Source organism: Pseudoduganella sp. UC29_71 (assembly GCF_042693265.1).
Lineage (GTDB): Bacteria > Pseudomonadota > Gammaproteobacteria > Burkholderiales > Burkholderiaceae_D > Rugamonas.
Genome location: NZ_CP170549.1, coordinates 3244771 through 3299127, shown reverse-complemented (window position 1 = coordinate 3299127; position 54357 = coordinate 3244771). Strand labels below are relative to the sequence as shown.

58 protein-coding genes and 1 pseudogene (2 of these 59 cut by a window edge) are annotated in these 54357 nt (G+C 66.6%); 20 read left to right on the top strand and 39 right to left on the bottom strand.

Translation table 11 applies throughout. The features are described 5' to 3' along the window. Positions 1–592, bottom strand: partial view of a sulfate ABC transporter substrate-binding protein gene (locus ACFJI2_RS14500; RefSeq protein WP_377705648.1) — the 5' portion only. The gene continues 443 nt to the left of window position 1, outside the view; the window shows 592 of its 1035 coding nt (coding positions 1–592); it begins with the start codon at positions 590–592; its stop codon lies beyond the left edge, outside the window. Positions 593–779: 187 nt separating this feature from the next. Here ACFJI2_RS14500 and ACFJI2_RS14495 point away from each other — a divergent pair, with 187 nt between their 5' ends. Next, positions 780–1307: a GNAT family N-acetyltransferase gene (locus ACFJI2_RS14495; protein WP_107868502.1), complete on the top strand. Its 528-nt coding sequence runs from the start codon at positions 780–782 to the stop codon at positions 1305–1307. A gap of 15 nt (positions 1308–1322) precedes the next feature. Here the strand turns inward: ACFJI2_RS14495 and ACFJI2_RS14490 are convergent, their stop codons facing one another. After that, positions 1323–2153: a class II glutamine amidotransferase gene (locus tag ACFJI2_RS14490; RefSeq protein ID WP_377705647.1), complete on the bottom strand. Its 831-nt coding sequence runs from the start codon at positions 2151–2153 to the stop codon at positions 1323–1325. A 208-nt stretch (positions 2154–2361) separates the two neighbouring features. Here ACFJI2_RS14490 and ACFJI2_RS14485 point away from each other — a divergent pair, with 208 nt between their 5' ends. The 5 genes from ACFJI2_RS14485 to ACFJI2_RS14465 all read left to right on the top strand — a co-directional run bounded on the left by ACFJI2_RS14485 (position 2362) and on the right by ACFJI2_RS14465 (position 6056). Beyond that, positions 2362–3201, top strand: coding sequence for an EAL domain-containing protein (locus tag ACFJI2_RS14485; RefSeq protein WP_377705646.1), 840 nt, complete (start codon positions 2362–2364; stop codon positions 3199–3201). Positions 3202–3342: 141 nt separating this feature from the next. Next, positions 3343–4050 (top strand): YcbK family protein, encoded by a 708-nt coding sequence (locus tag ACFJI2_RS14480; protein WP_377705645.1) that lies wholly within the window; start codon positions 3343–3345, stop codon positions 4048–4050. A 58-nt stretch (positions 4051–4108) separates the two neighbouring features. Next, a complete protein-coding gene (locus ACFJI2_RS14475; protein WP_377705644.1) occupies positions 4109–4537 on the top strand; it encodes a hypothetical protein in 429 nt (142 codons plus the stop codon). 52 nt (positions 4538–4589) lie between these two features. Continuing rightward, positions 4590–5384 carry a transporter substrate-binding domain-containing protein gene (locus tag ACFJI2_RS14470; RefSeq protein WP_377705643.1) on the top strand — a complete coding sequence of 265 codons (795 nt, stop codon included), beginning with the start codon at positions 4590–4592 and terminating at the stop codon, positions 5382–5384. A 3-nt stretch (positions 5385–5387) separates the two neighbouring features. Next, positions 5388–6056 (top strand): amino acid ABC transporter permease, encoded by a 669-nt coding sequence (locus ACFJI2_RS14465; protein WP_377705642.1) that lies wholly within the window; start codon positions 5388–5390, stop codon positions 6054–6056. Here the strand turns inward: ACFJI2_RS14465 and ACFJI2_RS14460 are convergent. The 3 genes from ACFJI2_RS14460 to ACFJI2_RS14450 form a co-directional block, all read right to left on the bottom strand. Continuing rightward, positions 6053–8452 (bottom strand): EAL domain-containing protein, encoded by a 2400-nt coding sequence (locus tag ACFJI2_RS14460; RefSeq protein ID WP_377705843.1) that lies wholly within the window; start codon positions 8450–8452, stop codon positions 6053–6055. The genes ACFJI2_RS14465 and ACFJI2_RS14460 overlap by 4 nt on opposite strands. 98 nt (positions 8453–8550) lie before the next feature. After that, positions 8551–9420: a hypothetical protein gene (locus tag ACFJI2_RS14455; protein ID WP_377705641.1), complete on the bottom strand. Its 870-nt coding sequence runs from the start codon at positions 9418–9420 to the stop codon at positions 8551–8553. Between the two features lie 2 nt (positions 9421–9422). Continuing rightward, a complete protein-coding gene (locus ACFJI2_RS14450) occupies positions 9423–10268 on the bottom strand; it encodes a phosphate ABC transporter substrate-binding protein (RefSeq protein WP_377705640.1) in 846 nt (281 codons plus the stop codon). Positions 10269–10573: 305 nt separating this feature from the next. On the opposite strand from ACFJI2_RS14450, the gene ACFJI2_RS14445 reads away from it, so the two are divergent. Beyond that, positions 10574–12796 carry a putative bifunctional diguanylate cyclase/phosphodiesterase gene (locus ACFJI2_RS14445; RefSeq protein ID WP_377705639.1) on the top strand — a complete coding sequence of 741 codons (2223 nt, stop codon included), beginning with the start codon at positions 10574–10576 and terminating at the stop codon, positions 12794–12796. Positions 12797–12813: 17 nt separating this feature from the next. On the opposite strand, the gene ACFJI2_RS14440 is transcribed toward ACFJI2_RS14445, so the two are convergent. The 12 genes from ACFJI2_RS14440 to flgB form a co-directional block, all read right to left on the bottom strand. Beyond that, positions 12814–13845: a hypothetical protein gene (locus ACFJI2_RS14440; RefSeq protein WP_377705638.1), complete on the bottom strand. Its 1032-nt coding sequence runs from the start codon at positions 13843–13845 to the stop codon at positions 12814–12816. Between the two features lie 5 nt (positions 13846–13850). Then, on the bottom strand, positions 13851–14765 hold the full coding sequence (gene flgL, locus ACFJI2_RS14435; RefSeq protein ID WP_377705637.1) for a flagellar hook-associated protein FlgL: 915 nt from the start codon (positions 14763–14765) through the stop codon (positions 13851–13853). 10 nt (positions 14766–14775) lie between these two features. Continuing rightward, on the bottom strand, positions 14776–16146 hold the full coding sequence (flgK, locus tag ACFJI2_RS14430; protein ID WP_377705636.1) for a flagellar hook-associated protein FlgK: 1371 nt from the start codon (positions 16144–16146) through the stop codon (positions 14776–14778). A 96-nt stretch (positions 16147–16242) separates the two neighbouring features. Further along, a complete protein-coding gene (locus ACFJI2_RS14425; protein WP_377705634.1) occupies positions 16243–16659 on the bottom strand; it encodes a hypothetical protein in 417 nt (138 codons plus the stop codon). A 12-nt stretch (positions 16660–16671) separates the two neighbouring features. Further along, positions 16672–17784, bottom strand: a complete 1113-nt coding sequence (locus tag ACFJI2_RS14420) for a flagellar basal body P-ring protein FlgI (protein WP_377705633.1) — start codon at positions 17782–17784, stop codon at positions 16672–16674. A 9-nt stretch (positions 17785–17793) separates the two neighbouring features. After that, entirely contained in the window at positions 17794–18456 is a 663-nt protein-coding gene (gene flgH, locus ACFJI2_RS14415) for a flagellar basal body L-ring protein FlgH (RefSeq protein ID WP_181259834.1), read from the bottom strand. Continuing rightward, positions 18456–19247: a flagellar basal-body rod protein FlgG gene (flgG, locus tag ACFJI2_RS14410; protein ID WP_181259835.1), complete on the bottom strand. Its 792-nt coding sequence runs from the start codon at positions 19245–19247 to the stop codon at positions 18456–18458. Before flgG ends, flgH begins: the two co-directional genes overlap by 1 nt. Positions 19248–19270: 23 nt before the next feature. Then, entirely contained in the window at positions 19271–19996 is a 726-nt protein-coding gene (gene flgF / locus ACFJI2_RS14405) for a flagellar basal-body rod protein FlgF (RefSeq protein ID WP_107868516.1), read from the bottom strand. 16 nt (positions 19997–20012) lie between these two features. Next, positions 20013–21278, bottom strand: coding sequence for a flagellar hook protein FlgE (locus ACFJI2_RS14400; RefSeq protein WP_377705632.1), 1266 nt, complete (start codon positions 21276–21278; stop codon positions 20013–20015). A gap of 45 nt (positions 21279–21323) precedes the next feature. After that, positions 21324–21992 carry a flagellar hook capping FlgD N-terminal domain-containing protein gene (locus tag ACFJI2_RS14395; RefSeq protein WP_377705630.1) on the bottom strand — a complete coding sequence of 223 codons (669 nt, stop codon included), beginning with the start codon at positions 21990–21992 and terminating at the stop codon, positions 21324–21326. A gap of 3 nt (positions 21993–21995) precedes the next feature. Beyond that, positions 21996–22412, bottom strand: a complete 417-nt coding sequence (gene flgC, locus ACFJI2_RS14390; RefSeq protein WP_107868519.1) for a flagellar basal body rod protein FlgC — start codon at positions 22410–22412, stop codon at positions 21996–21998. A 33-nt stretch (positions 22413–22445) separates the two neighbouring features. Then, positions 22446–22808 carry a flagellar basal body rod protein FlgB gene (gene flgB / locus ACFJI2_RS14385; RefSeq protein ID WP_377705628.1) on the bottom strand — a complete coding sequence of 121 codons (363 nt, stop codon included), beginning with the start codon at positions 22806–22808 and terminating at the stop codon, positions 22446–22448. A 142-nt stretch (positions 22809–22950) separates the two neighbouring features. Between flgB and flgA the strand changes: the two genes are divergently transcribed. Further along, positions 22951–23640, top strand: coding sequence for a flagellar basal body P-ring formation chaperone FlgA (flgA, locus tag ACFJI2_RS14380; protein ID WP_377705627.1), 690 nt, complete (start codon positions 22951–22953; stop codon positions 23638–23640). Here the strand turns inward: flgA and ACFJI2_RS14375 are convergent. From ACFJI2_RS14375 to ACFJI2_RS14295, 17 genes and pseudogenes are all read right to left on the bottom strand, one after another. Beyond that, on the bottom strand, positions 23625–24425 hold the full coding sequence (locus ACFJI2_RS14375) for a glycoside hydrolase family 73 protein (protein WP_377705626.1): 801 nt from the start codon (positions 24423–24425) through the stop codon (positions 23625–23627). The two genes, flgA and ACFJI2_RS14375, sit on opposite strands and share 16 nt — an antisense overlap. After that, positions 24412–24876, bottom strand: a complete 465-nt coding sequence (gene flgN / locus ACFJI2_RS14370) for a flagellar export chaperone FlgN (protein WP_377705625.1) — start codon at positions 24874–24876, stop codon at positions 24412–24414. Before flgN ends, ACFJI2_RS14375 begins: the two co-directional genes overlap by 14 nt. Then, positions 24873–25148, bottom strand: coding sequence for a flagellar biosynthesis anti-sigma factor FlgM (gene flgM / locus ACFJI2_RS14365; RefSeq protein ID WP_377705624.1), 276 nt, complete (start codon positions 25146–25148; stop codon positions 24873–24875). Before flgM ends, flgN begins: the two co-directional genes overlap by 4 nt. Before the next feature lie 66 nt (positions 25149–25214). Then, positions 25215–26207 carry a flagellar motor protein MotB gene (locus ACFJI2_RS14360; protein WP_107869269.1) on the bottom strand — a complete coding sequence of 331 codons (993 nt, stop codon included), beginning with the start codon at positions 26205–26207 and terminating at the stop codon, positions 25215–25217. After that, positions 26191–27108 carry a flagellar motor stator protein MotA gene (gene motA / locus ACFJI2_RS14355; protein WP_107868525.1) on the bottom strand — a complete coding sequence of 306 codons (918 nt, stop codon included), beginning with the start codon at positions 27106–27108 and terminating at the stop codon, positions 26191–26193. Before motA ends, ACFJI2_RS14360 begins: the two co-directional genes overlap by 17 nt. Positions 27109–27135: 27 nt before the next feature. After that, positions 27136–27879 carry a FliA/WhiG family RNA polymerase sigma factor gene (locus tag ACFJI2_RS14350; protein ID WP_377705623.1) on the bottom strand — a complete coding sequence of 248 codons (744 nt, stop codon included), beginning with the start codon at positions 27877–27879 and terminating at the stop codon, positions 27136–27138. 25 nt (positions 27880–27904) lie between these two features. Further along, on the bottom strand, positions 27905–28372 hold the full coding sequence (locus tag ACFJI2_RS14345; RefSeq protein WP_377705622.1) for a flagellar basal body-associated FliL family protein: 468 nt from the start codon (positions 28370–28372) through the stop codon (positions 27905–27907). Between the two features lie 7 nt (positions 28373–28379). Next, positions 28380–29795, bottom strand: a complete 1416-nt coding sequence (locus ACFJI2_RS14340; RefSeq protein WP_377705621.1) for a flagellar hook-length control protein FliK — start codon at positions 29793–29795, stop codon at positions 28380–28382. Then, complete coding sequence (locus ACFJI2_RS14335) at positions 29792–30118, bottom strand: hypothetical protein (protein WP_377705620.1); 327 nt, start codon at positions 30116–30118, stop codon at positions 29792–29794. Before ACFJI2_RS14335 ends, ACFJI2_RS14340 begins: the two co-directional genes overlap by 4 nt. Before the next feature lie 31 nt (positions 30119–30149). Next, on the bottom strand, positions 30150–30539 hold the full coding sequence (fliS, locus tag ACFJI2_RS14330) for a flagellar export chaperone FliS (protein WP_377705619.1): 390 nt from the start codon (positions 30537–30539) through the stop codon (positions 30150–30152). A gap of 15 nt (positions 30540–30554) precedes the next feature. Then, positions 30555–31973, bottom strand: a complete 1419-nt coding sequence (gene fliD, locus ACFJI2_RS14325; RefSeq protein ID WP_377705618.1) for a flagellar filament capping protein FliD — start codon at positions 31971–31973, stop codon at positions 30555–30557. 81 nt (positions 31974–32054) lie between these two features. Continuing rightward, positions 32055–32507, bottom strand: coding sequence for a flagellar export protein FliJ (gene fliJ, locus ACFJI2_RS14320; protein WP_107868532.1), 453 nt, complete (start codon positions 32505–32507; stop codon positions 32055–32057). Then, positions 32504–33814 (bottom strand): flagellar protein export ATPase FliI, encoded by a 1311-nt coding sequence (fliI, locus tag ACFJI2_RS14315; protein WP_107868533.1) that lies wholly within the window; start codon positions 33812–33814, stop codon positions 32504–32506. The genes fliJ and fliI overlap by 4 nt, the downstream gene beginning before the upstream one ends. Further along, positions 33811–34509, bottom strand: coding sequence for a flagellar assembly protein FliH (gene fliH, locus ACFJI2_RS14310; protein ID WP_377705842.1), 699 nt, complete (start codon positions 34507–34509; stop codon positions 33811–33813). The genes fliI and fliH overlap by 4 nt, the downstream gene beginning before the upstream one ends. After that, entirely contained in the window at positions 34509–35531 is a 1023-nt protein-coding gene (locus ACFJI2_RS14305; protein ID WP_107868535.1) for a flagellar motor switch protein FliG, read from the bottom strand. The genes fliH and ACFJI2_RS14305 overlap by 1 nt, the downstream gene beginning before the upstream one ends. Then, positions 35515–37273 (bottom strand): annotated as a pseudogene (gene fliF, locus ACFJI2_RS14300) (flagellar basal-body MS-ring/collar protein FliF). Before fliF ends, ACFJI2_RS14305 begins: the two are co-directional and overlap by 17 nt. 123 nt (positions 37274–37396) lie before the next feature. Further along, on the bottom strand, positions 37397–37750 hold the full coding sequence (locus ACFJI2_RS14295; RefSeq protein WP_377705616.1) for a flagellar hook-basal body complex protein FliE: 354 nt from the start codon (positions 37748–37750) through the stop codon (positions 37397–37399). 515 nt (positions 37751–38265) lie between these two features. On the opposite strand from ACFJI2_RS14295, the gene ACFJI2_RS14290 reads away from it, so the two are divergent. Genes ACFJI2_RS14290 through ACFJI2_RS14260 form a run of 7 tightly spaced genes read left to right on the top strand, consistent with a single transcriptional unit; the run spans position 38266 to position 44582 of the window. Further along, a complete protein-coding gene (locus tag ACFJI2_RS14290) occupies positions 38266–39144 on the top strand; it encodes a FliM/FliN family flagellar motor switch protein (protein ID WP_377705615.1) in 879 nt (292 codons plus the stop codon). Positions 39145–39147: 3 nt separating this feature from the next. Beyond that, the gene (locus ACFJI2_RS14285) at positions 39148–39531 is read left to right on the top strand and encodes a FliM/FliN family flagellar motor switch protein (RefSeq protein WP_132131703.1); all 384 of its coding nucleotides are present in this window, start codon (positions 39148–39150) and stop codon (positions 39529–39531) included. Further along, on the top strand, positions 39528–40286 hold the full coding sequence (fliP, locus tag ACFJI2_RS14280) for a flagellar type III secretion system pore protein FliP (RefSeq protein WP_377705613.1): 759 nt from the start codon (positions 39528–39530) through the stop codon (positions 40284–40286). The genes ACFJI2_RS14285 and fliP overlap by 4 nt, the downstream gene beginning before the upstream one ends. Positions 40287–40301: 15 nt before the next feature. After that, positions 40302–40574, top strand: a complete 273-nt coding sequence (locus ACFJI2_RS14275; protein ID WP_107868540.1) for a flagellar biosynthetic protein FliQ — start codon at positions 40302–40304, stop codon at positions 40572–40574. Positions 40575–40586: 12 nt separating this feature from the next. Further along, positions 40587–41366, top strand: a complete 780-nt coding sequence (locus ACFJI2_RS14270; RefSeq protein ID WP_107868541.1) for a flagellar biosynthetic protein FliR — start codon at positions 40587–40589, stop codon at positions 41364–41366. After that, positions 41359–42495, top strand: a complete 1137-nt coding sequence (locus ACFJI2_RS14265; protein ID WP_377705612.1) for a flagellar biosynthesis protein FlhB — start codon at positions 41359–41361, stop codon at positions 42493–42495. Before ACFJI2_RS14270 ends, ACFJI2_RS14265 begins: the two co-directional genes overlap by 8 nt. Continuing rightward, positions 42495–44582 carry a flagellar biosynthesis protein FlhA gene (locus ACFJI2_RS14260; protein ID WP_377705611.1) on the top strand — a complete coding sequence of 696 codons (2088 nt, stop codon included), beginning with the start codon at positions 42495–42497 and terminating at the stop codon, positions 44580–44582. Before ACFJI2_RS14265 ends, ACFJI2_RS14260 begins: the two co-directional genes overlap by 1 nt. Positions 44583–44607: 25 nt before the next feature. On the opposite strand, the gene ACFJI2_RS14255 is transcribed toward ACFJI2_RS14260, so the two are convergent. From ACFJI2_RS14255 to ACFJI2_RS14245, 3 genes are all read right to left on the bottom strand, one after another. Continuing rightward, positions 44608–45555, bottom strand: a complete 948-nt coding sequence (locus ACFJI2_RS14255; protein WP_377705610.1) for a hypothetical protein — start codon at positions 45553–45555, stop codon at positions 44608–44610. Between the two features lie 95 nt (positions 45556–45650). Continuing rightward, positions 45651–46544, bottom strand: coding sequence for a flagellin (locus ACFJI2_RS14250; RefSeq protein WP_377705609.1), 894 nt, complete (start codon positions 46542–46544; stop codon positions 45651–45653). A gap of 229 nt (positions 46545–46773) precedes the next feature. Then, on the bottom strand, positions 46774–48450 hold the full coding sequence (locus ACFJI2_RS14245) for an electron transfer flavoprotein-ubiquinone oxidoreductase (RefSeq protein WP_377705608.1): 1677 nt from the start codon (positions 48448–48450) through the stop codon (positions 46774–46776). Between the two features lie 173 nt (positions 48451–48623). Between ACFJI2_RS14245 and ACFJI2_RS14240 the strand changes: the two genes are divergently transcribed. Next, positions 48624–49400, top strand: a complete 777-nt coding sequence (locus ACFJI2_RS14240; protein WP_107868546.1) for an SDR family oxidoreductase — start codon at positions 48624–48626, stop codon at positions 49398–49400. A 29-nt stretch (positions 49401–49429) separates the two neighbouring features. Here the strand turns inward: ACFJI2_RS14240 and ACFJI2_RS14235 are convergent, their stop codons facing one another. After that, complete coding sequence (locus ACFJI2_RS14235) at positions 49430–49990, bottom strand: LuxR C-terminal-related transcriptional regulator (protein ID WP_107868548.1); 561 nt, start codon at positions 49988–49990, stop codon at positions 49430–49432. Positions 49991–50096: 106 nt separating this feature from the next. Here ACFJI2_RS14235 and ACFJI2_RS14230 point away from each other — a divergent pair, with 106 nt between their 5' ends. Together ACFJI2_RS14230 and ACFJI2_RS14225 are read left to right on the top strand one after the other, a co-directional pair. Further along, on the top strand, positions 50097–50795 hold the full coding sequence (locus ACFJI2_RS14230; RefSeq protein WP_377705607.1) for a CoA transferase subunit A: 699 nt from the start codon (positions 50097–50099) through the stop codon (positions 50793–50795). A gap of 10 nt (positions 50796–50805) precedes the next feature. Next, positions 50806–51456, top strand: coding sequence for a CoA transferase subunit B (locus ACFJI2_RS14225; protein ID WP_377705606.1), 651 nt, complete (start codon positions 50806–50808; stop codon positions 51454–51456). 41 nt (positions 51457–51497) lie between these two features. On the opposite strand, the gene ACFJI2_RS14220 is transcribed toward ACFJI2_RS14225, so the two are convergent. Continuing rightward, positions 51498–51959, bottom strand: a complete 462-nt coding sequence (locus tag ACFJI2_RS14220; RefSeq protein WP_377705605.1) for a GNAT family N-acetyltransferase — start codon at positions 51957–51959, stop codon at positions 51498–51500. A gap of 187 nt (positions 51960–52146) precedes the next feature. On the opposite strand from ACFJI2_RS14220, the gene ACFJI2_RS14215 reads away from it, so the two are divergent. Together ACFJI2_RS14215 and ACFJI2_RS14210 are read left to right on the top strand one after the other, a co-directional pair. Continuing rightward, positions 52147–53883: a rhamnogalacturonan lyase B N-terminal domain-containing protein gene (locus tag ACFJI2_RS14215; protein WP_377705604.1), complete on the top strand. Its 1737-nt coding sequence runs from the start codon at positions 52147–52149 to the stop codon at positions 53881–53883. 10 nt (positions 53884–53893) lie between these two features. Then, positions 53894–54357, top strand: the 5' portion of a protein-coding gene (locus ACFJI2_RS14210; RefSeq protein ID WP_377705603.1) for a PEP-CTERM sorting domain-containing protein. 205 nt of this gene lie beyond the right edge of the window; only the first 464 of its 669 coding nucleotides appear in the window; it begins with the start codon at positions 53894–53896; its stop codon lies beyond the right edge, outside the window.

Genomic DNA, 54357 nt, shown 5'->3' with positions numbered 1-54357 from the left:
TGAAGATCTTGCCCACCAGTTCGCGCGCCTGCGCTTCGGTGCCGCCTTTTTTCAGCACCGAGCCCCATGCGGCCAGGTAGGTGTAGCGGCCGTTGCCCGAGGTCTTGGGATTCGGGATCACCACCTTCACGTCCGGCTTGGCCAGGTCGGCCCAGTCCTTGATCTGCTTGGGGTTGCCCTTGCGCACCAGGTACACCACGGTGGAGTAGAACGGCGCGGCGTTGTGCGGGAACTTGGTTTTCCAGTCCGCCGCGACCAGGCCGCGGTCGGCCAGCAGGTCCACGTCGTTGGCCTGGTTCATGGTTACCACGGATGCTTCCAGGCCGTCGGCCACGGCGCGCGCCTGCTTGGACGAGCCGCCGTGCGACTGGTTCACCGTCAACGTCACGCCGGTCTTGGCCTTGTAGTCGGCAATGAAGGCCGGGTTGATATCCTTGAACACTTCGCGCATCACGTCGTAGGACACGTTGAGCAGCACCGGGTCGGCTGCCCAGGCATTGCCGGCCAGCGGCAGGGCCGCGGCGGCGATGGCGGCGAGGAAGAAGCGGCGCGGCAGATTGCCTGCCCCTAATACGGAAATTTTCTTAGACATTGTTGGCTCTCGTAAAAAACATATAAGCATGGTCTATAATTTGGCCCCGAAAAGATACGAATTTTTTGTAATATGCTTAGACCGGCATGCCCCCTCATAGGGCGCGGCCAGCGGCCCGACGGTTTTCTTACCGCTGGTGTATAGTCGGGCTGTGACGCCGTGCGGCGGGTAATTTTTTTGAACACACATGAGTCTTGAAATTCGTATTGCTGCACCGGATGACGCTATTGCGGCGTGCAATGTGCTGCGCCGCTCCATCACCGAGTGCTGCGTACTCGACCATAAGGACGACCCGGCCATCCTGGGCGCCTGGCTGGGTAACAAGACGCCGCAGACGGTGGCGAGCTGGTTCGAATCCCCGACGAATTTTTCCGTGGTGGCGCTGAAGGATGGCGAAGTGATCGGCGTCTCGCTGCTCACCGGCGCGGGCAAGCTGGCCTTGTGCTATCTGCTGCCAGAGGCGCGCGGCCACGGCGCCGGCAAGGCCATGCTGGCCAAGGTGGAGGAAACCGCCTGCAACTGGGGCGTGAAGGCGGTGCAGCTGCACAGCACGGCCACCGGCGAGGCCTTCTTTGCCAGCCAGGGCTATATCCGCTCCGGCCACGTGCGTTCACCCTACGGCGTGGACACCATCTTCTTCTGGAAGCAGCTCGACCGCAGCGCCGAGCCGGACGCCAGCCAGCGCAAGCGCTTCTGCAGCTGCAATTCCGCCTGATCCGCCGCAGTCGCCTTAGCACATCGCGCAGGATTGTCCCGCGCCTTGGGTGCCGGTCCGGCTGCCGTGCGCGGCCAGCGCCGCGCCATCCTGCACCTTCCCGTCCACAAACATCTTCAGCTCGCCCGGCACGAAAGCCACCCAGCGTTCGTTGGAGGTGAGCGGCTCGGTGGCGATGACGGCCATGCGGTCGTCGACGCCATTGTGGCTGCTGAAGTCGATGCTGCGCTCGCAGTCCACCAGGCTGGCCACCGAGAAGGGGTAGGAGCGCGCCACATAGTGCAGCTGGGTGGAGCAGTGCGCGAACAGCGTTTCGCCGTTGGACAGCAGGAAGTTGAAGGTGCCGTGCACGGCGATCTCGGCGCTCAGCTCGGACACGGCCACATACAGCGCGCGCCGGCCGGGCGCGGCGCGGAAGCGGTCGGCCAGGCCGGACAGCAGGTGGCAGAAGGCGCGTTCGCTGTCAGTGTCGCCGTCCGGCGTGTAGAGGCCGCTGTCCGGATGAAAGCCCTTGAGGTCCCCGTTGTGGGCGAAGGACCACGTCCTGCCCCACAGCTCGCGCGTGAACGGGTGGCTGTTTTGCGGCGCCACGCGGCCCTGCGTGGCTTTGCGGATGTGGGCCACCACGTTGCTGGCCTTGATGCGGCGGCGCTTGATCTGTTCAGCCAGCGGCGACTCTATCGTGGCGCGGTGCTCGGTGAACAGGCGGCAACCGCGCCGCGTATGGAAGGCGATGCCCCAGCCGTCCTTGTGTTCGCCGGTGCGCCCGCCGCGTTCGGCAAAGCCGGCGAACGAGAAGCGCAGGTCGGCTGGTTTGCTGCTGTTCATTCCTAGTAACTGGCACATGGCGGCGGCGCTGGGTAAGCGGTGGTGGCGGATGAGCTTACGATACGGGCACCCCGCCGGGACGGGAACGAATCTTTCGGCATATTCATATACGCAGCTTGCAGGGCGGCCTACATGCGGATTTTGGATATCGAATGGTGAAACGATTCGTTCTGGCAGCGTGCCGCCTGGTTTAGTCTGCGGCCTATCCCGTAGCCTGGAGCGTCGCATGACTTACCCCGTACTGAAGCAATACCTGGCCCGCCTGTCCGGGCAGGACAGTTCCACCACCAGCATCTGGCTGGACCCGGAGGGCCGTGCCCAGGGCCGTTTCTTCAACTGCACCATGACCAGCGCCTTCCAGCCGGTGCGCGACCTGGCGCAGGGCGAGGTGGTAGCGTACGAGGGGCTGGCGCGCAGCGTGTCGGTGGCCGACCAGGGGCTGTCGCTGTGGAAGCTGCTGGACCACGCGGCCAGCGACGACGAGTCGATCGAACTGGACCGCCTGTGCCGCATGCTGCACGCCATTAACTTCTTCCGCCAGGAAGGCAGTGGCGGCGCCGACCTGTACCTGAACGTGCACGACCGGCTGCTGAGCGCGGTCAGCAGCAACCACGGCTATGCGTTCCAGCGCATCCTCGATGCGCTGGACCTGCCGCTCGCGCGCATCGTGCTGCTGCTGCCGCCGGTGACGGCGCAGCAGGGCTGGCTGCTCAACTATGTGGCCGACAATTACCGCCGCAACGGCTTCCGCTTCGCCGTCAACGCGGCCAGTGCGCGCGAAGGGCTGCACCTGCTGGAGCGCGTGCGGCCGGACGTGATACGGCTGGACGCCAGCCAGCGCGCGGACGGGGAGGGCGTGCTCGCCCTGCTGGCGCAGGCCCGCCTGGCCGGCGCGCGCGTCGTGTTCAAGCGGGTGGAGACGCCGGAATCGCTGCTGGCGCTGCAGCGCATCGGCGGGGCGTCGGGGCAGGCTTTGCTGGCGCAGGGGTATCTGCTGGATGCGCCGCGGACGACGCTGGCGGCTTACGCTGCGCTAAGCCGCCCTACGCTTGCCACGGTCCCGTAGGGCGGCTTAGCGCTCAGCGCGTAAGCCGCCGGCGCGCACGCGGCTTAAAATTTTCTTAAACCTGCGTCACACTCTTAAAGAGGTTTCTCAACTCCCCCTGCTATACGCTATAGTAATCAATATCGTAACAATGGATTTGCCATGGCCACTCGCAGGGATTTTTTACAGACAGGATTCGGCCTGACGGCCGCAAGTTTCATCGGTGTACCGCTGCTGGGCTGCGCGTCGCCTCCTGCCAAGGCCGTGGCCAAGGCCAAGCCGCACGCGCCGGCGCCGCAGCAGCCGGCCATCCAGCTCGCTTCCGCCGCGCCGCAGACGGAGCTGGAACCGCCGCCCGACATTTTCGACGCCCAGCTGCTGGACATGGAATTCTGGCTCAAGCCGCGCACCATCAGCGTCACCCGCCCGGCCAGCGGCGAAAAAGCCCGCCTGCTGTACTGGAAGGACGGTGAAATCATCGACGCGGCCTACCAGGAACTGTGCCACTTGCTGCGCGACGTGAACGGCAAGGAAACCGCCCCCATCGATCCCAAGCTGCTGGAAACGCTGTGGGGCACGCAAGCCTTCGTGGCGCGCTACGGCATCGAAAGCCCGGTCGAGATCCTGTCCGGCTACCGCACGCCGGATTCGAACAAGCGCTTGATCGAGCAGGGCGTGCCGGCCGCGCGCCAGTCGCTGCACATCCAGGGCAAGGCGGCCGACATCCGCATCCCCAACCTGAACGCCGAGGTGCTGGGCGGGCTGGTGCGCAGCTTCCGCCAGGGCGGCGTGGGCTATTACTACCGCAACACGCCGCAGGGCGGCTGGATACACGCGGACACCGGCCTCAAGCGCACCTGGAAAGGCTGACGTTTTAGCTGCGCCGGGTTACACTGCCGGATTGTTTAGATTTACCGACAGGAAAGCCATGCAGGACGCAGCAGACGAGCACCACAACAACGGCGGCGGCAAGCCGCGCTTCCGCCCCGTGCCGTGGACGGCGCTCGACACGCCGGGCGACGTGGAACTGTGGATCGAAGAGCACAATCTCGCGCTGAAGGAGCATATCGGCCCCAACGAGACCGGCTACGGCGTGTGCTTCACGCTGGCCGAGGGCGGCACCATCCATATGCAGACCGGCGCCGACGGCGCCGTCATCCTCGACGTGGATGCGGAGGCGGAATGGGTGTCGCCGCTGATCGTGGCCATTGCCCAGGCCGAGCCGCCGCAGGGCGCCATGTGGGTGCTGCCGGACGACAAGCTGATCCAGCTGGTCATGGGCTTGAGCAGCCTGATCGCCAGCACCACGCTGGTGGTGGGCCACAATTTCGGGCGCGGCCAGCGCCGCCGCTACTAACGGCCCTCAACCCTCAACCCTCAACCCTCACCCCTCAATAACAAGGATAACCATGCGTACTTCGGGATTCTCTTTGAAACTGGCGGCTGCGGCTCTGCTGCTGGCCGGCGCCACGGCAAGCGCCTGCGCGGCCGACTTGCTCGAGACCGTCAAGGCGCGCGGCGCCATCAAGGTGGCGCTGGAAGGCACGTATCCGCCGTTTAACTACAAGGACCAGAAGAGCGGCGAACTGGCCGGCTTCGACGTGGATGTGGCCAAGCTGCTGGCCGCCAAGCTGGGCGTGAAGACCGAGTTCGTCACCTCCGAGTGGGCCAGCATCCTGGCCGGCCTGCAGGCGGGCAAGTACGACGTTATCGTGTCCCAGGTGACGGTGAACCCGAAGCGCGAGCAGGCCTTCGACTTCTCGGTGCCGTATGAGTACTCGATGCCGCAGCTGGTGGTGCGCAAGGACGAGAAGGCGCAGTACGCCACGCTGGCCGACCTCAAGGGCAAGCGCGTGGGCGTGGGCCAGGGCAGCGTGTACGAGCAGCAGGCCAAGGCCGTGCCGGGCATTGAAGTGCGCAGCTACCCGGCCGCGCCGGAAAACCTGCGCGACCTGGCCGTGGGCCGGGTGGATGCGGCGCTCAACGACAGCCTGATGACGGCCTACCTGCTGAAGACCTCGGACCTGCCGATCAAGGCCGGCGCCAAGGTCGGCAAGGTGGAGAAGGTGGCCGCCGCCTTCAAGAAGGGCAATCCGCAGTTCAAGGCCGCGCTCGACAAGGCGCTGGCCGAGGCCGCCGCCGACGGCAGCCTGAAAGCCATTTCCGTGAAATGGTTCGGCGTGGACGTGAGCAAGGCGCCCTGAGCGATGGGGCTGCAGGCATTGCAGGAGCTGTTCAGGGAGGCGGGGCCGGTGATGCTGACCGGCGCCGGCTACACGCTGGTGTATGCGGTGGCGTCCATGCTGGGCGGGCTGCTGCTGGGCTTTCCCACCGCCGTGGCGCGCATCCTGCCGTGGAAGCTGCTGGCCTGGCCGGCCGGGCTGTACGTGAGCGTGATGCGCGGCACGCCGCTGCTGGTGCAGATGTTCGTCATCTATTACGGCCTGCCCAGCGTGGGCATTGAATTCACGCCGGTCACGGCAGGCATCCTGGCGCTCAGCCTGAACGCCGGCGCCTACTTGTCCGAAAGCCTGCGCGGCGCCATCCAGAGCGTGGCGCGCGGCCAGTGGTGGGCCAGCTACAGCCTGGGCCTGGGCTACTGGCAGACGCTGTATCACGTGGTGCTGCCGCAGGCGCTGCGGGTGGCGGTGCCGTCCATGAGCAACACCCTGATCAGCCTGATCAAGGACACCTCGCTGGTGTCCGTCATCACCATGACGGAACTGATGCTCACCACCAAGGAACTGATCGCCACCACCTTCCAGCCGCTGCCGCTCTACCTGGCCGCCGCCGCCATCTACTGGGTGCTGAGCCTGGGCTTCGAAACCCTGCAGCGGCGCGCCGAGCGCCACCTGAACCGGGCGCACGCGCGCTAGGCGGTGCGGCGCGCCGCGGTTTCGTGGCGCTGGAAGGCGGCGCGCACGTCGGCGCGCAAGGCGTCGTCTTCCCACGGTTTGGTGAGGAATTTGTAGATCGCGCCGCGGTTCACCGATTCGGTCACGCAGCGCAGGTCGGTGTACCCGGACAGCATGATGCGCACCGTGTCCGGATACAGGTCACCCGCCCGCCCCAGGAATTCGGAGCCGCTCATGCCCGGCATGCGCTGGTCCGACAGGATCACCTGCACCCGGTGCAGCGCCAGCAGCTCCAGCGCCTCGGCGCCGCTGCCGGCGGTGAGGATGCGGTAGCCGTCGCGGCGCAGCAGGCGCTGCAGCGACGACAGGATGTTGGGCTCGTCGTCCACCAGCAGCACGGTGCGGCCGTGCGCGTCCTGTTGCGGCGCGGCCAGCACCAGGTTGCGCTGGAGCAGCAGTGCGAACTCGGCGGCCGGCTGCGGGCGCGCGTAGTAGTAGCCCTGCATCTCGTCGCAGCGGGCCTTGCGCAGATAGTTGGCCTGGCCCTCGGTTTCCACGCCTTCCGCGATCACCGTCATGTGCAGGTTGTGGGCCAGGTCGATGATGGCGTGGCAAATGGCCGCGTCGCCCGGATCGGTGGTCAGGTTGCGCACGAAGGACTGGTCGATCTTCAGGTGGTCGATCGGCAGGTCGCGCAGCCGGCTCAGCGAAGAATGGCCGGTGCCGAAATCGTCCAGCGAAATGCGGATGCCGGCCTGCTTCAGCGCGCGCAGCATGGCCTGCGCCTGGCTCATATCGTCCAGCAGCGCCGATTCCGTCACTTCCACTTCCAGGTAGCGCGCCTCCAGGCCGTGCTCGGCCTGCGCCCGTTCGATGAACTGCACCAGGCCCGCCTGGCGGAACTGGCGCGCCGACAGGTTGACCGCCACCGGCGCGGCAGGCAGGCCGGCGTCCAGCCAGGCGCGCTGCTGGCGGCACACTTCGCCGATCACCCAGGCCCCCAGCGGCACGATCAGGCCGGTGCTCTCGGCCACCGGGATGAACTCGCCCGGCGGCACCAGGCCGCGCTGCGGGTGCTGCCAGCGCAGCAGCGCCTCGGCCGCGCACAGCTCGCCGCTTGCCAGGTGCACGCGCGGCTGGTAGTGCAGCCGCAGCTCGCCTTGCTCGAGCGCCTGGCGCAGTTCGGCCTCCAGCGCGAACAGGCGCTCGGCGCGCGCGTTCATTTCCGGCGCGTAGAAGCGCGGCTGGTTGCCGCCCATGGCCTGGGCGCTGGACATGGCTGCGCTGGCGCCGCGCAGCAGGGCGGCCGCGTCGCTGCCGTCGCGCGGGGACAGGCTGATGCCGATGCTGATGGTGGTGTACAGGTCGCCGTGCGCGGTCGGCAGCGGCTGCTGCACGGCACGCAACAGTTTCTGCGCGATGGCGGCCAGGCCGTCGGCGCCGTGCACCTCGCCGATGGCGATCGCCAGTTCCTCGCCGGACAGGCGCGCCAGCGTGTCGCCCTCGCGCAGCACGTCGGCCAGCACGGCCGCCACGTGCTGCAGCATGCGGTTGGCCGCGTCCAGGCCGAGGCCGTCCTTGACTGCGCGGTAGCGGTCCACGCCCAGCACCAGCACGGCCACCTGGCCGCCGACGCGCGGCGCGTGCAGCAGGGCTTGCTGCAGGCGGTCGCTGAACAGGTTGCGGTTGGCCAGGCCGGTCACCGGGTCATGGTTGATCTGGTAGTCGAGCGCCTCTTCGGCCGCCGCGCGCTTGAGGCCTTCGCGCAGGCTGGCCATGCCGAAGGCCAGGTCGTCGGCCAGTTCCTGCAGCAGGCGCGTTTCGTCGGCGTCGAACGGGGTGGCGGCGGCGGAATGGATGCCCAGCACGCCGAGCAGCGTGCCGCGCGCCAGCAGCGGCACGGCCATGGTCCAGCGCGCACCGGGCAGCTCGTCCATGGCGGCCAGGCCGGCGCGCAGCTGGTGCGCGGCGATGGCGCGGCGTGCGTTGATGGCGCCGGCGCACAGGTCTTCCAGGCCGCAGCCGGCGTGCCAGGCTTGCGCCAGCCGGGACGCGCTGTCCGGCGCGCTGCCGGCACAGGCGGCCGGCGCCGTGATGGCCGCTGCGCCGTCGTGCGCCAGGCCCACCCAGGCCAGCGCGTAGCCACCGGTGGCGACGATGTACTGGCAGATGGTGTCCAGCAGCTCAGCCTCGTTGTCGGCGCTGACCAGCGCGTCGTTGCACTGCGATAGCATGCGCAGCGTGCGGTTCAGGCGTTCCAGTTCGGCCGCGTGCAGCTGGTCGCGCAGGTGGGCGCGCTGCATGGCGTCGGCCATGCTGTTGAGCGTGCCGGACAGCATGGCGAACTCGTTGCGCCCGGCCGGCGGCGGCAGGCGCGCGCTCCAGTCGCCGTCGGCCAGGCTGCGCGCGAAGTCCATGCAGGCGCCGACCGAGCGGTTGGCCTTGTGCACGATATAGCGCGCCAGCGTCAGGCCCAGCAGCACCGCGACCAGGCTGAAGCCGGCAATGCCCAGCGTCAGGCGCCGGTTCTGCAGGTGGATGGTGCGCCGGGTGGCGTCCATGCCCTGCTCGGCGCGTCCGCGCAGTTCCATGATGCGCGGCTCGATCTGGTGCACGGCGCCCAGATAGTCCTGCATGGCGGCCTCGATCTCGGCCTCCACGGCGGCGTATTGCCGGAACAGCGCCTGGTATTGCTGCAGCAGCTGCGCCAGTTCGGCCGCGCGCGCGCGCGCGGCAGGCCGGCCTGCGCCAGCTCGGCGCCCAGCTGCGCGGCGGCGGCGTCGAAGTCGGCGGCCTGGCGCGGCGGGCGATGCAGCAGGAAGGTCTTTTCCTGCCGGCGCAAGGCGAGCAGGCCGATCCGCAGACGCTCGGGGCCGCCTTGCGCCAGCCGCGCCTCGAGCGCGCGCGCACTGGCGGTCAGCTCGCCTTCCAGGCCGCCGTCGGCGTTGCCCAGCCGCCCGTACAGCGCCACCACGCGCAGGAAGCCGGCCTGGTACTGGTGCGTGGCCTGCTCGATCGCTTGCAGCGCCGCTGCCATGCCCGGCTCGCCGCGCAGGCGGCGCATCGCGGCCAGGTCGGCGCGCACGTCGGCCAGGTGGCCCGTCACCAGGGTGGCGTAGCGCGAGCGGGCCTCCTGGAAGCTGTACACCTTCACCTTGAGCAGGAATTCCTTTTCGTAGCGGCGCGCGCGCGACATGCTGGCCTGGCTGGACAGGCTGAGGTGGCTGATCCGGTCGTCGTTGTCGAGGAAGGCGTCGATGGCGCGCATGCTGCTGCCGTGGCTGTACAGCGACAGCGCGCCCACGCACAGCAGCATGGTCAGCACGGCGCTGAAGCCGAACGCCAGTTTCAGGCGCAGGCTGAGCTGATCGAAGCGCGCCAGCACGGTCAGTCCAGGTAGGGCACGAAGTCGTGCGCCAGCACCAGGTCCGAAATCTCGGAAGTGGCGCAATACTGCGTGAACGTGCGCGCCGCGCCGGACGGGGCCGCCAGCATTACCAGCGTGAGCGGGCGCGCCACCGGGTAGCGCACATTGCGGATGTTGGCGCTGGTGGCCGGCACGCCGTCCAGGGCCAGCAGCTTGATGGGCACGCCGGCGTGCGCGTTGCGCTCGGCCTCGCCCAGCGACACGTAGACGATGGCCAGCGGGTCGGCCGCGACAGCGCGGATGCGCTCGGCGTTCGCGCCTATGCTGCGCTGGCCGCGGAAGGCGCCGAAAGGCAGCTTCATGTATTGCTCCATGAGCTCGGTCGAGCCGCTGTCGGCGTTGCCGGCCAGCAGATGCAGGGCGCCGTCGGCGCCGCCCAGCTGGCGCCAGTTGACGGTCTTGCCGCGGTAGATGTCGGCCAGCTGGCCGGCGTCCAGGGCGGACAACGGATTGTCGCGGTGGACCACCACGGCCACGCCGTCGCGCGCGATGGGAATGCCGTACAGCGTGCTCTCCTGCGCGGCCAGGGCGCGCGACACCATGCCGATGTCGGCGCGCCTGTCGCGGACCGCTTGCAGGCCGTGGCCGGACGTGCTCTGTGCAATGTCGATGCGGACGCCGGGGTGGTAGCGCTGGAAGCGTTTGGCCACCTCCGCCATCAGCGGCGCCATGGTGGACGAGCCGGCCAGGCGCAGGTGCGCGGCCGGCGCGGCGGCGGCCGGCGGGCTGGCCTGGAACTGGGCGGCGCCCGCCAGCAGCAGCACGGCGCCCATCAGGGCGCTGCGCAAAGGGGTTGCGTGTCGCATGGTTGGCCTCGCTCGGTCGGCGTGGGCACGGGGGCGGGGTGCGGAAAGGGGGATGGGGACGCAGCGGCGTGCCTCGGGGCGGGGGAGGACGGCTACGTTGCTGCATATTTTGCCGGAAGGCAAGGTAATGCGCACGTTCTTTTGCCCGGCCACCCGCATTTGAACGGAAGCGGGCAGGGCGCTGTGGCGTTTACCCCACGTCCGCGCCGCGCTCCGGGCGCTCGACATTGCCATACAGGCATGCTAGGCTAAGGTGGCGTGCAGCCACTGCCTACCGTTGCGACAAGGGTGACATGGATAAGGAAATGCAAGCTTCCGCTGTCGAGGCCGCGCCGCGGGCCGGCCGGGCCACGGGCAGCCTGGGCAGCCTGTATGGCCTGGGCGGCCTGGGCGGCGTGCACGCGCACCCGCTGTCGGCGGCGCCGGACTTGCCGGCTGGCGCGGACGAGCTGGCGCTGAGTCCGGAACGCCTGCGCTACGAGCAGGAACAGGGCTATTTCAACGACATCTACCTGCTGGCCCCGGTCGGCTATTTCGTGCTGGCCTTCGACACCACCGTGCTGCAGATGAACCTGGTGGGCGCGGACCTGCTGGGCCTGCCGCGCGCCAATCCGGCGCGCGCCAGGTTCCGCGACTATGTGGCGCCGCGCTTCCTGGCCGATTTCGACGCTTTCGTGCAAAACGCCCTCAACACCACCGCCGCGCAGCGCTGCGACCTGCAGATGACGCGCGGGCGGCCCGGCGAGCAGGGCTACCCGGTCACGCTGCGCGCCAGCGCCGACGGCAGCGGCCAGGCTTTCCGGGTGGTGCTGGAACTGGCCGAAGGCAAGCTGGCCGCGCTCGAGCGCAGCGAGGAGCGCTTCCGCCGCATCGTGCACAGCGCCGAGGAAGGCATCTGGGAGATCGATGCGCAGTCGCGCACCTCCTTCGTCAACCCCAAGATGGCCAGCATGCTGGGTTACGCCATCGAGGACATCGTCGACCAGCCGCTGGTGGCCTTCATGGACGACGAGGGCCGCGCCCTGCTGGAGCGCAACATCGCGCGCCGCCAGCAGGGCATTCGCGAGCGGCATGAATTCAAGTTCATCCGCGCCGACGGCAGCGCGCTGTGGGCCACGCTGGCGACCAACCCCATCTTCGACGGCGAGGGCGCCTACCTGGGCGCGCTGGCGCTGGTGAGCGACATCTCCGACCGCCGGGAGTCGTCCGACCTGATCTGGCAGCAGGCCAATTTCGACGCGCTCACGGCGCTGCCCAACCGCCACATGTTCCAGGACCGGCTCGGCCAGGAAATCAAGAAGGCCAAGCGCGAAGGCGCGCTGCTGGCGCTGCTGTTCATCGATCTGGACCAGTTCAAGCAGGTCAACGACAGCCTGGGCCACGACAAGGGCGACGCGCTGCTGGTGCAGGCGGCCAGCCGCATCGCCGCCTGCGTGCGCGCCTCGGACACGCTGGCGCGCCTGGGCGGCGACGAGTTCACCGTGATCCTGGCCGGGCTGGAGCAGGTTGCCAGCGCCGAGCGCGTGGCGCAGGAGATCGTCGGCGCGCTGGCCCGGCCCTTCGAGCTGGACGGCGACAGCGGCGTGGTGTCGGCCAGCATCGGCCTGGCCTTCTACCCGGCCGACGCGGAGGCGCCGGAGGAGTTGCTGCGGCACGCAGACCAGGCCATGTACGCGGCCAAGAAGGCCGGCCGCAACCGCTACCACTATTTCACGCAGGACCTGCAGCTGGCCGCGCAGCAGCGGCAGCGCCTGGCGGTCGACCTGCGCAATGCGCTGGCGGCGGAGCAGTTCGAGCTGGTCTACCAGCCCATCGTCAACCTGGCCAGCGGCGCCATCGAGCGCGCCGAGGCGCTGCTGCGCTGGCGCCATCCGGAGCGCGGCCTGCTGCATCCGAGCGAGTTCATCGCGCAGGCCGAGCATAACGGCCTGATCAGCGAAATCGGCGACTGGGTGTTCCGGCGCGCGGCGGACCAGGCCAGGCAGTGGCAGCAAGCGCTGGGGCGGCCGTTCCAGATCAGCGTGAACCAGTCGCCCGGCCAGTTGCGCGGCGACCCGGCCTGGAGCCAGGGCTGGCCGGCCTATGTGGCCCAGCTGGAGCTGGCGCCGCGCAGCATCGTCATCGACGTCACCGAGGGCATCCTGCTGGACGGCGCGGCCGACGTGCTGCAGCGCCTGCGCAGCTACCGCGCCATGGGCTTGCAGGTGGCGCTGGACGATTTCGGCACCGGCTACGCCTCGCTGACCCAGCTGAAGAAATTCGACATCGACTTCCTCAAGCTGGACCGGGTCTTCGTGCAGGACATGGTGGGCGATTCGGGCGACCTGGCGCTGTGCGAGGCCATCATCGTGATGGCGCACAAGCTGGGCCTGAAGGTGGTGGCCGAAGGGGTGGAGACGGCGGCCCAGCACGCGCTGCTGCTGCAGGCCGGCTGCGACTACGCGCAGGGCTATGTGTTCGCGCACGCGCTGGCGCCGGACGAGTTTATCGCGCTGGCGCGGCGCGGCGTGCCGCAGCTGGAACGCTAGGGGAGCAGGGCGGAAGCTTAGCGCAGGCCCAGCAGGGCCATCACGCGCTCGCGGTTGATGCCGGTCAGCGCCGAGGTCAGGCTCAGCAGGGAAGCATAGCTGGGTTCGTTGGCCGCCACCACGAAGTTCTGCGCCGCCTGGTCCATGCCGGCCGCGCTCACTTGCGGCATGGCCGACACGGCGCGCGCGCTGGCGTCGCTCAGGGCCAGGTTGACCTTGGCCAGCGCCGCTTCCACGTGGCTGAGCGCCTGGATCACCTGGCTCAAGGTCTGGCGGATCGCTTCGGCGTCGCTGGTGCTCCAGGTTTCCGGCGCGATGGCCGGCGCTTCCGGCTCGGTGCGCACGCGGTGCAGCTGGCCGGTGGGGAAGCGGATGCCGCCGCCCTGGATGGCCATGGTGTCGCGCACGCTGGCCCAGGCCGATTCGGGCACGGCGAACTCGAGGTCGCCATTGTCGCCCGGGCCCACGGTGATGTTGACCGGCACCAGCGCCTGGTTGAAGCGCTGCACGATCTCGTCGTCCGACAGGCCCGGTTCCAGCGCCACCGAGCGCAGCCCGGCCGCGCCGCCGCCGACCGCGATGGCCAGCGTTTCGCGCGCGCCGCTGCGCAGGTTGGCCATATTCATGCCGCGCACCTTGAAGCGCTGCAGCGACTGGCTGGAATTGTATCCGAGCTGGCTGTCCAAGGTTCCCCCCGACGCGTCCTGGCGGTTGCGCCAGGTGTCGTTGAACTGGCGCACGCGCGCTTCCACCTGGCCGTCGCGGCCGGCGCGGCTGGCCAGCTTGGCGCTCAGTTCGGCCTTGAGCATGCGCAGCTGGGCCGCGCTCTGTTCGAGGAAGTCGACCGCCTGCTGCGCGCCCGAGATATCGCTTTGCAGCGGCTGGTCCCAGTTGCTCACGCCGCGGCGCGGCGCCGGTGGGGCGCCGTTGCTGGCGGCGGCCTCAGGCGTGCCTACCGGCGCCGCCAGCTTGGTCTCGTCGACCTTGCTGGTGGAGCTGGTATTGCCTGCGGCAAGACCGCTGGAACTGGGGCGCGGGGCGATTTGCATGCGAATTAGAGTATGTTAAACAGGGACAGGCCGCTTACTTTGGCGTACGCCTTGTAAGTCGATTGTAGTGCAATAGTGTAGCCGTTCAATTCGGTTGCCGCCAGACCATAGTCCAGCTTGCCGATATCGCTCAGCGCCATCTGGTTCGACAGGCTGACGTTGGTGTGGTTGTCCTTCAAGGTGGCCAGGATGTTCTGGGCGCCGCCGAAGGCCGCGATCTTGCCGGAAATGAGCGTCATGGTGTCGTCCGAGCCGCTCAGCGCATCCGTCAGCAGGGCGCGGAAGGCCGGGTCGTTGGGCGACACGCCCGGCACCGTCAGGCCGTCGAGCACGCTGTCAATCTGGTTCAGGTAGGTTTCCAGGCCTTGCGCATCCACGTTGGCTGTCTGCGCGATGCCGTTGCCGACCACCACTTCCTGCTTGCCGTTGTTGCCGGTGTAGGTGTAGCGTGAACCGGCGGCGGCGGCCGGGTCGAAGCTGATGGCCGGGGTGCTGGTCAGGGTGCCCGAGAAGATGTATTTGCCTTCCTGGTCCTTCACGTTGGCGCTGTAGAGCATGCTCTCGCGCAGCGATTGCAGCGACGTTACCATGGATTGCAAGTCGTCCGGCGTGGTACTGCCGCCGTCCAGCGCCCACACGAACAGGTCGCGCGCTTCGTTGATGTCGCGCACCACGCTGCTCAGATAGGTCTCGTTTTTCTGCAGGCGGATCTGCACCGCATCGATATTCTCGCGGTACTGGCCGACGATGGCTTCCTCACGGTTCAGGCGCGAAATGCGGACATTGGCGACCGGGTCGTCGGATGGCACCTGGATGCGGGAGCCGGACGCCATCTGCTCGGTCAGGCGCGTCATGGCAGCCTGGTTCAGCGTCAGCGAGCGGTTCATCGACGCCTGGGATTGGGAAGTAGCGATGCGCATGGCGGGCCTCTTAGTTGAACATCGCCAGCGTGGCGTCGAACAGGGTGTTGGCCACGGCGATCACTTTCATGTTCGCCTGGTACATATTCTGGAACTCCACCAGGTTGATGGCTTCCTCGTCCTGGTTCACGCCGCTGGTCGATTTCCAGTCATCCTCGGATTGCTGGCGGATGGTGGTGGCGGTCTTGAGCAGCGCCTGGTTTTGCTGGCTGTCGATGCCCAGCTTGCCCACCAGCTGGGTGTCGGCGTCGCCCAGCAGTACGGAGCCGATCGAGGTCAGCGTTACGGGCTGGTTCTTGATGCCGATTAGCAACTGGAGATTGGCGCTGTCGCCCGGGGTGCCGTCGGCCGAGAAGGCCAGGTCGGAAGCCTGGAATGCCGGGTCGATTTGCAGCATGCCGGTGGTGCTGGTGGCGTTGAAGGCGAACAGCGGTTTGCCCGGATTGCCGGCGGTGTCGAAGCCCGCCTGCAGCTGGGCGTTGACGGCATCGGCCATCTGCTCGGCCATGTCGCGGATGGAAGTCTGCAGCGGCACCAGGATGTTCTTGTCGTAGTCGGACAGGCCGCCCATCTGGCCGCCCACCTTGGTGTCGTCCAGTGCGAATTTGGTCTGGCCGAAGCTGAGCGAGAGCACCGGCGCACCGCTGCTGCCGTCGACGAAGATATTGCCGGCCAGATTGCCCACCACCAGCGGCTGCCCGGTGCGCAGCGATACGCTGCGCGAACCGTCCGGCTGGTCGATCACTTCGATTGCCACCATGGAGGCCAGTGTGTCGATCGCCATGTCGCGCTCGTCGATCAGGGCCGAGGTGTTGGTGCCGACTGCCGAGGCGCCGGCGATGCGCTCATTCAGGGCGGCGATATTGGCCATGTTTTGATTCATCGCCGGCAGCAGGGCGTCGCGCTGCTGGCGCACGGACAGGCGCTGGTTGGCCGTCACGTTGTAGATGCTGTTGAAGTGCTGCGACATGGAATTGGCCGCCGTCACCACCTGTTGGCGCAGCGGGGTCGAAGTCGGGTCCACGCCGGCTGCGTTCAGCGCCTTGAAGAATTCGTCCACGCCATTGCTCAGGCTGGACTTGTCGTCGCCCATCACGCGTTCCATCTGCGACAGGTAGGGCTGGGTCTGGCTATGCGAACCGAGGTCGGACGCCGCGCGCCACATCTGCTGGTTCTTGTAAGAGTCGGAAAAACGCAGCAGGCCGCCGATTTCCACGCCCATGCCGGCCGTCTTCATGCCGATGCCGGGTGCCACTGCGTTGAGCAGTACGCCCTGGCGGGTGTAACCCTTGGTTTGCAGGTTGGCAATGTTCTGGCTGGTGGTGTTCAGGGCCGCTTGGGCGGCATTCGAACCGGACAGCGCGTTGCTGAGTATGCTCATTGGTGCTGGTCTTTCCTGGTGAAGGCTAGGACCAGTTGCTTTAAAGCATCTTCACTGGTCCGTTAACTGTTAAAGGCGACCACTTTCTGCGCCCGATTAAATGGTTTGTCCGCTTTTTGTGGCAGGGGCCAGCGGCATGGGGGTGCCGGGCAGGTGCGGCGCCACCGGCGCGGCCGACGGCAGCAGCTGGCGCAGGATGGCGTCGGCCACGCCGAAGGCGCGCTGGCCGGCCATCTGGTCGGCCACCAGGTTGTCGGCCATGTCCAGCATGTCGCGGTTGATGCTGTCCTTGCGGTCCTCGTCCTTCAGCGCCTCGGTCGAGGTGCGCATGCGGTGCAGCATGTCGCCGATGAAGAAGGATTCGAACTTGACGGCCGCCTCGGTGGCCTTGGCGCGGTAGTGCGCGTCGGCCGGGTCCAGCGGCTCGGCGGCCTTGGCCACCGGGGCCAGGTCGGGCTTGGCGGCCGGGCCGATGTCGAGCTGGCGCGGCAGGATGGGGGAGAAACGGTCCATGGCGGTGCTTTCCTAGATGACAACCAGTTCGCCTTCGATGGCGCCGGCCTGGTCCAGCGCCTGCAGGATGGCCATGATGTCGTCGGGCGAGGCGCCCAGGCTGTTGACGGTGTCGATAATGGTTTGCAGCTTGGCGCCGGCCGGCCACTTGAACATCTGGCCCGAACCCTGGTCCACGCTCACGGCCGACTGCGGCGTGACCTGGGTGGTGCCCTGGGCGAAGGCGTTCGGCTGGCTGACCTTGGAGCTTTCCGAAATGACCACTTTGAGCGAGCCGTGCGTGACGGCGGCGGCGCGCACGCGCAAGCCTTCGGCGATCACCACGGTGCCGGTGCGCGAGTTGAACACCACTTTCGGGTTGTCCTCGCCCACCTCGATGGCCAGGCTTTCCAGCTTGGCCATGAAGGCCACGCGCTGGGTCGGATTCTCGGGTGCCACCACGTCCACGCTGGTGGCGTCGGTGGTGCTGGCGATCTCGCCGAACTTCCTGTTGATCGACTCCACGATATTGGTGGCGGTCTGGAAATGCGGGTGGCGCAGCGACAGGCGCACGGTGGGCTTGGTGGCGAAGTCGGTGGCGATCTCGCGCTCGATGGTGGCGCCGTTCGGCACCCGGCCCGAGGTCGGCGTGTTGACCGTCACCGAGGAGCCGCTCTTGCCGGCGGCCGACAGGCCGCCCACCACCACGTTGCCCTGCGCCAGCGCATAGACTTCATTGTCGGCCGCGCGCAGCGGGGTCAGCAGCAGGGCGCCGCCGCGCAGGCTCTTGGCGTCGCCCAGCGAGGACACGGTGATGTCGATCGCCTGGCCCTTGCGGTAGCCGGGCGGGAACACGGCGCTGACCATGACGGTGGCCACGTTCTTGCTCTTGGCGTCGGTGCCGTCCGGCACCTTGACGCCGAACTGCTTGAGCATATTGATCACGGACTGGCTGGAGAACTTGACCTGGGTCGAGTCGCCGCTGCCGTTCAGGCCCACCACCAGGCCGTAGCCCACCAGCGGGTTGTCGCGCACGCCTTCGATGCTGACCAGGTTGCGCAGCGTTTGCGCGGCCTGGGCCGGCACGGCGCTCAGCAGCGCGGTGCAGGCCAGGACGGCGGCGGAAAAGAGGGAAAATCGGCGCATGAGGCCACCTTAGAAGGGCATGTAAGGGCTGGTGAAGAAGCGCGTCAGCCAGCCCGGGGAATTCGCGTCGGCCAGGGTGCCCTGGCCGGAGTAGGCGATGCGGGCGTTGGCGATGCGCAGCGAGGAGACGCGGTTGTCGGCGTCGATGTCGGCCGCGCGCACGTAGCCGCGCAGGCGCACGAATTCCTCGCCCTGGTTCAGGGTCAGCATTTTTTCGCCGGCCAGGCGCAGCAGGCCGTTCGGCATGACTTCCTGCACGATGACGGTGATGGCGCCGGACAGCGCGTTCTGCTGCGTGCTGGTGGCGTCGCCCTCGAAGGTGCGGCCGGCGCTCAGGTCGATGCCCGCTTTCGGGCGCACCTTGCCCAGCAGGGTGGGGGCGGCCACGTTGATGCCGGAATCCTTCTTGAAGGAGGTGCCGGCGCTCTTCGAGGCCTGGGTGGTTTCTTCCAGCAGCACGGTGACCACGTCGCCGACGCGGAAGGCGCGGCTGTCCGAAGTCAGCGACAGGCCGGCGTCGACGGCGTAGACGCCGCCCGAGCTGCCGCGCGGCGTGGCCGAGCGCGCCATGGTGGGCGCGTCGTCGAAGGGGCCCGGCCTGACCACGGGCGGCTGGATGGCGGCACAGCCGCCAAGCAGCAGCGCCAGGGCGGCGGGCAGGGCGGTTTTCATCAGCGTGCCGCCTGCGACAGGTATTGCAGCATGTTGTCGGCCGCGGTCAGCACCTTGGTGTTCATCTCGTAGGTGCGCTGGGCGGCAATCATGTCCACCATTTCTTCCACCACCTGCACGTTGGAGCCTTCCAGCGCGCCCTGCTTCAGCTTGCCGAACTGGTCGGTGCCGGGGTTGCCCTCGGTCGGCGCGCCGCTGGCGGGCGTTTCGGCGAACAGGTTCTCGCCCAGCGCCTGCAGGCCGGTCGGGTTGATGAAGGAGGTCAGCGTCAGCTGGCCCAGCACGGCCGGCGTGGCGCTGCCGGAGACGACGGCCGAGACCACGCCGTTTTCCGCGATGGTGACGGCGGTGGCGTTGGCCGGCACGGTAATCTGCGGCACCAGCGGCAGGCCGCTGCTGTTGACCAGGATGCCGTTTTCATTGAGCTGCAGCTGGCCGGCGCGGGTGTAGGCCGCTTCGCCGTCCGGACGGCGCACCTGGAAGAAGCCGTTGCCGTTGATGGCCACGTCCAGCGCGTTGGTGGTGTTCTGGATATTGCCGTTGGTGAAAATCTTCTGCGTGCCCACCAGCTGCACGCCATTGCCCAGCTGCACGCCGGACGGCGCCAGGGTGTTGTTGTCGGCGCGCTGCGCGCCCGGCTGCTGCTCGATCGAGTAGAACAGGTCCTGGAAGGCCACGCGGTCGCGCTTGAAGCCGACCGTGTTGGCGTTGGCCAGGTTGTTGGCGATGGTTTGCAGTTTCGCGTCCTGCGCCTGCACGCCGGTCTTGCTGATCCACATTGCTGGATTCATGGTAACTCCCTGTAAGTTGGTGGTCAGCCGCCGATCAGGCGGTTGCCGGCTTCAGCCATGCTGTCGCTGGCTTTGAACAGCTTCATCTGGATTTCAAAGGTGCGGTTCAAGCTCATGGTGGCCACCATTTCCTCGACCGCGGAGACATTGCTGCCTTCCAGGTGGCCGGAGCTGACCTGGACCGTGGCGTCGGCCGCCAGCGGCTGGCCGTCGCGCGCCACCAGCAGGCCCGCTTCGTTCTTGCTCAGTTCGGACGCCTCGGCCTTGACCAGCTTGAGCTTGTCGACCACCTGCATCTGCGTGGTGCCGGGCGACTGGATCGACACCGTGCCGTCCTGGCCGATCTGCACCTTGGTGTGGATGGGCAGGGTGATCGGGCCGCCTTCGCCGAGGATGGGCATGCCGCCCACCGTCATGGCGCCGTCGGCGTCCAGCGTGATGGCGCCGGCGCGGGTGTAGCCTTCGCCGGTCGGACCCTGCACGGTGAAAAAGCCGTTGCCGGAGATGGCCACGTCCAGCTCGCGGCCGGTCGACTTGAGCGTGCCGCTGCGGGTGGTGACGGCGTTGGCCTGCATGTCGGCCATGTGGCGGTCGTCGTAGCCGTAGCCGGGCAGCGAGCGCGCGGTCGACAGCTCGAGGTTGGCCCGGAAGCCGGTGGTGTCCATGTTCGCCAGGTTGTTGGCGTGGACCTGTTGCCCGCGCAGCGCCCGCTCGGCGCCGCTCATGGCGGTGTAGATCAGTGCGTCCATGTGTCAGCCGGTCCCGTTACAGCGCTTGCATCAGCGCTTGCATCATGGCGTTCTCGGTCTGCAGCACCTTGGAGTTGGCCTGGTAGTTGCGCTGCGAGGTCATCAGACCTACCAGTTCCGAGGTGATGTCCACGTTGGAACCTTCCAGCGCGGCGACGCTCAGCGAGCCGGCCATGCCGGTGCCAGGCGTGCTGTACAGGGGCGTGCCGGACTCGTTCGAGGCCAGCCAGCTGGTGTCGCTGATCGGGGTCAGGTTGCCTTCGTCCGGGAAGGTGGCGACAGCCAGCTTGCCCACGGCCTGGCGCTGGTCATTGCTGTACTTGGCCACCACCGAGCCGTCCTTGGCCAGTTCCACGCCGATGAAGCTGCCGGCCGAGTAGCCATTGGCCTTGTTGGTCGAGGTGGTCGCTTCGCCGAAAGCGTGGGTCGTGCCGGTGTAGTCGATTTCCAGCTCGATGGCGTCGGTACCGTTGGCAATGAAGGCGCTGCTGGCCTCGTCCCATACCAGCGGCGACAAAGTCAGCGTGGTGACGGTGGGCGTGGGCGGAGTGGTCGCTACCAGCTGGCCTTTGGTATCGAACTTCAGGTCGAAGTCGGCGGCGCCGGCATCCGCGTTGCCGTCCAGCGCATAGGTGACGGTCACGGTGTCCGTGTCCTTCTTGATGAAGTACTGGGTCAGCGTATGCTGGTTGCCGCGCGAATCATAGATCACCGACACGCGCGACATATTGTACGATTGCGGATCGGGTACCTTTTCCGCGCCGGGGGTGGCGTCCGGCGGATCGAAGGTTACGGTCGGCACTTTCCAGTCGGCCGACAGATTGCTCACGTAATCCAGTTCGCTGCTTGGCACCGGCGCGATCTGGCCGGTGGGCACCTTCAGGTCGCCCATCGGACCCAGCGTGGTGGCCGGCGGGGTGATGGAGAAGCCCTGTACGCGGCGCCCGGCCGAGTCCACCAGGAAGCCGTCCGTGTTGGCGTCGAAAATGCCGACGCGGGTGTAGTTGTTCTGGCCCTGCAGGTCCTTGGTGACGAAGAAGCCGCGTCCGTTGATGGCAGCGTCCATGCCGCGTCCGGTCGCCACCACGCCGCCGTTCAGGCTGATGTTCTGGGTCACGGAACCAATCTGCACGCCGGCCGCCTGGGTGCCCGCGTACTGCGAAGCGAAGTTGGCGCGGCTGGCCTTGAAGCCATAGGTGCCCGCGTTGGCGATATTGTTGGAAATAGTGCCCAGTTGCTCGTTGATGGCCTGGATGCCGGACAGTGCGATATCGAAACTCATGGCGGATACCTTTCTAAGGTGTACTGCGTAAATTTGCTGAATTAATTAATTGCTGGCGGTTTTAGTGCCGTTCACGCCGTTGAAGGCCGTGATCAGGCCCGGCGAGGTGTCGCCCACGTTCGACACGTTGAGCACGACGGCGCCGCCCGAGCCCAGGCGCACGCTGTTCAGGCGGCCGACCAGGTCGACCGATGCCTCTTCCTTGCTGCTTGTTTCCACGCGCATCTTGTAGGTGCCGGCCGGCAGGCCCAGCGCCTGCGGGTCGAGCGCAAACGGCACCGCGCCGCTGGACTGCGAACCCAGCTCCACCTTGTGCTCGCGGCCGTCCAGGCCGGTCAGCACCAGCGTGGTCTTGCTGCTGTTGCTGGACAGGCTGATTTCGCCCTTGACCTTGGTCGTGTCGAGCTGCACCTCGGTAGCGGTAACCTGGATCTCCGAGCCCACCTGGGCGCCCAGTGCCATTACCTGCATGCTGGACAGGATGCTGGCGTTGGCGCTGGTCAGGTTGCCCACGTTCTGCAGCGCTTCGGTCTGCGACAGCTGGGTCAGCTGGTTGATGAACTGGCTGGGGTCGGTCGGCGAGAGCGGGTCCTGGTTCTGGATCTGGGCCACCAGCAGCTTGGTGAACATCTGGCTGGTTTCGCTGCCGTTGGCCAGGGGATTGGTGCCGGTCGTGCCGGCCGCCGGGGTGTTGGAGAAGAAATTGGTTTGCATGGATTAACCTTCACCGAGTTTGAGCAGCGACTGCTGCATGGAGCGGATGCGACCCAGCACTTCCACATTGGTTTCAAAGGCGCGCGAGGCCGACATCATGTCGGTCATCTCGGCCACCTGGTTGACGTTGGGGTAGTACACCATGCCGTCGGCATTGGCCAGCGGGTTGCCCGGCTCGTACACCTTGCGCAGCGGCTCGCTGCTTTGCACCACGTCCAGCACCTGCACGCGGCCGCCGTTCTCGGCGTTGGCGCCTTCGTTCATCACGGCTGCGAACACCGGCTTGCGCGCGCGGTAGGTGTCGTTCTCGTTGCCGGACACGGAATCGGCGTTGGCCAGGTTGCTGGCCACGGTGTTCAGGCGCACGGTCTGCGCCGCCATCGCCGAGCCGGCGATCTGGGAAATATCCTTGAAGCTCATGTGCTTGCCTTGTTGGCCGGGTTATTGGCCGGGTTACTGGCCATTGATTGCTTTTGCCAGGCCCTTGAGCTTCATGTTGATGAAGGTCAGGCTGGTCTGGAAGTCGCTGGCGTTTTGCGAGAAGGCAGCCTGCTCGACGCCGATCTCGACGGTGTTGCCGTCGCGGGTGGGGTGGTAGGGCACGCGGTACAGCGCATTGCCGTCCGAGTCCAGTTCCGGCTCGCCCGCTTCCAGCGCCCGGGTCTGCGCCAGGGTGGCGGCGAAGTCCATGTCCTGCGCCTGGTAGCCCGGGGTGTTCTCGTTGGCGATGTTGGACGCCAGGATGCGCGTGCGTTCGGCACGCAAATGGAGCGCGTCGCCATGCAGGCCGATTGCGTCTTTGAAGTTGATGCCCATTCATTCCCTCCTGTCGTGAGTGCGTTGCCCATGTAAAATGGCGGCCGGGCGCACTGCGCGCGCCGCAGCCATCATAGTAAAGGTATTGCCCATGTTCAACAATCCCATTTTACATCCGATTTTTGCCGCGTTGGCGATCGTCGTGCCAATTCTTGGCGAAGCGGCCACGACAGCGGAGCAGACTGTGGCGCTGGTGGAACAAACTGCGCGCGAGGCGCTGCTGCGCCAGGCCGACGGCAATGGCCTGGTGGAGCCGGAATTCGAGGTGTCGGCCGTGCGCACCAGCCGCGCGCTGCCGGCCTGTCCGGCTGCGGCGCCGGTGGCGGTGGGGGTGCTGGACGCGCGCCAGGCCACGCGCATGCGCCTGGTGGCCACTTGCCCGGGCGACGCGGGCTGGAAATACGAGTTCGTGGTACGCGCCAGGGTGACGGCGCGGGTGGCCGTGATGGCGGCCGACGTGGCCAGCGGCAAGCCGGTGGACGCGGCCGACGTGGCGCTGGAGCGGCGCGACATCAGCCTGGTGAGCGACACCGTGTCCGACCTGGCGCTGCTGGAAGGCATGTCCGCGCGGCGCAGCCTGCGCAGCGGCGAACTGCTGCGCCAGAACATGCTCACGGCCCAGCTGCTGGTCAAGCGTGGGGAGGCGGTGCGCATCGTGGCGCGCAATGAGCAGATCGAGGTCAGCATGGCCGGCGAAGCGCTGGACCCGGGCGCGCGCGGCGCGCTGATACGGGTGCGCAACAACAACGGCAATGTCATCAAGGCCAGGGTGACGGGCGCTGGCACGGTAGAACCTGCCGATTTGCCCGTGTCCATTCAATCGCCCAGGTGATTTTTCATTTGCTGGACCTTGCCGGCCAGCTTGCTGAGCTTGTCGGCATAGGCCGGGTCGGTGGCGTAGCCGCCGCGTTGCAGGCCGCTGGCAAAGGCGCGCGCGTCGTTGCCGGCGTTGAGCGCCTGCTGGTAGCGCGGGTTGTCGATTAATAAACTGGCATAGTCGTGGAAGGCTGCGGCCTGGTCCGGGTAGCTGCGGAAGCGTTCCACCTTTTTCAGCGCCACGCCCTGTTCGTATTCGGTGGTGGTGGCGGCAGCGACCGCGCCCTGCCATTGGCCGCCGGCCTTGATGCCGAACAGGTTGTTGCTGTTGCCCACAGGGCGCTGGCCCCAGCCCGATTCCAGCGCCGCGTGCGCGGCCACCAGTTCCGGCGCCACGCCCAGGCGCTTGGCGGCGTCGGCCGCCCAGGGCTGGATGGTGGCGAGGAATTCCTGCTGCTCGGCCGTGGTGGCGCCGTCGCCCGGCGCGTCGATGACGCCGGCCGCGCGCGCGCGCAATGCCGCCGCAGCCGTGCTCAGTGCCTGCGAGGGCAGGGCGTCGCCGCCGCCGTTGCTGCCATTGCCATTGCCATTGCCATGGCCGCCGGCGCTGTTGCTCCAGCCGCCGCTGATCAGCGCGGCCACGTCGCCCTGCACCTGGCGGAAGGCGGCGCCGAAGCCGCCGGCCGCGCCGCCGGACAGCGAGGACAGGCCCGCGGTAGGCCGCATATTGCTGGCGGTAGCCGCCGTGGCGGCCGTGGCCGCGGTGCCCTGCAGCGGGCGCGCCATGTCAGGCGGGTTCATAGATCTGGTCCTCGCCATGCAGCACGCGCTGCATGATGGTGTATTGTTCAACCAGCAAGTCGCTATTGCGTTTGCCCAGGCGTTTGCATTCCAGCACGCGCTGCTCCAGTTCCTGCCATTGCTGCTGCAGGCGGGCGCGCGGCTCGGGTTTGAGCAGGGTGAATACCTGCGCCATCGACGGGGCCGGACCCAGCAGGCGCAGCGCGCAATCGACGCGCTGCACGCGGCGCGCTTCCATGGCGTCGGTCAGGGCGGACACGGCCGCGGCGATCTGTTCCAGGCGTTCGCGCTGGTGGCGCAGCGCCGCATCGAATTGCTGTTCCAGCAAGTCCTGCAACTGTGCATAGGCCGCCATGTCGGCGGCGATGCCGTCCAGCAGCAGCTGCATGGCCTGCTGGCGCGACGCGGCCGGCGCGGGCGCGGCGGCCTGCGCGGATGCTGCTGGTGTCACTTGTCGCTCCCGTGGAAGCGCTGGATCAGGCCGGCCAGCTTGTCCGGGTCGAACGGCAGTTCGCCCTTGGCCAGCGCGTCGCGCAGCATGGCCACGCGCTCGTGGTCCACCTCGGGCATGGCCTTGAGCGCCGCCAGCGCGGGCTGCAGCACGGCCGATTGCAGTTCGGGCGCGGCCGGCGCGGCGGCCGGCGCGTGCGCGCCCTCAGCCGGCGCGCTGTCGGCCACCCGCTGGACGGCCGCGCCGTCCACGCTGCCAGTCGAAATTCTCATACGTTGACCTCTGGTCTTGGAAGTTTGCATAGTAACCCGCCTTACGCCGGTGCGCGAAGTAAATATTCAGTTCCCATTGCGCCCGGTGCCGTATTTGCCCTCCGGCCCCAGCTTGTTGCGCAGCTTCTGCAGCGACTCGGCGTCCGGCAGCGCGGTGTCGATCTCGCCGCCCATCATGTTCTTACTGCCCGGCATGCCGAACATGGCCGACACCGCCTTCGCCTGGGCCGTGGTCAGTATCAGCAGCTCGATGCGGCGGTTGACGCCGGCGTCGGCCTTCCCGGTGTCGATCGGCGCGCGGTCGGCCATGCCCACCACCTGCAGCACGCTGTCCTTACGCATGCCGCCCGACAGCAGCATGGAGCGCGCCGCCATGGCGCGGTTGGACGACAGCGTCCAGTTCGAATAGGCGAAGTAGCCGGTGTCCGTATATTGGGTGGAGTCGGTGTGGCCGACCACCAGCATCTGGTTTTCCATGCGCTCGAACAGCGGCCCCATGCTGCGCAAGAGCGCGCGGAAGCGGTCGGTCGGCACGGCCGAGCCGCGCACGAACATGCCTTGCTTGTCGGTGTCGTGCAGCATCACGCGCAAGCCGTAGGGGGTGATCACCGATTCCAGGTTGCTGGCCAGGCCGGTTTCCGCGCTCAGCTTGGCCAGCGCCTTGGCCAGCTTGTGCAGCTCGCCCGGGGTTTCATACGTGACCTTGTCCGGCACCTCGGACGCGCTCTCGCCGCTGGCCAGCGCCTGGCCCGGCGAATCGTTCTTGCCGCTGCGCGGCATCGGGAAGCGCTCGATCAGGCTGCCGCGCGGGCCGCCCACCTGCTCGGGCATGACGCCCTTGCCCTGGTCGGTCTTGTTGCCGTCCTGCTCGGTGAGGATGTGCTGCAGGCTTTCCGTGTTGCGCGCGGCCATCAGCCACAGCACCAGGAACAAGCACATCAGCGCCAGGCAGAAGTCGGCGAACGCTACCTTCCAGGCGCCGCCGTGGTCGTCGTGCGCGTGCTTGCCGCCGCCGCGCTTGACGATGGTTTCCTCATGCTTCTCATGCGGCTTTAGCACGGCCACCTCCACGGCGCGATCCGGACTCTGGCTCGCTGTCGCGGCCTTCCAGCTCGTTGATCCAGCGTTCCAGCTGGGCGAAGCTCGGCTTGATGTTCAGCGGCACCAGGCGGCGCCCGGCGTCGATCGCCAGCAGCGGCGGCTTGCCGGCCACGTGCGTGACCAGCACCACTTTCACGCATTCCTTGTTGGACGCTTCCTGGTTGACCAGCTGCTTCATCACGTTGGCGATCGGGTCCAGCACGCCGTAGCACAGGAAAATGCCGATGAAGGTGCCGACCATGGCCGCGCCCACGTGTTCCGCGATTTCGCCCGAGGTGGCGCCCTCGGACACGGTGTTCATGGTGATCACGATGCCCAGCACGGCGGCCAGGATGCCGAAGCCCGGCATCGCCTCGCCGATCTTGGCGATGGACTTGGCCGGCTGGTTCAGCTCCTCGTGGATGGCTTCCAGTTCCTGCTCCAGCACGCCTTCCAGCTCGTGCGCGTTGATCTTGCCCATGGCCATCAGGCGGAAATTGTCGACGATGAAGGCCAGCAGCTTGGGTTCTTCCAGCACCAGCGGGTAGCGCTGGAACAGCGGGCTGTCCTTGGGCGCTTCCACGTGCGCGTCCAGCGCCTTCAGGCCGCCGGCGGCCAGCTGCAGCAGTTCATACATCAGCAGCAGCAACTGGCGCTGGAATTCCGAGTCGTACTTCTTGCGGATGATGATCTTCTTGAGCTGCGTGCCCATTTCCTTGAGCACGTGGGCCGGATTGCCGATCACGATGGCGCCCAGGCCGGCGCCGGCAATGACGAACAGTTCGATCGGCTGCCAGATCTGGTGGAACACGCCCCCCATCATGAAGAAGCCGCCGAACACACTGCCCAGGACGATGATGATGCCGATTAGTTGCTGCATGATACGCCTTTCTGCGTCATTTACTTGTCAGGCGCTTTGCAGCACCGCTTTCATTTTGTTCAGGGCCGCCTTGTTGAGCTGGCAGACGCGGGCGTCGGTCAGGTCCAGCACGGCGGCGATTTCCTTGTAGCTCAGCTCGAACTCGTAGTACATCTGCACCACGCGCTGCTCGCGTTCGTCCAGCCCGCCCAGCGCCTGCGCCAGCGAGCGGCGCACCACCAGCTGCTCTTCCGGGCTGGGCGCCACGTCGCTGCCGGGGCTGACGGTGTCCTGCAGCACCTCGTCGAAGCTGGCCATCAGTTCGGCGCTTTCGTCGAGCTGGTAAGCCTGGTAGGCCTCGGCGGTGATGCCCAGGCCGTCGATGATTTCGCGCTCGTCCGGCTCGCGCCCCAGCTTGCGGGTCAGTTCGCGCACCGCATCGCGCAGCTTGTGGCTGTGCTGGCGCACGGCGCGCGGGCGCCAGTCCTGGCGGCGCAGCTCGTCGAGGATGGCGCCGCGGATGCGCAGGCTGGCGTAGCTGCCGAAGGCCGCGTCCGGGGTGCCGTAGCGGCGCAGCGCTTCGAGCAGGCCCATCAGGCCGATCTGTTCCATGTCGTCGCGGTCGATGGCGCCGGCGATCTGCGAATTGAGCTGGCGCACGATGCGCTTGACCAGCGGCGCATACGACAGCAGGTGTTTCTGCTCGTCGGCCACGCTGCGCGCGGCCGGCACGCTGCCGGCGGCGCCGTAACTTTCGGCGTAGCTGTCTGCGTATTGCTCTATGTATGCCATGCCCGCCCCACTCATTTGCACCGCATCACTCCAGGATCAGCTTCCCGATCATCACTTCCGAGAACGGCCGCTCGCGCTTGTCCTTGGCGTAGGTCTCGTCGAAAGCCTTGTTCAGTTCGTCGGCAAACTGGTCGATCGACATGGTTGCCGCCTTCGACATCGGCAGCGCCGACAGCGCCTTGACGGCCACGCTGCGCAGCAGCGGCAGATGTTCCTTGCATTCCTTTTCCTGCTTGGCCGTGGTGGCCACCACCAGGTCGGCCGACAGGTAATGGGTCACCGCCTCGCCTTCGCCGCGCTTGAGCATGACGATCACCTTTTCCACGGTGATGTATTTCGGCGGCTCGGTGTCGACCTTGGGCTCTTCGTGCTTGACGGTCTTGCCTTCGGCGCCGGTGGCGGCCTGCTTGCCCATGTACCACACCGCGCCGCCGGCCACGCCGCCGCCCAGCAGCAGCACGCCCACCATGGCTATCACCAGTTTTTTATTCATCTAGTACTTACTCCCGTTCGGCCGTCATGGCAAAGGTGGTTGCGGCCTGCTCGTCGTCGCCCAGCGCGCGGCCCGGGCCGCGCTGCTGCTGCTCCTGGCCCTGCTGGCGCCCGGCGCCGCCGTCGGCCAGCGACTGGCTGCCGCCGCGCGGCGAGGCCGACACGGTGACGGCCACGTCGCCGAAGCTGCGCTGCGACAAGTCCTGGCGCACGCTGTCACCGATGTTGTTGAGCTGGCGCAGCACTTCGCTGTTGTTGGCCGACAGGTTGACCTGCAGCGCGCCGGCGCTGTGGCGGATCGAAATCTCGACCGTGCCCATATTGGGCGGTTCCAGGCGGATCACCGCGTGGTCGTTATTGCGCTGCAGGCTGAGCTGGAGGCGGTCGCCCAAGGCGTCGCGCAGCGGCTGCTGCCACTGTTCCGGCGTGCCGGCCAGGCGCACCGCGTCGCTGCCGGCCTGGGCCGGCTGGCTGCCATTGGCCGCCACGGCAGCGTTGAAATTGATCTGGTTGACGGCGCTGAAGCCGACGCTGTCGCCGGCCGCGCCCGTGGCCGCTGCGAGGCCGGCGCCCGGTGCGGCGCCGGCGGCCAGCGCCGCACCGCTGATGGTGGCCAGTTCGGCGCGCTGCGCGCCGCTGCGGCGCTGGCCCTGCAGCATCTGGTCGGCGGCCAGCTGCAGCGCGCTGGGCACGGCTTGCTGCGGCGCTGCGCTGCCCGGGGCGGCGCTGGGCGGCGCGCTTGGCGCGGCGGTAGCGGCCGCGTAGGCGGCGCGTTCTTCGCGCGCGGCCTGCTGGGCGGCCTGCTGCACGGCTGCCGTCGGCGCCGCAGTGGGCGCGGCCGACGGCGCAGCGCTAGCTGCCGGGGCGGCTGTGGCGGCCCCGTAAGGGGACTGGTTTGCTGCCTGGCTGGCCATCACGGCGGCAGTGGGAGCGGCGCTGGGCGCGGCGGTGCCGGGGACGGCGCCAGGCGCATAGCCTGCCGCTTGCGGCGCTGCGGTCGGGGCGGCTGTGCCGTAGGCCTGGTGCGTTGCGCCGGCCAGCGCGGCCGCCAGTGCGGCGGTCTGCGCGGCGGCGCCTGCGGCCGACGCGGGCGCGACGGCGACGACGACGGCTGCAGCGGTGCCGCCGGGCGCAGGGGCGGGGGCGGTGGCCGGAGCGGCGGTCGGCAGCAGCAGCGCCAGCAGCGCGTTGGCGGCACCGGCACTGCCGGCGGCGGCGTCCGGTGCGCCGTCAGCCCCGGCTTGCGCGGCGTCCTCGTCGGCGGCGGCGCTTGTCGCGGCGGGGTCTGCTTGGCTGAAAATCTGCGCGAACAGCGCCTGGTCGGCTGGCAGCACGCCGGTCTCGGCGGCAGCCGGCGGCGCGCCGTCGAGCGCGGCAGGAGCAGAGGGTGCCGCGCTGGGCGCGGCGGAGGAAATCATGGTCATGCGGTGGTTCCGGTGTCGGCAGCGGCGCTGCGGTTGCGTGTCGGGGCGGGCGGCTCGCCGGCTTCGTGGTCGCCGCCGGTCATGGCATAGGCCATCCAGCCTTCCTTGTTGGCCTGCATCTCGCTCAGCTTGGCAGCCAGGTCGGCGCTGGCCAGGCCGGCGCAATGCTCGGCCTGCAAATGCAGCTGGCGCAGCGCGGCCAGCGCCGCGCGTTCGGCCGGCGTCCACGGACCCTGCGCGGCCATGACCGGCAGCGAGGCGGCCATCAGCGTATTGATCGCCGCCAGCGCCGTCCAGTCCGAGGCGGCAGTGGCCGCGCTCATTTTCTGCGCCAGTTGCAGCAAGTTGTTCTTCCTATCCATTCTTTGCCTGTACGCCGAGCCAGCCTTGCTTGATGGTGGTCAGCAAGCCTGCCACTTCGTCGATGACGGCAGGGTCCATGTCCACCCCGGCCCGGTACAGCCGCGCCACGCAATAGTCGTACAAGCGCCCCAGGTTGGCCACCACCTCGCCGCCCTGCTCGTAGTCGAGCGAACTGGACAGGCCGTTGATGATCTCGGTGCACTTGTTCAGGCTGGCGGCTTTGAGCTCGTAGCGCTTGCCGACCACGTGGCCGCGCGCGCGCGCCAGCTCCTCCAGCAAGCCGTCGGTCAGCACCAGCACCAGCTCGATCGGCGAGGCGCGCGCGGTCTGGGCGTCCAGATTGACGGAGTGATAACTGCTATAGGCTTCCTGGTTCATCATGGGTCTCGAAGTGGGTTACGTGTCTTTGCTGCTGCCAAACAGCGCATCGAACATGCTGGTGTTTTGCGCCATCTGGTTTTGCAGCTGCTGCAGGGTGGTGAACTGCTGCAGATAGCGCTTGTAGGAATTGTTGAACAGATTGTCAAGCGCGGTCTGGCGGTCGGTCAGCGTGCTTTGCAGGCGCTCGTTGGCCTCGCGGCGCACGCCGATATAGCCGTCCACGCTGTTGGTCCAGGTGCCCAGCAGCTGGTCCAGGCCGCCCAGCAGCGCGGACGTGTTGTTCAGACTGCTGGTGCCGAAGATCTTGTCCAGCGCCTCCGGGTTGGCGGCGATGCTCTTGGCCAGGCGGTCGGCGTTGACGGCCAGTGTGCCGTCGCGCTGGGCCGTGATGCCGAACACGGGCAGGCTCACGCCGTCGGTTTCCTTGCGCAGCATATCCTGCATGCGGGCACGCAGCGCCTTCAGGCCGGCGTCGTTGGCGAACGGGCCGGGCGGCTTGTTGTTGGGCGTGTCGCCCACGTACATCAGGTCATCCAGTACCTTGTTGAGCGCATTGTAGGCGTCGACGAAGGATTGCACATTGGCCTTGGTGCCGGCGTTGTCGGCCTTCACGGTCAGGGTTGCCGGCGCGTCGCCCACGCCCTGGGCCTTGGTGAAGGTCATCTTGACATCATTGACCACGGAAAAAGTGTTGGACGCCTGCTGCATGCGGTTCGGGCTCAGCGGATTGCCGTCCGGCGCGCCGAGCCAGACCACCGCGTCCTTGGCGGTGACCAGCGTGGTTTGCTTGCTGGTATCGTCGAGCATGGTCTTCAGCGCAGCGTTCGTGACGCCGGTCGTATCGAAGGACGCGGCGTTGTCCTCGCCCGTGTTGTTCGAGGTCAGCACCAGGGTGGTGCTGCCGTTGACGGTCATGGTGGACGCCGTCACGGTGGAGTTGTTGCCGGCCGCCAGATTGATGGCGGTGGCCACTTCCTGCGCCGTCAGCACGTTGTCCAGGTTTTTGTCGGCGTTGACCAGGTTGACGTTGAAGTTGGTGCCGTCGGCCAGCACCACATTCAGGCTGCCGCTGCCGGCTGCGGTGGTGTCGGAAATGCCGCCGTAGGCGACCTGGCCGGCCGTGGCCAGCTGCTCGACGTAGAAATTGTAGGTGCCGGCCACGGCGGCCGGGCCGGCCGTGGCGGTGCCGACGTCGCTGCTGAAGGTGCCGGCGTTGGCCAGCACACTTTTCTTGCCGCTCAGGGCCAGCAGGCTGCTGCTGAAGGTGCTCATGGCCGAGCTCAGCTTGCTGATGCCGCTGGCGCCGCCGCTGGCGGCCTTGGTCTTGTCGTCCAGCAGCGTCTGGGACGCTTCCGTATAGCGCGTCGCCAGCTGGGTTGCCATGTACGACGGGTAGTCGGCGCTGCCGCTGCCTGGGACTGAAGAGGTGGCCATGATGTTTGCTCCGGAGAATGAGAAGAAAGTGTACAGTGCTAACAGGCGACCGAAAATGTTTCCCTATGAAATTTTTATCGATTAACCGGGTTTTTGACTGCGCAACCACAGTTGCGTTGCCAGTTCGTCATGCTGCTTGCGTTCCTGCGCGCGTTCCTGGTGCACGGCGGCCGCCTGTTTCTGCTGCAGCACCTGGTCCAGCACCTCGCGCTTGACGTAGGCGGCCGTGAGCGCGCGCTGCGACACGGCCATGTCGGCCTCGTGCATGGACAGGTCGAGGCGGTGGTTGTCGGCCATCTGCATCACGGCCTGCTTGTAGTCGCCGCAGTTGGAGGCCAGCGCCATCGGCAGCTTGCCGCTGGCGCCGCTGTTCTGGTACAAGCCGGTCAGGCGCTCCAGGTTCTTCTGGTAGCGTTCGCGCACGGTTTCCTTGGCCGCCATTTCGGTCTGCAGCCGGGTCACTTCGTTGCTGCGCAAGTCCACCAGGGTGGACAGGTTGCGTATCATGTGAGACTGGGGTTTGGAGGTGCTCATGCCATCAGCCTTTCAAGGGTTTCCACACACGCAGAGTAGGGCGCCGCTTCCTTGGTGCCCTGGCACAGGAATTCTTCGACATGGGGATGCAGGTTGACCGCCTTGTCCGTCACCGGGTCGGCGCCGGGCACGTAGGCGCCCAGCGGGATCAGGTCGCGCACGCGGTCGTGGCGCGCCATCGACGCTTTCAGCGCGCGCGCGGCCAGCACGTGCTCCTTGCTGATCACCTGGTTCATGCAGCGGCTGATCGACGCGCCGATATTGATGGCGGGATAATGGCCGCGCTCGGCCAGTTCGCGCGTCAGCACGATGTGGCCGTCCAGGATGGCGCGCGCGGTGTCGACCACCGGGTCCTGCTGGTCGTCGCCTTCGGCCAGCACGGTGTAGATGGCGCTCATGCTGCCGACCGGGTTCTCGCCGTTGCCGGCCGATTCCACCAGCTGCGGCAGCGCCGAGAACACCGACGGCGGATAGCCCTTGGTGGCCGGCGGCTCGCCCAGCGCCAGCGCCTGCTCGCGCAGCGCCATCGCGTAGCGCGTCAGCGAATCGACCAGCAGCAGCACGTTCTTGCCCTGGTCGCGGTAGTGCGCGGCGATCGAGTGGCACAGTTCGGTGGCCATGATGCGCATCAGCGGCGACTCGTCGGCCGGGGCGATCACCAGCACCGCCTTGCGCAAGCCTTCCGGGCCGAGCGACATGTCGACGAATTCGCGCACCTCGCGCGAGCGCTCGCCGATCAGGCCAACCACCACCACGTCGGCCACGGTCTGGCGCGTGAGCATGCCCAGCAGCACGGACTTGCCGACGCCGGAGCCGGCCATCAGGCCCACGCGCTGGCCCTTGCCCAGGGTCAGCATGGAATTGATGGCGCGCACGCCCACGTCCAGCGGCTCGGTGACCGGCTTCTTGCGCAGCGGGTGGATGCGCGGCGGCGTGTAGTCGAGCGGGAAATCGCCGCCCAGCTTGCCCAGCCCGTCGATCGGTTCGCCCAAGCCGTTGACCATGCGTCCCAGCCAGCCGGGGCCGATGGTCAGGCTGATTTTTTCAGGGGAGGGCATGACGCGCGCGCCGGTGGTCAGGCCGACCGCCTTCTTGAACGGCATCAGGAATGAAAGCTTGTCGCGGAAGCCAACCACTTGCGCGTCCAGCCATTCGCCGCTGACTGTCTCGATCTGGCAACGCTGGCCGGTGTGCAGCGGGCAGCCCATGGCTTCCAGCAGCAGGCCGGACGCCCCCACCAGGCGCCCGGTCGGGGTGGCCATGGGGACTGCGTCCAGCTCCAGCTTGCGCAAGGCATCGGCTATCATTCTTCGCTCTCGGACTCGTCGCCGCTGTCGGCGGCCTGCAGCTGATTATCGACCTGTTCCATGACAGCAGCAAGACGTTGATGACATCCGGCATCGACTTCGTTGTCGCCGGCGCGGATGCGGCATTCGCCGATGTCCAGGCGCGCGTCCGGGATCAGGTTCCAGCGCTTGGTGCGCTTCGGATCGAGGTCGGCGATGCGTTTCAGTTCTTCCGGGTTCAGGTACACGTCGATGTCTTCGCGCGTGGGCGGCATCGAGGCCAGCGTCTCGTCGACCAGGGCCATGATCTGCACCGGCTGCAGCGCCAGTTCGGCGCGGATCACCGAGCGCGCCACCTTGGCCACCAGGTCCACCACCTCCTTGCGCTGCGCCGCGCGGTAATCGGCGCGCAGCTTCTTCAAGCCTTTCAGCATGCTCTCGACCGGGCGCGCCATGGTGTCGAAGCTGACCAGGGTTTCATTGCGGCCTTCTTCGCGGCCCTGCTCGAAGCCGGCGTTGCGGCCGGCCTCGAAGCCGTCCTCCTGGCCGCGCTGCAGGCCGATCTCGTAGCCGTCGCGCTGGCCCTGCTCGAAGCCTTCGCTGACCGAGGCTTGCCACTGGGCGCTGTCGGTGCCCAGGCCGGGGCTGCCGTTGCGGGTCGGCGGCGGGGCGAACTGCGACAGCGGCGGGAAGCGGTAAGGGCGGAACTGCTTCATCATTCCACCACCGTTTCGGCGAACAGCTGCACTTCGACTTCGCCGGCGTCGGCCAGCGCCTTGACGGTGGCCATGATGTCCTGGCGCGTCGATTCGATGCGCGACATCGGCACCGGGCCGGCGCGCCGCATCATGTCCTCGAAGGCTTGCGCCTGGCGTTTCGGCATGGTCTTGAGCACCGCGTCGCGGATGGCCAGCTCGGCGCCCTTGAGCGCGATGGCCCACTGCTCCAGCGGCACTTCCTCGATCAGGCGCGACAGCGTGGCCTCGGTCTGGGTGGACAGGATCAGGAAGTCGTACATCGACAGCTCGATCTGGTTCACCACTTCCGGGTCGTGCGCGCGCAGCAGTTCAACGATCTGGGCGCGGTTGCCCGGCAGCCGGTTGAGGATTTCGGCGGTCTGGCGGATCCCCTCCACGCTGGTGCTTTGCGAATCGAAGCTGCCCAGGCAGCGGTCCACCAGCTCGTCGAGCTCCTGCAGCAGGTCGCGGTCGATCTCGTCCAGGCGCGCCAGGTTCAGCAGCACCAGGTCGCGTCCGTCCACCGGCAGCGCGTCGATGATCTGGCCGGCCAGCGCCGGCGGCAGGAAGGCCAGGAACACGGCCTGCATCTGCACGTGCTCGTTGGCGATGTACTCGGCCAGCCACTTCGGCGAGGCCCACTGCAGGCGCGCCATTTTCGGGCGCAGCTCGTCGCCGTAGATGTTGTTGAGCACGGTATTGGCGATGTCGTTGCCCAGCGCCAGGTCCAGCGAGCGCTTCAGGTAGGCGCGCGAGGCGCCGTGCACGCCGGACTGCTCGCGGTAGTCGTCGAAGAACGATTGCATGGCGGTCTTGACGGCTTCCACCTTGATGCCGCTCATGCGCGACATCACTTGCGTCACTTCCAGCAATTCCTCGCGCGACAGGCAGCGCAGCACGGCCGCGGCCGGCTCCTCGCCTATGCTCAGCAGCACGATGGCGGCCTGTTCGACCGGGGTCAGGCCCGAACCATCGGGCATATCGTTATTGAGTTCGGCCATTTTTCTGCATCCATTGTTTGACGACTTCGGCTACGCGTTCCGGCTCTTTTTCGGCCAGGATCTTCAGGTGATCGACCATCACGTCGACCGAGGAACCGGTCGGCGGCAAATCGTAGTTTTCCAGCAGCGGCACCACCGGCATGCCCGGCTTGGCGGCCTGCTGTTCCAGCTGCTGCTTGGCCTGGGCGTCGTGCGCCGCTTCCGGCGAACCCAGGGCGGGCGCGCCCGGCGCCGGCTGCGCGCCGGCCTGGCCGCCCAGCACGGTCGCTTCGGCACTGCCGCCGCGCGCGGCCGCGCCGCGCAGGGCGACCGCCTGCGGCGTGGCGGGAGCGAAGCGCGCCGTGAGCAGGCGCAGCAGCGGACGCAGCAGCAGGAAGTAGGCCAGGATGGCGCCCACCGCGTAGCTCAGCCAGGCGCTGAAGTCGACCACCGTGTCGCGTTCCTGCCACCACGGGGTGACGGCCGCTTTCGGCGGGAAGTTCATGGCGGTGACCATCAGCGTGTCGCCGCGCTCGGCGTTGATGCCCAGGCCGTTGCGCAGCACCTTGTCGATATTGGCCAGTTCGGCCGGCGTCCAGCCGGTTTTCGGGAAGGGCGCGGCGGCCTGCGCCAGCACCACGGCGATGCTTTGCTTTTCCAGCGTGCCGCGCGCGGTGCTTGGTCTGCACGATGCTGCGGTCGTAGGCGTACTGGCGGGTGGTGGCGTTTTTCCTGGCGCTGCCGTCCGGCTGCTGGTTCGGATCGGCCGGGTTGGTCTTGGCCGCGTCGGCCGCCGGCGGGCGGTTCGACAGCGTGCCCGGCACGCCCATCACCAGGCGGTTGCGGTCCTGCTCTTCGCGCATCGCTTCGCTGGTCACTTTCGGCGTTTCGCCGTATTTCTCCACCGTTTCTTCGACCTTGTCGTTGTTTACGGCGGCCGTCACGCTGAGGCGGAAGTTGTCCTCGCCGACGATGGGGCCGAGCAGGCCGCGGATGTTGTTGCGGATCTCGTCCTGCAGGCGCTTGCCGTTCTCATTGGTGGCGGCCGAGGAATCGAAGCCGTCGGCCAGGTCCACGTGCGACGACAGCAGGTTGCCGGCCTGGTCGACCAGGCTCACGCGCGAGGGCGCCAGGCTGGCCACGCTGCCGGCCACCATGTTGACCACGGCGGCAATGGTTTCCGGCGACAGCTTCTGGCCCGGCTTGGTGGCGATCACCACCGAGGCGGACGACTTGTCGCCGTCGCTGGTGACGAAGGAGGTCGACTTGGCAATCGACAGGTGCACGCGCGCCGAGGCGATCGCGTCCAGCGTCATGATGGACTGCGCCAGCTCGCCTTCCAGGCCGCGCCGGAAGCGCACGTCCTGCACGAATTGCGACACGCCCAGCGGGTCGTTCTTGTCCATCAGCTCCAGGCCGGCCGGCAGCTGGGCCGTCACGCCTTTCGACGCCAGCAGCATGCGCACCTTGCCCAGCATGGATTCGGGCACCAGCACCTGGCCGCTGTCCGGATGCACGCGGTAGGGGATGTGCTCGCCGTCCAGCACCGTCATCATGTCGGCCGCCACCACTTTTTCGCGCGCGCCGAACACCGGCTTGTAGGCCGACTGGTCCTTCCACAGCACCATCAGCACCAGCGCCGTCAGGCCTATGGCCAGTAGCAAGATGGGAGTGAGGTTTTTGAGCAAGGCGGGGGGGAGGGCAGGATTCGCGCCGTCGCCGGAGCGCCAGCGCCCGAAGGCGGACTTGATGGTGTTGATCACTGTGAACTTTCGCGTGGAAAGGTTAAAGCCGGAACGGGAGACTGTCGCCGGCGCAGGCCGGCGTGGGTACGCTGCATGTCAGCGATGGCAGCGATGGAATAGCGGTGTTGAATGCTGCAGCGATCACAGCGGCAATTTGATGAGCTCGTCAACCGCGCCCATGACCTTGTTGCGCACTTGCATCAGCATCGAGAACGACAGGCTGGCTTCCTGGCTGGACAGCATGGCGCCCACCAGGTCGTCGCTGCGGCCGGCGTCCACGTCGGCCATTTTCTGGGCCGCTTGCGCGTCGTCGTTGTTGACGCGGGTGACCGCGTCGCGCATCGACTGGGCAAACGAAAACGTCGGATTGCCGGCGTGGCCGGCCACCGCGCCGAACTGCGCGGCCGGGGCGATCGCGTTGACCGACAGGTCGGCCGCGGCGTTGGTCAGGGACGCCAGATCCGCCTGAATCAGGCTGGCAAACTCATTGGCCATGCTACCTCCACTTAATTGCAACGTTGCTCACACATGGCTACCATAGCCCCATGTCGGCCATATTCGGACAGTGCCCGGCGAACTCGCCGGCTGCGACGCGTCTCAAAGCGGACTCAGAAGAATGATACATGCTGGAAATTAGTTCGGCGTGTCGGCGTGCAATGAAACAACAAAAAAGCCGTGTCCGGTTTCGGAAGTGGGGCGGGAAAACGACAGAATTTCCTTTTTAATCATGCACTAAGCACCACTTTTGCTGTTTTTGTTGCGTCGCCGCTGCAACACCGTCATGCTACTAATAAGCTTACCCGTTAGCAACTTTCCTGTAAAGCCCCATAGGGTGAAAACGTTTTATTGATGCATGGCAATAGGAAGGGAATTGCTGTAAGCTTCGGTCCGCAGCGTCGGCCAGATCGTCCTAGCTAAACAGGCGCTTTTTAAGCTAGGATATGGCATGCGGTTGTGCAACAATCAGCCTGCCGCCCGCGCGCCGACCGCGTACCGACCAGACCACTGAAATGACCATCATAAAACAGACTGCGCAACATCAAGTTCTGGACCCCTGCCTGCTGGGCAGGCCGGTGCACAGGCTGCCTGCTTTTGCCGCCCAATTGAAGGAAGACCTGGGCCAGGCCATGCGCCTGAACGTAAACCGCCGCTATTGGGGCACCTTCCAGGTCGACAGCGTGGCCTTTTTCCGCCTCGACGGCGAGGAAACCGCGCTGCGCTGGACCAACTTCTCCGCGCCCGCCGGGCAGATCGCCTTTTCGCTCGAGCGCAAGGTGCTGCTGGCGGTGCTGAACTACCGCTACGGCCGCGCCAAGAGCAACGCCGCGGCCGACGATGCCGCCGTCAAGGTGACCGCCACCGAGGAGCGCCTGGCCGTGCTGCTGGGCCAGCAGCTGGCCGGCACGCTGGCCGCGCGCATCGAGTCGAACCTGCCGGCGTCGGCCGCCTCGGCCAGCCCGGACGGCGCCGACGAGGGCTTCAAGCCGGTCGGCGGCGGCTTGCCGGCCAAGGGCGGCTGGGCCATCGGCGTCACGGTCAGCGACCCCGACAGCGAAGGCGGCCAGCCCCTCAGCGGCCGCTTCCTGTTCGCGCTCGACAAGAATCTGATGGCCAGCGTGCTGCGCGGCCTGCAGCCGGAGCGCGACGCCGCGCGCCGCGCCGCCCGTCATCAGGCGCCGCTGGGCGCGCGCCTGCAGGTCGGCCTGCAGGGCCGCCTGGTCAGCAAGGAAATGGAACTGGGCAGCCTGTTCGACTTGCGCGTCGGCGACGTGATCCCCATCAGCATGCACCGGGCCGAAGTCCTGCTCGACGATTCGCGCCTGTTCACGGCCGCCGTAAGCGAGCACAAGGGCAAGCTCTGTTTAACCTCCTTTGAAGATGTCGAATAACCCATGATGAACATCAACGCAAACAGCACCAGCGACGCGCTGCTGGAAGACCTGTCGGAAGAAATGATCATCGACCAGGTCAGCAACGACCTGGCCGACGTGGCGCCCGCGCGCAGCGGCCGCGACCGCCGCGAGCTGCCGCAGATGATGCGCAAGATACCCGTGACCCTGACGCTGGAAGTGGGCTCGGCCCGCATCTCGCTGCAGGACCTGATGGCCATCGGCCCGGACAGCGTGGTGGAGCTGGACGTGCTGGCCGGCGAGCCGCTGGTGATCAAGGTCAACGGCACCGCCATCGGCCGCGCCGAAGTGGTGGTGGCGGGCGAAAACTACGGTTTGAAGGTAATCGACCTGGACGGCCTGAATCTCGACATGATGACGCCATGACCCTGGCTGTCCGCAGGACGCTGGCGGCCGCAGGCGCGGCAGCCCTGGCCCTGGCCCTGCTGGCAAGCGCGCCGGCCCACGCGGTCGACTTGCTGGCCAATGTCGTGCCCGGCGCCAAGACCGAACTGACGGTCAAGACGCAGATCCTGATCATCATGACCTTGCTGGGCTTGCTGCCCATCATGGTCATGATGATGACCAGTTTTACCCGCTTCGTCATCGTGCTGTCGCTGCTGCGCCAGGCGCTGGGCCTGCAGCAGGGCTTGCCCAACCGCGTGGTCACCGGGGTGGCGCTGATTTTGACCCTGCTGGTGATGCGCCCGATCGGCGACCAGGTGTGGAAGGACGCCTTCGTGCCCTACGACCAGGACAAGATCGGCCTGCAGGAAGCGCTGCAGATCGCCGAGCGCCCCATCTCGCGCTTCATGCTGGCCCAGACCAGCAAGGCCGCGCTCAAGCAGATCGCCCACCTGGCCGGCGAGGACAACGTGGCCAAGCCGGCCGACCACGCGTTTACCGTCAAGCTGGCCGCCTTCGTGCTGTCCGAGCTGAAGACCGCGTTCCAGATCGGCTGCCTGCTGTTCATCCCCTTCCTCATCATCGACCTGGTGGTGTCGTCGGTGCTGATGGCCATGGGCATGATGATGCTGTCGCCGCTGGTCATCTCGCTGCCGTTCAAGCTGCTGCTGTTCGTGCTGGTGGATGGCTGGACCCTGACCGTCAACACGCTCGTCACGAGCATCCAGGCCTATTAGGGGCGGGGTAGAGCTATGCTGACGCCCGACATCGCGGTCGACCTGATCGTCGAATCGCTGCACATCGTGATGCTGCTGGTGCTGGTGCTGGTGGTGCCGGGCCTGATCATGGGCCTGCTGGTGGCGCTGGTGCAGGCCGCCACGCAGATCAATGAACAGACGCTGAGCTTCTTGCCGCGCCTGCTGGTCACCCTGCTGGCGCTGATCCTGGCCGGGCGCTGGATGGCCGGCTACCTGATGGACTATTGCGTGTCCATCTTCACCCGCGCCGCGACACTGGTAGGGTAGGGCGGCGCGGCCATGGAATCCGTACTGGCCCAGTTGCTGCCGCTGCTGAACGCATGGTGGTGGCCCTTCGTGCGCGTGCTGGCCATGCTGAGCGCCGCACCCGTGCTGGGCGAGGCCATGGTGCCGGTGACGGTGCGCATCCTGACCGCGCTGGTGCTGTCCATCCTGATGCTGCCGTTGACGGAAAACGCGCTGGCCATCGACCCGATTTCCATCCAGGGCGTGGCCGCCACGCTGGAACAGGCCGTGATCGGCGGCGTGCTGGGGCTGGCCTTCCATTTCAGCGTGTCGGTGATGATGGTGCTGGGCTACCTGGTGTCGAGCCAGATCGGCTTTTCCATGGCGGTGATGAACGACCCGGTCAACGGCCAGTCGTCGGACGTGGTGTCGGCCTTGCTGTCGATGCTGGTCATCATCGTGTTTTTCGCCATCGACGGCCACCTGGTGATCGCCGGCGTGATCGGCGGCAGCTTCCAGGCCTGGCCGCTGGGCGGCGGCTACCATCCGCTGCTGCTGCAGACGGTGGCCTGGAACGTGGCCTGGATCTTCGCCGCCGCCATGCTGCTGGCCGTGCCCATCGTGTTCGCCACCATGGTGGTGCAGATCGGCTTCGGCTTCCTGAACCGCGTGGCGCCGACCCTGAACCTGTTCGCGCTGGGCTTTTCCGTGATCACCATCTTCGGCCTGCTGATGCTGGGCCAGGTGGTGCGCTTCATCCCCGAACACTACATCCGCATGACGGGGCGGGTGCTGGAAATGATACGGCAGCAGATGCAGGTGGCCCATGGCTGAGAGCAGCACCGGCGACAAGTCAGAAAAGGCTTCACACCAGAAGCTGAAGAAGGCCCGCGAGGAAGGCCAGGTGGTGCGTTCGCGCGACCTGGCCACCGCGCTCGGCATCCTGGTCACGCTCAAGCTGTTCATCTGGCTGCTGCCGTCCTACCTGATGGATTTCCGCGAGCTGTTCCACCAGAGCTTCGCCCAGTACGACAGCCAGGGCGCGCTGGACAACACCATGTCGTCCATCTTCATGACCTCGATGTGGCTGCTGATCAAGATGCTGCTGCCGCTGTTCGTGGTGCCGCTGGCCATCGTGCTGGGCGGGCTGATCCCGGGCGGCTGGGTGTTCTCCAGCAAGCACTGGGAACCCAAGCTGGAACGCTTCAGCCCGGTCACCAACCTCGGCCGGCTGTTCTCCGGCAAGCACGCCTTCGAGTTCGGCCTGTCGCTGGCCAAGTCCGGCGTGCTGATTTGGGTGCTGGTGCACGTCGGCAGCTCCAGCGTGCAGGACTACACGCGGCTGCAGGGCATGCCGCTCAACGAGGCGCTGCTGAACGGCTCGGCGCTGATGCTGGACGGGCTGATGGCGCTGATCTCGGTGTTCGTGCTGTTCGCCATTGTCGACGTGCCGGCGCAGGCCTTCTTCTACGCCAAGAACCAGCGCATGAGCAAGCAGGACCTGAAGGAAGAATACAAGAGCAGCGAAGGCCGGCCCGAAGTGCGCCAGCGCGTGCGCCAGCTGCAGCGCGCGCTGGCCCAGCGTGCCGCGCGCAAGACCGTGCCGAACGCGGACGTGGTGATCGTCAACCCGGAGCACTACGCGGTGGCGCTCAAGTACGACGAGCAGCGCGCCGAGGCGCCCTATGTGCTGGCCAAGGGCGTGGACGAGATGGCGCTGTTCATCCGCCAGATTGCGCAGGAACACCAAATCGAAGTGTTGCCCCTGCCGCCGCTGGCGCGGGCCATTTACAATACCAGCCAGGTCAACCAGCAGATCCCGGTGCAGCTGTACCAGGCCGTCTCGCAGGTGCTGAATTATGTGCTGCAGATTAAGGCGTTCCGCGCCGGCCGCCGCACGGCCGAGCCCGGTTTGCCGACCGACGTAGACGTGCCATCTTCCATGAGTGAGGTAAGACCCTGATGAATCTCCTGAACCGTATCGTCGCAGAACTGCGCCGCCACAAGTTCGCCACGCCGCTGTTCGTGATGGCCATCCTCGGGATGATCATCCTGCCGCTGCCGCCCATCCTGCTGGACGTGCTGTTCACGTTCAACATCGTGCTGGCCCTGATCGTGATCCTGGTCAGCGTGTCGGCCAAGCGGCCGCTGGACTTCTCGGTGTTCCCGACGGTGATCCTGGCCACCACCCTGATGCGGCTGACCCTGAACGTGGCCTCGACCCGCGTGGTGCTGCTCAAGGGCCACGAGGGCACGGGCGCGGCCGGCCGCGTGATCGAGGCCTTCGGCAACGTGGTCATCGGCGGCAACTTCGTGGTCGGCCTGGTGGTGTTCGTGATCCTGATGATCATCAACTTCATCGTGGTGACCAAGGGCGCCGAACGTATTTCCGAGGTGTCGGCGCGCTTCACGCTGGACGCCTTGCCGGGCAAGCAGATGGCCATCGACGCCGACCTGAACGCCGGCCTGATCAACCAGGAACAGGCGCAGGCGCGCCGCCGCGACGTGGCCATGGAGGCCGACTTCTACGGCGCCATGGACGGCGCCTCCAAGTTCGTGCGCGGCGACGCCGTGGCCTCCATCCTGATCCTGATCATCAACATGGTGGGCGGCGTGGCCATCGGTTCGCTGATGCAGAACATGAGCTTCGGCGACGCCTTCCGCCAGTACGCGCTGCTGACCATCGGCGACGGCCTGGTGGCGCAGATCCCGGCGCTGCTGCTGTCGGCCGCCTCGGCCATCCTGGTGACGCGCATCAGCGACTCGGGCGACTTCGAGGACACGGTCAAGCACCAGCTGCTGACGTCGCCAAGCGTGATCGGCGGCGCGGCCGGCCTGATGGCCATCCTGGCCGTGGTGCCGGGCATGCCGTGGCTGATGTTCCTGACCTTCGCCGCCGTGCTGGGCTATGTGGCCTGGCGCCTGAGCACCAAGGTCAAGGCGCCGGACACCAGCGCCATCAAGGCCATCGAGGCCGCGCTGCGCGAGGAAAAGGCGCCCGAGCTGGAGTGGCAGAGCCTGCCGGCCGTGCAGCCGCTACAGCTGACCCTGGGCTACAAGCTGGTGAGCCTGATCGACAAGGCGCACGGCGAGCCGCTGACCAAGCGCGTGCGCGGCGTGCGCCAGAGCCTGTCCGAATCCATGGGCATGGTGCTGCCGCCGATCGCCGTGCGCGACGACCTGGGCTTGAAGCCTTCGCAGTACGCGGTGGTGCTCAGCGGCAGCGTGGTGGCGCAGGCCGAAGTGTTTGCCGACCGCCTGATGGCGATTCCGTCGCCCACCGTGTACGGCAAGCTGGACGGCATTCCCGGCGTGGAGCCGGCCTACGGCATGCCGGTGATCTGGATCGACAGCAGCGAAAAGGCCAACGCGCTGGGCCTGGGCTACCAGGTGGTGGAGGCACCAAGCGCCATCGCCACCCACGTGTCCAAGCTGATCCGCGAATACCTGCCCGAGCTGTTCCGGCACGAGGACGTGCCGGCTATCCTGGAGCGCCTGGGCGCGCTGTCGCCCAAGCTGGCGGCCTCGCTGGACAAGGCGCTCACGCACACCCAGCTGCTGCGCGTGTTCCGCGTGCTGCTGGCCGAGAACGTGTCGCTGAAGGATATCGTGCCGATCGCCACCACCTTGCTGGACAGCTCGGAAACCACCAAGGACCCCATCCTGCTGGCGGCCGAGGTGCGCTGCGCGCTGCGGCGCCAGATCGTCACCGGCCTGTTCGGGCAAAAGTCGGAGATGCTGGCCTTTAACCTGGGCGGCGAGCTGGAAAATATGCTGCTCGGTTCGCTGAACCAGGCGCGCCAGGGCGGCAAGGTGGTGCTGGACAACTATCCGATCGATCCGCACCTGCTGGCGCAGCTGCAGGTGAACATGCCGGTGGCGCGCGAGCAGATGAAGCAGCAGGCCACGCCGCCGCTGCTGCTGGTGCTGCCGCAGATCCGGCCGCTGCTGGCGCGTTACGCGCGCCTGTTCGCGCCGGGCCTGCATGTGCTGTCCTACAATGAAGTGCCGGAAAACCGCGAAGTGAGCATTATCGGCACGGTGGGCTAAGGCCCCGGCCGGGGCGTGGTCCTGCCTAGGCCGACGCCGAGAACAGGTCCTTGGGCTGCTGCGGCTGCGACAGCAGCACGGCGGTCTCGGCCATGGCCTTGAAGATGGCCTGGGTCAGCATGGCGGTCTGCACCCGGGTCGGATTATTGTATTCCTCGCGCACCGGCGCCAGCTCGCGCATCAGGTGGCAGCGCACCAGCGACAGGCCGTTGCGGCTGACGATGGCGGCCAGCTCCGGCAGCATCTCGCGCATGAACTGCATGGTGGCGTTCTGGTTGGCGCCGATCTCCAGCACCACGCCGTCGCCGGCCGGCTCCATCTGCACCAGCACCTTGCCCAAGCCGTCGATGTGCAGTTCCAGGCGGATCGCCACGCGCGCGCGGCGGCGGCGCGGCTCGTCCTGCTGGCCGGGATCGCGCGAGACCACGCGCAGCACCAGCTTTTCCGCGCCCCAGGCATAGACGGCAAAGCGCCACGATTCCATTTCGCTCAGCATCTGCGGCGTCACGCGGCCTTCGCGCATGGCGGTCTGGCCGTGCTCGGTCATGAACAGGCCGGACGGCAGGTGGCGGCCGTGCGCCTGCTCCATCAGCGCGGCGCGCTGCTCGCCGTAGGTGCGCACCATCACCGCCCACGACATGGCCATGGTGTTGGCGTCCGGCTGCTGCCAGACCAGCTGGCGCGACATCTGCAACTGATCGGGGCGCAGCGCGGCGGGGTCGGCCAGGCTGGCAATTTGCGCCTGCGCGGCGCCGGCCAGCGACTTCAGGCCCTGCTGGGCCAGCAGCGCTTCCTGCGCATCGGCCACGCCGTTCAGCGCCTGCGGCAGGCCGGGCGGCAGCGAGAAGCTGGCTTCCTCGCCGGGCACCTGGACCACGGGCGGAATGGGCTGGGGCTGGCCGGGCTGCTCGCGCACCATCCGGTCCGGGATGTTGAGCGAGGAGCTGATCGGGGTGAGTCTGTCTATTGCCATGGAAGTAGCATACCGCCCTTAAACGAAAAAAGCCAACCGGCGTCCGGTTGGCTCTTGTACCCTCGGGCGCGCGGGCGCCCGGGATGCCCTGGCTATTATTGCAGCAGGGACAGAACCAGCGACGACTGGCTGTTGCTCTGCTTCAGCATTGCGGTGCCGGCTTGCAGCAGCATCTGGCTAGCGGTCATCGAAGCGGATTCGGAAGCGAAGTCCACGTCCATGATGCGGCCGGTTGCGTTCTTGGTGTTGGTCGACACGTTCGACAGGTTGTTGTACACGTGGTCCAGACGGTTCGAAGCAGCACCCAGAGCCGAGCGGGTCTTGGCGACGGAGTCGATCGCGGTTTTCAGCGTGTCGATGGTCGAGTTGGCCGAGGTCGAGGTGGCGATTTCGGAACCGGCGGTGGCGGTAGCGGTGCCGTCCGATTTGTAGTTGGTTGCTGCTGCAACGATGTCAGCGTGCATGTCGGTCAGCGAGCTGTCGCCGGAGGCGGTCAGGTCGACGTCCATGGTTTCGCCTTTGGACGAACCGATCTGGAAGGTCACTTTGGCGTTGAACTTGGAGTCAGCCTTGGTGCTCAGCAGGGTGGTGCCGCCGAACGAGGTGTTCGACAGGATGTTGCTCAGTTCCATGGTCAGTGCGTCGTATTCCGACTGCATTGCGGTACGGTCATCGTCGGTCGAGGAGCCGTCGGCCGACTGGGTGGCCAGGTCTTTCATGCGGACCAGGATGTTGCTGGTTTCGTCCAGCGCGCCTTCGGCGGTCTGCATCATGGAGATCGAATTCTGGGTGTTGCGCATAGCCACGGCCATGCCGCTGGTCTGTGCTTTCAGGCGGGTTGCGATCTGCAGGCCGGCAGCGTCGTCCATTGCCGAGTTGATGCGGTAGCCGGTGCTCAGGCGAGTCATCGACGTGGACAGGCTGTTCTGGGTCCGGGTGATCGAGTTTTGAGCGGACAGGGCCGCAGCGTTGGTGTGAAGACTCAGCATGAATAACTCCTGGTAGGTGGGTTCGATTCAGAGCAGCGGTACTTTTCTGCGCTCTCCCAAGTACAAGACGACCGTTTGGAAGCGGGCATTAAATGCTTTAGAGAAATTTCGTGAAAATAATTTCTCAGCCTGAAAATCGACCCGGCAGCGATCCCGGATTATGTTCCATAAAGCACAACAGCGCAGGCCCGGGGGCGCTGCGCTGTTGTTTTATTGCCAGTTGGCGGACTTACATGTTGGGGTAGTTCGGGCCGCCGCCGCCTTCCGGCGTGACCCAGACGATGTTCTGGGTCGGGTCCTTGATATCGCAGGTCTTGCAGTGCACGCAGTTCTGGGCGTTGATCTGCAGGCGGTCCTGGCCTTCGTCGGTCTTGACGAATTCATACACCCCGGCCGGGCAGTAGCGCGCTTCCGGGCCGGCGTACTTGGCCAGGTTCACCTCCACCGGCACGCTGGGGTTCTTCAGGGTCAGGTGGATGGGCTGGTCTTCGGCGTGGTTGGTGTTGGAGATGAACACCGACGACAGGCGGTCGAACGTCAGCTTGCCGTCCGGCTTGGGATAGACGATGGGCTGGAACTCCGCGGCCGGCTTCAGGCACTCGTGGTCGCCGTGGCTGTGGTGCAGCGTCCATGGCGCCTTGCCGCGCAGGAGCAGCTGGTCGATGCCGGTCATCACGGCGCCCAGGTACAAGCCCTTGCTCAGCCAAGGCTTGACGTTGCGCGCCACGTGGAGTTCCTCGTGCAGCCAGGACTGCTCGAAAGCGGTGGGGTAGGCGGCCAGTTCATCGTGCTGGCGGCCGGCGGCCAGGGCGTCGAAGGCCGCTTGCGCCGCCTGCATGCCGGTCTTGATGGCCGCGTGCGAACCCTTGATGCGGCTCATGTTCAGGAAGCCGGCGTCGCAGCCGATCAGCGCGCCGCCCGGGAACACCAGCTTCGGCAGCGATTGCAGGCCGCCGGCGGTAATGGCGCGCGCGCCGTAGGAAATGCGCTTGCCGCCTTCGAAGAAGGTGCGGATGGCCGGATGGGTCTTGTAACGCTGGAATTCCTCGTACGGCGACAGGTAGGGGTTTTCGTAGTTCAGGCCCACCACATAGCCGACCATGACCTGGTTGTTTTCCAGGTGGTACAGGAAAGAGCCGCCATAGGTCTTGGCATCCAGAGGCCAGCCCGCCGTATGGATCACCAGGCCAGGCTTGTGCTTGGACGGGTCGATTTCCCACAGTTCCTTGATGCCGATGCCGTAGGATTGCGGGTCCTTGCCCTTGTTCAGGTCGAACCGGGCCATCAGCTGCTTGCCCAGGTGGCCGCGCGCGCCTTCGGCGAACAGCGTGTATTTGCCGTGCAGTTCCATGCCCAGCTGGAAGTCGGGACCGGCTTCGCCGTCGCGCTTGACGCCCATATTGCCGGTGGCGATGCCCTTGACCGAGCCGTCCTCGTTGTACAGCACTTCGGCGGCGGCGAAGCCGGGGAAGATTTCCACGCCCAGCGCCTCGGCCTGCTGGCCCAGCCAGCGCACCACGTTGCCCAGCGAGATGACGTAGTTGCCATGGTTCTGGAAGCAGGCCGGCAGCAGCAGGTTGGGGGCCTGGTAGGCCTTGGTTTCCGTCATGAAGAGGAAGCGGTCTTCGGTCACTTCGGTGTTCAGCGGCGCGCCCAGCTCTTTCCAGTTCGGGATCAGTTCGGTCAGCGCTTTCGGGTCCATCACGGCCCCGGACAGGATGTGGGCGCCCAGCTCGCCGCCTTTTTCCAGCACGACGACCGACACTTCCTGGCCTTTTTCCGCAGCCAGCTGCTTGATCTTGATGGCCGCCGACAGGCCGGCAGGGCCGCCGCCGACGATGACGACGTCGTATTCCATCGCGTCGCGCGGGCCGTATTGTTCCAGCAGGGAGTTTGCTTGTGTCATGGTCTGTAACTTTTTATAAGAATGAGGCAATAAATTAGCACGAGTGTGCTTCTTTTTCGCCAGTTTAGCAAGATGGGCGCCATTTTGCGGGACAATCTTAGACGCCGCAATCTAATACTGGCATTTTGTGTAATGATTACGTACATGCCAATAACCGATACAGGAGCAGCGCCGTGGGTATAGAAGTGAATTTTGAAGGGAAGATTGCGCTGGTCACCGGCGCCTCCAGCGGACTCGGCGCCCGCTTCGCCAAGGTACTGGCGCAGGCTGGCGCGCAGGTGGTGCTGGCTTCGCGCCGCATAGAGCGCCTCAAGGAGCTGCGCGCCGAGATCGAAGCGGACGGCGGCGCGGCCCACGTGGTGGCGCTGGATGTGACCGACTACGCCAGCATCAAGTCCGCCATCGCGCACGCCGAGACGGAAGCGGGCCAGATCGACATCCTGGTCAACAATTCCGGTGTCTCCACCACGCAACGGCTGGTGGACGTGACGCCGGAGGATTACTCCTTCGTGATGGACACCAACCTGCGCGGCGCCTTCTTCGTGGCGCAGGAAACGGCCAAGCGCATGATCGCGCGCGCCAAGGGCGACCCGAAGAAGCAGCACCGCATCATCAACATCGCCTCGGTGGCCGGCTTGCGCGTGCTGCCGCAGATCGGCGTGTACTGCATGAGCAAGGCCGGCGTGGTGCAGATGACCAAGGCCATGGCGGTGGAGTGGGGCAAATACGGCATCAACACCAACGCCATCTGCCCCGGCTACATCTCGACCGAGATCAACGAGGACTATTTCGCCAGCGAGCAGGGCCGCAAGCTGATCGACATGCTGCCGCGCCGCCGCGCCGGCAAGCCGGAAGACCTGGACGGGCTGCTGTTGCTGCTGGCCGGCGAGGACTCCCACTTCATCAACGGCGCCGTGATCTCCGCCGACGACGGCATGACGGCGATGTAAAAAAAAAAAGCGGCCTCGGCCGTTTTTTTTTACAGCTGCACCCCCACCAGCTTGTGCACCAGCTCGGACGAGGTGGCCGCTTCGAACTTGCGCATCAGGCGGGCGCGGTGCATTTCCACCGTGCGCGGGCTGAGGTCGATCTGGCGCGCGATGACCTTGCTGGTCTTGCCCTCCACCAGCAGCGCGGCGATTTCGCGTTCGCGCGGCGTCAGTTCGGCCGTCACCGGGCGCTTTTCGCTGACGTCCTCGAAGGTCCAGATGCCCGGCCCCAGCGGTTCGCGCGCCTTGAGCGCGTGGCCGGTGACGTGGCACCAGAACAGCTCGCCGTTCGCGCGGCGCATGATGCGCTCGTCGGAATAGCGGCCCTTGGCGTTCATGATGGGGATGATGCGGTCGCCGGTGCGGATGAACTCGTCCGGCGAAGGGTAGAGCAGGCAGAACGATTTGCCCACCAGGGCCTCGCGCGGGTAGCCGAACATGCCGGCCAGCGCTTCGTTGCAGGACTGGATGGTGCGGTTCTCCGAGATGCACATTCCCACCGGCGCATGCAGGAAGATGGTTTCGTAGTCGATTGCGAGCGGTGCGTTCATCGTTGCGGGCCGGTAGTTCTACGGTATTGTGGTTTCACTAGGCGTATTCTATGCTGATACCCCATGTGAACAACAGTGCAAGCTTATCAAAACATAAGGGAGATGTATGAATAAAGTGTATCCCGATGCCGCCGCCGCCCTGGCCGGCATTGTGCAGGATGGGCAAACCATCGCCGTCGGCGGCTTCGGCCTGTGCGGCATTCCCGAGGCGCTGATCGCTGCGCTGCGCGACAGCGGGGCCAAGCAGCTGACCGCGATCTCGAACAACGCCGGCGTGGACGGCTTCGGCCTGGGCCAGCTGCTGGAAACCCGCCAGATCCGCAAGATGATCGCGTCCTACGTGGGTGAGAACAAGGAATTCGCGCGCCAGTACCTGGCCGGCGAACTGGAGCTGGAATTCACGCCGCAGGGCACCCTGGCCGAGAAGCTGCGCGCCGGCGGCGCCGGCATCCCGGCTTTCTTCACCAAGACCGGCGTGGGCACCATCGTCGCCGAGGGCAAGGAAATCCGTGAATTCGACGGCGAGCAGTACGTGATGGAGCGTTCGCTGGTGGCCGACGTGTCGCTGGTGAAGGCATGGAAGGCCGACAAGGCCGGCAACCTGGTGTACCGCAAGACGGCGCGCAACTTCAATCCGAACGTGGCGGCCGCAGGCAAGATTACTGTCGTTGAAGTCGAGCAGCTGGTGGAAGTGGGCGAGATCGATCCGGACCAAGTGCACACGCCGGGGATTTTCGTGCATCGCATCGTAGTGAACGCGACGCCGGAAAAACGTATCGAACAGCGCACCGTGCGCGCCAACTGAGGAGACGGACATGGCATGGACTCGTGATGAAATGGCCGCCCGCGCGGCCAAGGAACTGCAAGACGGTTTCTACGTAAACCTGGGCATCGGCTTGCCCACCATGGTGGCCAACTACGTGCCATCGGATATCGAAGTGTATCTGCAGTCCGAGAACGGCCTGCTCGGCATCGGCCCCTTCCCGACGGAAGACGAGATCGACGCCGACCTGATCAACGCCGGCAAGCAGACCGTGACGGCGCTGCCCGGTTCGGCCTACTTCAGCTCGGCCGATTCCTTCGGCATGATCCGCGGCGGCAAGATCAACCTGGCCATCCTGGGCGCGATGCAGGTCTCCGAGCATGGCGACCTGGCCAACTGGATGATCCCCGGCAAAATGGTCAAAGGCATGGGCGGCGCCATGGACCTGGTGGCTGGCGTGAAGCGCGTGGTGGTGCTGATGGAGCACGTGGCCACCGCCAAGGACGGCAGCACCTCGCACAAGCTGCTGAAGAAGTGCGACCTGCCCCTGACCGGCGTGGGCGTGGTGGACCTGGTGATTACCGACCTGGGCGTGATGGAAGTGACGCCTTCCGGCCTGAAAGTGACGGAACTGGCGCCCGGCGTCACCAAGGAGCAGATCGCGGCCGCCACCGGCGCCGACCTGGACTTCTCGGCGCTGTAAGCCGGCGCAGTCCCTGAAAAGCACGCTTCGGCGTGCTTTTTTTATGGCTGCGCCAAGGCTTTGCGCATGAAGATGGTGGCCTGCGGATTGTCGTTATAGCGGGCGCAGGGCTGGTAGCCGCGGCGCGCGTACTGGCGCAGCGCGTCGGCCAGGTCGTCCTTGCTGTCGAGGTAGATCCAGGCGGCGCCGCTGGCGGCGGCGTGCACCTCCATCGCTGCCAGCAGCGCGCCGGCGATGCCGCGTCCGCGGAACGCCGGCTTGACATACAGGCGCTTGCATTCGGTGGCGGCGGGCACGTCGTCCAAGGGCAGCGCGCGCAGCGCCACGCAGCCGGCCGGCTCGCCGTCCACATAGGCCAGCCACAGCGCCGCATGCGGGTCGGACAGGAAGGCGACGATGTCTTGCTGCGTGTCGCGCACCACGACGCCGATGGCGTCGAAATATTCGTACAGCAGGGATAGGGTGGGCTGAAGCTCAGCGAGCGTGGCGCGAATAATGGTCATGGCAGCACTCTAGCGCATCCGGGCGCCGCCTGCAAAACGTGGCTGGACAGCCACGCCGCCGCGGCCTTGGAGCGCCTGCCCGATCAATCCGGTGATTCTTTCAGCAATACGCGGCTTGTGCCGTTGCCTTGCCAGGAAGGCAAATTGATACTTGGATCTCCTACTAAAATTAACAATCGGAGACACCATGAATATGTTGAAAAGCCCGGCGGCCGGCCTGGCGGTACTGCTGCTGGCTGCCGGCTGCGGCGGCAGCGATCCCGTGGCGGAGCAAAGCCAGGCCAAGTCCGCCGTGCGCATGGGACTGACCGGCACGTCCGCCCTGGCCGAGGCGAGCAGCTTCGGCCTCAGCTCGGACGCCAATTTTTATACCGTGGACACCGGCGCCGGCCTGGTATTCAAGATCCGCCGCCTGGACAACGGCGTCAGCACGCAGTCGGCCGGCGACATCGCGTCCATGGTCTACAACGGCGTGCAGTACCAGGACCAGTCGCGCGGCAGCCAAGTCAACTCCGGTTTCGATTTCCTGTACACCGGCGTATCCGCCGTGAGCGTGAACGCCGAGGCGGTCGGCAGCGACTATATCAAGGTCACCGTGGTGGCCGGCAGCCTGACGCACTATTACATCGTGAAGAAGGGTGTCAACAATATCTACATGGGCACCTACTTCACGGCCGAGCCGAACACGCTGAACCTGGCGCGCTTCATCCTGCGCGTGCCCATCGCAGCGCTGCCCAACGGGCCGGTGCCGTCCGACCTGCGCGGCACCACCACCACGGTGGAGTCGGGCGATGTGTTCGGCCTGCCGAACGGCCAGACCCGCTCCAAGCACTATTCCAACATGCGCCTGAAAGACTGGCAGTACATCGGCGCCACCAGCGCTACGGCCGGCATGTGGGTGGTGCGCGACAACAACGAGGGCAATTCGGGCGGCCCGTTCTACCGCAGCCTGCTGAACCAGGCCACCGCCACCAACCAGGAGCTGACCTATATCGTCAACTACGGCGAGGCGCAGACCGAAGCGCTGCGCACCAATATCCTCAACAGCTACACGCTGGTATTCAACGACGGCAGCGCGCCCGCGCCCGTGGACACGTCCTTCTTCGGCGAACTGGGGCTGACCGGCTATGTCGCCCCGGCCGGGCGCGGCCGCGTGGCCGGCGTCGGCATCACCGGGCGCGACGCGGGCTACGAGTACACGGTCGGCTTCGCCAACGCCACGGCGCAATACTGGGCCAAGGCGGACGCGGCCACCGGCCACTTCGACAGCCCCGGCATGCTGCCCGGTACCTACACCATGAAGGTCTACAAGAACGAGTATGCGGTGGACACGCGCAGCGTGACGGTGACGGCCGGCGGCACGGTGGCGCTGAACACCATCGCCATTGCCGGCGACCCGAGCGCGGCGGCGCCGCTGTGGCGCATCGGCGACTGGGACGGCACGCCGGCCGAGTTCATCAACGGCGACAAGGTCACCACCATGCACCCGTCCGACGTGCGCATGGCGTCCTGGGTGCCGGCCGAGTACCAGGTGGGCACATCGAACGCCGCCAGCGGCTTCCCGGCCTACCAGTGGAAGGACGTGAACGGCACGCTGACCGTCAAGTTCAACCTGACGCAAAGCCAGATCGCCAACTACCAGCTGCGCCTGGGCATCACGGCGGCCTTTGCCGGCGGCCGGCCCAAACCCCAGGTCAACGGCTGGATACCGGCCAACCCGGCGGCGTCCACGCAGCCTTCGACGCGCACGCTGACCGTGGGCACCTATCGCGGCAACAACACCATGTACACCTACACGGTGCCGGCATCTGAACTGCAGGTGGGCCAGAACGTGCTGACCCTGACCGCCATCAGCGGCTCCAGCGGCGTCACCTACCTCAGCCCCGGCTACGCCTGGGACGCGGTAGACATGATCAGGCAATGAGGAGGCGGCGATGAACAACATCTTGCAACGCGCGCTGCTGTCGGCATGGGCCGGCGCCGCCATGCTGCTGTCCGGCGCGGCCCCGGCGGCAGTGATCGCCACGCTGGGCAGCGGCGCGGCCGTGCAAACGGTCACCAACGCCGCCCATTTCGAACTGAACACCGCCATGGCCAGCGGCTACGTGGAGGACGGCCTGCTGTTCAGCTACACCGGCTCGGCCAACAACAACGGCTGCGGCTATGCTGGCGTGAACTGCTACGCTGCGCCGACCGACTTCAGCCCCGCCTTCAGCGGCAATTACATGGCCTCGTCCGGCAACAACGCCTACATCAGCATCCGCCTGGCGAGCGGTCTGGACTTCTACAAGGTGGAGTTCGCGGCGGACAGCAGCTACCTGAACCTGAACGGCTACTGGAAAACCTTCAACGACAGCGTGCAGACCGGGGCCGGTAATTTCAGCCAGCCGCACGGCGC

Coding starts and splice junctions, on each gene's coding strand:
- ACFJI2_RS14495 (WP_107868502.1), top strand. CDS start 780: ATGAGTCTTGAAATTCGTATTGCTGCACCGGATGACGCTATTGCGGCG.
- ACFJI2_RS14490 (WP_377705647.1), bottom strand. CDS start 2,153: ATGTGCCAGTTACTAGGAATGAACAGCAGCAAACCAGCCGACCTGCGC.
- ACFJI2_RS14485 (WP_377705646.1), top strand. CDS start 2,362: ATGACTTACCCCGTACTGAAGCAATACCTGGCCCGCCTGTCCGGGCAG.
- ACFJI2_RS14480 (WP_377705645.1), top strand. CDS start 3,343: ATGGCCACTCGCAGGGATTTTTTACAGACAGGATTCGGCCTGACGGCC.
- ACFJI2_RS14475 (WP_377705644.1), top strand. CDS start 4,109: ATGCAGGACGCAGCAGACGAGCACCACAACAACGGCGGCGGCAAGCCG.
- ACFJI2_RS14470 (WP_377705643.1), top strand. CDS start 4,590: ATGCGTACTTCGGGATTCTCTTTGAAACTGGCGGCTGCGGCTCTGCTG.
- ACFJI2_RS14465 (WP_377705642.1), top strand. CDS start 5,388: ATGGGGCTGCAGGCATTGCAGGAGCTGTTCAGGGAGGCGGGGCCGGTG.
- ACFJI2_RS14460 (WP_377705843.1), bottom strand. CDS start 8,452: ATGGACTTCGCGCGCAGCCTGGCCGACGGCGACTGGAGCGCGCGCCTG.
- ACFJI2_RS14450 (WP_377705640.1), bottom strand. CDS start 10,268: ATGCGACACGCAACCCCTTTGCGCAGCGCCCTGATGGGCGCCGTGCTG.
- ACFJI2_RS14445 (WP_377705639.1), top strand. CDS start 10,574: ATGCAAGCTTCCGCTGTCGAGGCCGCGCCGCGGGCCGGCCGGGCCACG.
- ACFJI2_RS14440 (WP_377705638.1), bottom strand. CDS start 13,845: ATGCAAATCGCCCCGCGCCCCAGTTCCAGCGGTCTTGCCGCAGGCAAT.
- flgL (WP_377705637.1), bottom strand. CDS start 14,765: ATGCGCATCGCTACTTCCCAATCCCAGGCGTCGATGAACCGCTCGCTG.
- flgK (WP_377705636.1), bottom strand. CDS start 16,146: ATGAGCATACTCAGCAACGCGCTGTCCGGTTCGAATGCCGCCCAAGCG.
- ACFJI2_RS14425 (WP_377705634.1), bottom strand. CDS start 16,659: ATGGACCGTTTCTCCCCCATCCTGCCGCGCCAGCTCGACATCGGCCCG.
- ACFJI2_RS14420 (WP_377705633.1), bottom strand. CDS start 17,784: ATGCGCCGATTTTCCCTCTTTTCCGCCGCCGTCCTGGCCTGCACCGCG.
- flgH (WP_181259834.1), bottom strand. CDS start 18,456: ATGAAAACCGCCCTGCCCGCCGCCCTGGCGCTGCTGCTTGGCGGCTGT.
- flgG (WP_181259835.1), bottom strand. CDS start 19,247: ATGAATCCAGCAATGTGGATCAGCAAGACCGGCGTGCAGGCGCAGGAC.
- flgF (WP_107868516.1), bottom strand. CDS start 19,996: ATGGACGCACTGATCTACACCGCCATGAGCGGCGCCGAGCGGGCGCTG.
- ACFJI2_RS14400 (WP_377705632.1), bottom strand. CDS start 21,278: ATGAGTTTCGATATCGCACTGTCCGGCATCCAGGCCATCAACGAGCAA.
- ACFJI2_RS14395 (WP_377705630.1), bottom strand. CDS start 21,992: ATGCAAACCAATTTCTTCTCCAACACCCCGGCGGCCGGCACGACCGGC.
- flgC (WP_107868519.1), bottom strand. CDS start 22,412: ATGAGCTTCAAGGATATTTCCCAGATCGCCGGCTCGGCGATGGCGGCG.
- flgB (WP_377705628.1), bottom strand. CDS start 22,808: ATGGGCATCAACTTCAAAGACGCAATCGGCCTGCATGGCGACGCGCTC.
- ACFJI2_RS14375 (WP_377705626.1), bottom strand. CDS start 24,425: ATGAACCCGCCTGACATGGCGCGCCCGCTGCAGGGCACCGCGGCCACG.
- flgM (WP_377705624.1), bottom strand. CDS start 25,148: ATGAGAATTTCGACTGGCAGCGTGGACGGCGCGGCCGTCCAGCGGGTG.
- motA (WP_107868525.1), bottom strand. CDS start 27,108: ATGCAGCAACTAATCGGCATCATCATCGTCCTGGGCAGTGTGTTCGGC.
- ACFJI2_RS14350 (WP_377705623.1), bottom strand. CDS start 27,879: ATGGCATACATAGAGCAATACGCAGACAGCTACGCCGAAAGTTACGGC.
- ACFJI2_RS14345 (WP_377705622.1), bottom strand. CDS start 28,372: ATGAATAAAAAACTGGTGATAGCCATGGTGGGCGTGCTGCTGCTGGGC.
- ACFJI2_RS14340 (WP_377705621.1), bottom strand. CDS start 29,795: ATGACCATGATTTCCTCCGCCGCGCCCAGCGCGGCACCCTCTGCTCCT.
- ACFJI2_RS14335 (WP_377705620.1), bottom strand. CDS start 30,118: ATGAGCGCGGCCACTGCCGCCTCGGACTGGACGGCGCTGGCGGCGATC.
- fliS (WP_377705619.1), bottom strand. CDS start 30,539: ATGATGAACCAGGAAGCCTATAGCAGTTATCACTCCGTCAATCTGGAC.
- fliD (WP_377705618.1), bottom strand. CDS start 31,973: ATGGCCACCTCTTCAGTCCCAGGCAGCGGCAGCGCCGACTACCCGTCG.
- fliJ (WP_107868532.1), bottom strand. CDS start 32,507: ATGAGCACCTCCAAACCCCAGTCTCACATGATACGCAACCTGTCCACC.
- fliI (WP_107868533.1), bottom strand. CDS start 33,814: ATGATAGCCGATGCCTTGCGCAAGCTGGAGCTGGACGCAGTCCCCATG.
- fliH (WP_377705842.1), bottom strand. CDS start 34,509: ATGAAGCAGTTCCGCCCTTACCGCTTCCCGCCGCTGTCGCAGTTCGCC.
- ACFJI2_RS14305 (WP_107868535.1), bottom strand. CDS start 35,531: ATGGCCGAACTCAATAACGATATGCCCGATGGTTCGGGCCTGACCCCG.
- ACFJI2_RS14295 (WP_377705616.1), bottom strand. CDS start 37,750: ATGGCCAATGAGTTTGCCAGCCTGATTCAGGCGGATCTGGCGTCCCTG.
- ACFJI2_RS14290 (WP_377705615.1), top strand. CDS start 38,266: ATGACCATCATAAAACAGACTGCGCAACATCAAGTTCTGGACCCCTGC.
- ACFJI2_RS14285 (WP_132131703.1), top strand. CDS start 39,148: ATGATGAACATCAACGCAAACAGCACCAGCGACGCGCTGCTGGAAGAC.
- fliP (WP_377705613.1), top strand. CDS start 39,528: ATGACCCTGGCTGTCCGCAGGACGCTGGCGGCCGCAGGCGCGGCAGCC.
- ACFJI2_RS14275 (WP_107868540.1), top strand. CDS start 40,302: ATGCTGACGCCCGACATCGCGGTCGACCTGATCGTCGAATCGCTGCAC.
- ACFJI2_RS14270 (WP_107868541.1), top strand. CDS start 40,587: ATGGAATCCGTACTGGCCCAGTTGCTGCCGCTGCTGAACGCATGGTGG.
- ACFJI2_RS14265 (WP_377705612.1), top strand. CDS start 41,359: ATGGCTGAGAGCAGCACCGGCGACAAGTCAGAAAAGGCTTCACACCAG.
- ACFJI2_RS14260 (WP_377705611.1), top strand. CDS start 42,495: ATGAATCTCCTGAACCGTATCGTCGCAGAACTGCGCCGCCACAAGTTC.
- ACFJI2_RS14255 (WP_377705610.1), bottom strand. CDS start 45,555: ATGGCAATAGACAGACTCACCCCGATCAGCTCCTCGCTCAACATCCCG.
- ACFJI2_RS14250 (WP_377705609.1), bottom strand. CDS start 46,544: ATGCTGAGTCTTCACACCAACGCTGCGGCCCTGTCCGCTCAAAACTCG.
- ACFJI2_RS14245 (WP_377705608.1), bottom strand. CDS start 48,450: ATGACACAAGCAAACTCCCTGCTGGAACAATACGGCCCGCGCGACGCG.
- ACFJI2_RS14235 (WP_107868548.1), bottom strand. CDS start 49,990: ATGAACGCACCGCTCGCAATCGACTACGAAACCATCTTCCTGCATGCG.
- ACFJI2_RS14230 (WP_377705607.1), top strand. CDS start 50,097: ATGAATAAAGTGTATCCCGATGCCGCCGCCGCCCTGGCCGGCATTGTG.
- ACFJI2_RS14225 (WP_377705606.1), top strand. CDS start 50,806: ATGGCATGGACTCGTGATGAAATGGCCGCCCGCGCGGCCAAGGAACTG.
- ACFJI2_RS14220 (WP_377705605.1), bottom strand. CDS start 51,959: ATGACCATTATTCGCGCCACGCTCGCTGAGCTTCAGCCCACCCTATCC.
- ACFJI2_RS14215 (WP_377705604.1), top strand. CDS start 52,147: ATGAATATGTTGAAAAGCCCGGCGGCCGGCCTGGCGGTACTGCTGCTG.